The 55,067-nt window shown below is 63.8% G+C and carries 58 protein-coding genes (1 of these 58 running past the window's edge); 25 read left to right on the top strand and 33 right to left on the bottom strand.

Annotated features, from left to right (window positions below; genetic code table 11):
* Positions 1-152: 152 nt before the first annotated feature.
* From odhB to AC07SZ_RS10445, 9 genes are all read right to left on the bottom strand, one after another.
* A complete protein-coding gene (odhB, locus tag AC07SZ_RS10405; RefSeq protein ID WP_494914178.1) occupies positions 153-1,433 on the bottom strand; it encodes a 2-oxoglutarate dehydrogenase complex dihydrolipoyllysine-residue succinyltransferase in 1,281 nt (426 codons plus the stop codon).
* A gap of 42 nt (positions 1,434-1,475) precedes the next feature.
* The gene (locus AC07SZ_RS10410) at positions 1,476-4,463 is read right to left on the bottom strand and encodes a 2-oxoglutarate dehydrogenase E1 component (RefSeq protein ID WP_056574618.1); all 2,988 of its coding nucleotides are present in this window, start codon (positions 4,461-4,463) and stop codon (positions 1,476-1,478) included.
* Positions 4,464-4,599: 136 nt separating this feature from the next.
* Positions 4,600-5,502, bottom strand: coding sequence for a succinate--CoA ligase subunit alpha (gene sucD, locus AC07SZ_RS10415; protein WP_140776088.1), 903 nt, complete (start codon positions 5,500-5,502; stop codon positions 4,600-4,602).
* Between the two features lie 12 nt (positions 5,503-5,514).
* On the bottom strand, positions 5,515-6,012 hold the full coding sequence (locus tag AC07SZ_RS10420; RefSeq protein WP_494914180.1) for a DUF1579 family protein: 498 nt from the start codon (positions 6,010-6,012) through the stop codon (positions 5,515-5,517).
* Between the two features lie 3 nt (positions 6,013-6,015).
* Complete coding sequence (locus tag AC07SZ_RS10425; protein WP_056574609.1) at positions 6,016-6,387, bottom strand: cupin domain-containing protein; 372 nt, start codon at positions 6,385-6,387, stop codon at positions 6,016-6,018.
* A gap of 4 nt (positions 6,388-6,391) precedes the next feature.
* Complete coding sequence (gene sucC / locus AC07SZ_RS10430; RefSeq protein WP_056574606.1) at positions 6,392-7,585, bottom strand: ADP-forming succinate--CoA ligase subunit beta; 1,194 nt, start codon at positions 7,583-7,585, stop codon at positions 6,392-6,394.
* A gap of 45 nt (positions 7,586-7,630) precedes the next feature.
* On the bottom strand, positions 7,631-8,599 hold the full coding sequence (gene mdh / locus AC07SZ_RS10435; RefSeq protein WP_056574603.1) for a malate dehydrogenase: 969 nt from the start codon (positions 8,597-8,599) through the stop codon (positions 7,631-7,633).
* Between the two features lie 365 nt (positions 8,600-8,964).
* Positions 8,965-10,158: a cell division protein ZapE gene (gene zapE / locus AC07SZ_RS10440; protein WP_494914182.1), complete on the bottom strand. Its 1,194-nt coding sequence runs from the start codon at positions 10,156-10,158 to the stop codon at positions 8,965-8,967.
* A gap of 137 nt (positions 10,159-10,295) precedes the next feature.
* A complete protein-coding gene (locus AC07SZ_RS10445; protein WP_056574595.1) occupies positions 10,296-10,835 on the bottom strand; it encodes a protease inhibitor Inh/omp19 family protein in 540 nt (179 codons plus the stop codon).
* A 270-nt stretch (positions 10,836-11,105) separates the two neighbouring features.
* On the opposite strand from AC07SZ_RS10445, the gene AC07SZ_RS10450 reads away from it, so the two are divergent.
* From AC07SZ_RS10450 to AC07SZ_RS10495, 10 genes are all read left to right on the top strand, one after another.
* Positions 11,106-12,110: an MBL fold metallo-hydrolase gene (locus AC07SZ_RS10450; protein WP_494914184.1), complete on the top strand. Its 1,005-nt coding sequence runs from the start codon at positions 11,106-11,108 to the stop codon at positions 12,108-12,110.
* Between the two features lie 70 nt (positions 12,111-12,180).
* A complete protein-coding gene (locus AC07SZ_RS10455; RefSeq protein ID WP_172371731.1) occupies positions 12,181-12,747 on the top strand; it encodes a hypothetical protein in 567 nt (188 codons plus the stop codon).
* 199 nt (positions 12,748-12,946) lie between these two features.
* Positions 12,947-13,108: a DUF1328 family protein gene (locus tag AC07SZ_RS10460; RefSeq protein WP_032932257.1), complete on the top strand. Its 162-nt coding sequence runs from the start codon at positions 12,947-12,949 to the stop codon at positions 13,106-13,108.
* Positions 13,109-13,231: 123 nt separating this feature from the next.
* Positions 13,232-13,669 (top strand): VOC family protein, encoded by a 438-nt coding sequence (locus AC07SZ_RS10465; protein WP_494914186.1) that lies wholly within the window; start codon positions 13,232-13,234, stop codon positions 13,667-13,669.
* A 72-nt stretch (positions 13,670-13,741) separates the two neighbouring features.
* Positions 13,742-14,626 (top strand): diaminopimelate epimerase, encoded by an 885-nt coding sequence (gene dapF / locus AC07SZ_RS10470; RefSeq protein ID WP_494914704.1) that lies wholly within the window; start codon positions 13,742-13,744, stop codon positions 14,624-14,626.
* Complete coding sequence (mtaB, locus tag AC07SZ_RS10475) at positions 14,626-15,966, top strand: tRNA (N(6)-L-threonylcarbamoyladenosine(37)-C(2))-methylthiotransferase MtaB (protein ID WP_494914188.1); 1,341 nt, start codon at positions 14,626-14,628, stop codon at positions 15,964-15,966. The genes dapF and mtaB overlap by 1 nt, the downstream gene beginning before the upstream one ends.
* A gap of 12 nt (positions 15,967-15,978) precedes the next feature.
* Positions 15,979-18,039 carry a signal recognition particle-docking protein FtsY gene (ftsY, locus tag AC07SZ_RS10480; protein WP_494914190.1) on the top strand — a complete coding sequence of 687 codons (2,061 nt, stop codon included), beginning with the start codon at positions 15,979-15,981 and terminating at the stop codon, positions 18,037-18,039.
* A gap of 45 nt (positions 18,040-18,084) precedes the next feature.
* Positions 18,085-18,759 (top strand): septation protein A, encoded by a 675-nt coding sequence (locus tag AC07SZ_RS10485; protein WP_140776098.1) that lies wholly within the window; start codon positions 18,085-18,087, stop codon positions 18,757-18,759.
* A 72-nt stretch (positions 18,760-18,831) separates the two neighbouring features.
* Positions 18,832-19,452 (top strand): pyridoxamine 5'-phosphate oxidase family protein, encoded by a 621-nt coding sequence (locus AC07SZ_RS10490; protein WP_056574575.1) that lies wholly within the window; start codon positions 18,832-18,834, stop codon positions 19,450-19,452.
* A 38-nt stretch (positions 19,453-19,490) separates the two neighbouring features.
* A complete protein-coding gene (locus AC07SZ_RS10495) occupies positions 19,491-20,024 on the top strand; it encodes an NADPH-dependent FMN reductase (protein ID WP_494914705.1) in 534 nt (177 codons plus the stop codon).
* Between the two features lie 150 nt (positions 20,025-20,174).
* Here AC07SZ_RS10495 and AC07SZ_RS10500 read toward each other — a convergent pair whose 3' ends face one another.
* Both AC07SZ_RS10500 and AC07SZ_RS10505 read right to left on the bottom strand, forming a co-directional pair.
* A complete protein-coding gene (locus AC07SZ_RS10500) occupies positions 20,175-20,381 on the bottom strand; it encodes a tautomerase family protein (protein ID WP_013892236.1) in 207 nt (68 codons plus the stop codon).
* A gap of 162 nt (positions 20,382-20,543) precedes the next feature.
* A complete protein-coding gene (locus AC07SZ_RS10505) occupies positions 20,544-21,464 on the bottom strand; it encodes an SMP-30/gluconolactonase/LRE family protein (RefSeq protein ID WP_494914192.1) in 921 nt (306 codons plus the stop codon).
* 294 nt (positions 21,465-21,758) lie between these two features.
* Between AC07SZ_RS10505 and AC07SZ_RS10510 the strand changes: the two genes are divergently transcribed.
* Complete coding sequence (locus AC07SZ_RS10510; RefSeq protein ID WP_081295001.1) at positions 21,759-21,926, top strand: hypothetical protein; 168 nt, start codon at positions 21,759-21,761, stop codon at positions 21,924-21,926.
* Positions 21,927-22,159: 233 nt separating this feature from the next.
* Here AC07SZ_RS10510 and AC07SZ_RS10515 read toward each other — a convergent pair whose 3' ends face one another.
* The 4 genes from AC07SZ_RS10515 to ccmA all read right to left on the bottom strand — a co-directional run bounded on the left by AC07SZ_RS10515 (position 22,160) and on the right by ccmA (position 24,314).
* On the bottom strand, positions 22,160-22,738 hold the full coding sequence (locus tag AC07SZ_RS10515) for a DsbE family thiol:disulfide interchange protein (protein ID WP_172371717.1): 579 nt from the start codon (positions 22,736-22,738) through the stop codon (positions 22,160-22,162).
* Positions 22,735-22,902, bottom strand: a complete 168-nt coding sequence (gene ccmD / locus AC07SZ_RS10520) for a heme exporter protein CcmD (protein WP_494914193.1) — start codon at positions 22,900-22,902, stop codon at positions 22,735-22,737. Before ccmD ends, AC07SZ_RS10515 begins: the two co-directional genes overlap by 4 nt.
* A 118-nt stretch (positions 22,903-23,020) precedes the next feature.
* Entirely contained in the window at positions 23,021-23,686 is a 666-nt protein-coding gene (ccmB, locus tag AC07SZ_RS10525; RefSeq protein WP_056574562.1) for a heme exporter protein CcmB, read from the bottom strand.
* Between the two features lies 1 nt (position 23,687).
* A complete protein-coding gene (gene ccmA / locus AC07SZ_RS10530) occupies positions 23,688-24,314 on the bottom strand; it encodes a heme ABC exporter ATP-binding protein CcmA (RefSeq protein WP_494914194.1) in 627 nt (208 codons plus the stop codon).
* Positions 24,315-24,599: 285 nt separating this feature from the next.
* Between ccmA and acnA the strand changes: the two genes are divergently transcribed.
* Positions 24,600-27,290 (top strand): aconitate hydratase AcnA, encoded by a 2,691-nt coding sequence (acnA, locus tag AC07SZ_RS10535; RefSeq protein WP_056574556.1) that lies wholly within the window; start codon positions 24,600-24,602, stop codon positions 27,288-27,290.
* A 42-nt stretch (positions 27,291-27,332) separates the two neighbouring features.
* Here the strand turns inward: acnA and AC07SZ_RS10540 are convergent, their stop codons facing one another.
* Positions 27,333-28,010: a ceramidase domain-containing protein gene (locus AC07SZ_RS10540; protein ID WP_494914196.1), complete on the bottom strand. Its 678-nt coding sequence runs from the start codon at positions 28,008-28,010 to the stop codon at positions 27,333-27,335.
* A 179-nt stretch (positions 28,011-28,189) separates the two neighbouring features.
* Between AC07SZ_RS10540 and AC07SZ_RS10545 the strand changes: the two genes are divergently transcribed.
* Together AC07SZ_RS10545 and AC07SZ_RS10550 are read left to right on the top strand one after the other, a co-directional pair.
* Positions 28,190-28,975, top strand: a complete 786-nt coding sequence (locus AC07SZ_RS10545; RefSeq protein WP_494914197.1) for a DUF1223 domain-containing protein — start codon at positions 28,190-28,192, stop codon at positions 28,973-28,975.
* A gap of 563 nt (positions 28,976-29,538) precedes the next feature.
* Positions 29,539-29,925, top strand: a complete 387-nt coding sequence (locus tag AC07SZ_RS10550) for a DUF2794 domain-containing protein (protein ID WP_056574545.1) — start codon at positions 29,539-29,541, stop codon at positions 29,923-29,925.
* Positions 29,926-30,051: 126 nt separating this feature from the next.
* Here the strand turns inward: AC07SZ_RS10550 and AC07SZ_RS10555 are convergent, their stop codons facing one another.
* From AC07SZ_RS10555 to AC07SZ_RS10570, 4 genes are all read right to left on the bottom strand, one after another.
* The gene (locus tag AC07SZ_RS10555; RefSeq protein ID WP_494914198.1) at positions 30,052-30,618 is read right to left on the bottom strand and encodes a GNAT family N-acetyltransferase; all 567 of its coding nucleotides are present in this window, start codon (positions 30,616-30,618) and stop codon (positions 30,052-30,054) included.
* 118 nt (positions 30,619-30,736) lie between these two features.
* Complete coding sequence (locus AC07SZ_RS10560; RefSeq protein WP_056574542.1) at positions 30,737-31,510, bottom strand: Bax inhibitor-1/YccA family protein; 774 nt, start codon at positions 31,508-31,510, stop codon at positions 30,737-30,739.
* Between the two features lie 262 nt (positions 31,511-31,772).
* Entirely contained in the window at positions 31,773-34,322 is a 2,550-nt protein-coding gene (locus AC07SZ_RS10565) for an ABC transporter permease (RefSeq protein ID WP_056574539.1), read from the bottom strand.
* Positions 34,322-35,026, bottom strand: coding sequence for an ABC transporter ATP-binding protein (locus AC07SZ_RS10570; protein ID WP_494914199.1), 705 nt, complete (start codon positions 35,024-35,026; stop codon positions 34,322-34,324). The genes AC07SZ_RS10565 and AC07SZ_RS10570 overlap by 1 nt, the downstream gene beginning before the upstream one ends.
* Positions 35,027-35,113: 87 nt before the next feature.
* Between AC07SZ_RS10570 and AC07SZ_RS10575 the strand changes: the two genes are divergently transcribed.
* On the top strand, positions 35,114-35,758 hold the full coding sequence (locus AC07SZ_RS10575) for an arylesterase (RefSeq protein WP_065005471.1): 645 nt from the start codon (positions 35,114-35,116) through the stop codon (positions 35,756-35,758).
* A 127-nt stretch (positions 35,759-35,885) separates the two neighbouring features.
* The gene (gene thpR, locus AC07SZ_RS10580; protein ID WP_056574530.1) at positions 35,886-36,482 is read left to right on the top strand and encodes an RNA 2',3'-cyclic phosphodiesterase; all 597 of its coding nucleotides are present in this window, start codon (positions 35,886-35,888) and stop codon (positions 36,480-36,482) included.
* Here thpR and AC07SZ_RS10585 read toward each other — a convergent pair.
* The gene (locus AC07SZ_RS10585) at positions 36,386-36,901 is read right to left on the bottom strand and encodes a low molecular weight protein-tyrosine-phosphatase (protein ID WP_172371710.1); all 516 of its coding nucleotides are present in this window, start codon (positions 36,899-36,901) and stop codon (positions 36,386-36,388) included. The two genes, thpR and AC07SZ_RS10585, sit on opposite strands and share 97 nt — an antisense overlap.
* 104 nt (positions 36,902-37,005) lie before the next feature.
* On the opposite strand from AC07SZ_RS10585, the gene AC07SZ_RS10590 reads away from it, so the two are divergent.
* From AC07SZ_RS10590 to AC07SZ_RS10600, 3 genes are all read left to right on the top strand, one after another.
* A complete protein-coding gene (locus AC07SZ_RS10590) occupies positions 37,006-37,302 on the top strand; it encodes a 4a-hydroxytetrahydrobiopterin dehydratase (RefSeq protein ID WP_081295064.1) in 297 nt (98 codons plus the stop codon).
* A gap of 138 nt (positions 37,303-37,440) precedes the next feature.
* Positions 37,441-37,803: a YkvA family protein gene (locus AC07SZ_RS10595; protein WP_056574518.1), complete on the top strand. Its 363-nt coding sequence runs from the start codon at positions 37,441-37,443 to the stop codon at positions 37,801-37,803.
* 275 nt (positions 37,804-38,078) lie between these two features.
* Entirely contained in the window at positions 38,079-38,582 is a 504-nt protein-coding gene (locus tag AC07SZ_RS10600; protein ID WP_065005469.1) for an invasion associated locus B family protein, read from the top strand.
* A gap of 56 nt (positions 38,583-38,638) precedes the next feature.
* Here AC07SZ_RS10600 and AC07SZ_RS10605 read toward each other — a convergent pair whose 3' ends face one another.
* A complete protein-coding gene (locus AC07SZ_RS10605; protein WP_056574512.1) occupies positions 38,639-39,994 on the bottom strand; it encodes a chloride channel protein in 1,356 nt (451 codons plus the stop codon).
* 256 nt (positions 39,995-40,250) lie between these two features.
* Positions 40,251-40,550 carry a hypothetical protein gene (locus AC07SZ_RS10610; protein ID WP_056574509.1) on the bottom strand — a complete coding sequence of 100 codons (300 nt, stop codon included), beginning with the start codon at positions 40,548-40,550 and terminating at the stop codon, positions 40,251-40,253.
* A 358-nt stretch (positions 40,551-40,908) separates the two neighbouring features.
* Between AC07SZ_RS10610 and rlmN the strand changes: the two genes are divergently transcribed.
* The 4 genes from rlmN to AC07SZ_RS10630 are packed head-to-tail and all read left to right on the top strand — an operon-like array spanning position 40,909 to position 43,494.
* Entirely contained in the window at positions 40,909-42,141 is a 1,233-nt protein-coding gene (gene rlmN, locus AC07SZ_RS10615; RefSeq protein WP_494914200.1) for a dual-specificity RNA methyltransferase RlmN, read from the top strand.
* Positions 42,138-42,575 carry a hypothetical protein gene (locus AC07SZ_RS10620; protein ID WP_155772497.1) on the top strand — a complete coding sequence of 146 codons (438 nt, stop codon included), beginning with the start codon at positions 42,138-42,140 and terminating at the stop codon, positions 42,573-42,575. The genes rlmN and AC07SZ_RS10620 overlap by 4 nt, the downstream gene beginning before the upstream one ends.
* On the top strand, positions 42,572-43,021 hold the full coding sequence (locus AC07SZ_RS10625) for a hypothetical protein (protein WP_056574500.1): 450 nt from the start codon (positions 42,572-42,574) through the stop codon (positions 43,019-43,021). Before AC07SZ_RS10620 ends, AC07SZ_RS10625 begins: the two co-directional genes overlap by 4 nt.
* On the top strand, positions 43,018-43,494 hold the full coding sequence (locus tag AC07SZ_RS10630; protein ID WP_056574497.1) for a hypothetical protein: 477 nt from the start codon (positions 43,018-43,020) through the stop codon (positions 43,492-43,494). The genes AC07SZ_RS10625 and AC07SZ_RS10630 overlap by 4 nt, the downstream gene beginning before the upstream one ends.
* Here the strand turns inward: AC07SZ_RS10630 and AC07SZ_RS10635 are convergent.
* From AC07SZ_RS10635 to AC07SZ_RS10675, 9 genes are all read right to left on the bottom strand, one after another.
* Positions 43,466-44,107: a LysE family translocator gene (locus AC07SZ_RS10635; RefSeq protein ID WP_056574492.1), complete on the bottom strand. Its 642-nt coding sequence runs from the start codon at positions 44,105-44,107 to the stop codon at positions 43,466-43,468. The genes AC07SZ_RS10630 and AC07SZ_RS10635 overlap by 29 nt on opposite strands.
* A 229-nt stretch (positions 44,108-44,336) precedes the next feature.
* Entirely contained in the window at positions 44,337-45,275 is a 939-nt protein-coding gene (locus AC07SZ_RS10640) for a carbohydrate kinase family protein (protein ID WP_056574488.1), read from the bottom strand.
* Positions 45,272-45,790 carry an ureidoglycolate lyase gene (locus AC07SZ_RS10645; RefSeq protein ID WP_056574485.1) on the bottom strand — a complete coding sequence of 173 codons (519 nt, stop codon included), beginning with the start codon at positions 45,788-45,790 and terminating at the stop codon, positions 45,272-45,274. Before AC07SZ_RS10645 ends, AC07SZ_RS10640 begins: the two co-directional genes overlap by 4 nt.
* Entirely contained in the window at positions 45,787-46,527 is a 741-nt protein-coding gene (locus tag AC07SZ_RS10650) for a BtpA/SgcQ family protein (protein ID WP_172371706.1), read from the bottom strand. Before AC07SZ_RS10650 ends, AC07SZ_RS10645 begins: the two co-directional genes overlap by 4 nt.
* Positions 46,524-47,351, bottom strand: coding sequence for a GntR family transcriptional regulator (locus AC07SZ_RS10655; protein WP_494914204.1), 828 nt, complete (start codon positions 47,349-47,351; stop codon positions 46,524-46,526). The genes AC07SZ_RS10650 and AC07SZ_RS10655 overlap by 4 nt, the downstream gene beginning before the upstream one ends.
* Before the next feature lie 7 nt (positions 47,352-47,358).
* On the bottom strand, positions 47,359-48,222 hold the full coding sequence (locus AC07SZ_RS10660; protein WP_494914205.1) for an ABC transporter substrate-binding protein: 864 nt from the start codon (positions 48,220-48,222) through the stop codon (positions 47,359-47,361).
* Between the two features lie 38 nt (positions 48,223-48,260).
* Complete coding sequence (locus AC07SZ_RS10665) at positions 48,261-49,025, bottom strand: amino acid ABC transporter ATP-binding protein (RefSeq protein ID WP_494914206.1); 765 nt, start codon at positions 49,023-49,025, stop codon at positions 48,261-48,263.
* Positions 49,022-49,870, bottom strand: a complete 849-nt coding sequence (locus tag AC07SZ_RS10670) for an amino acid ABC transporter permease (RefSeq protein ID WP_494914208.1) — start codon at positions 49,868-49,870, stop codon at positions 49,022-49,024. Before AC07SZ_RS10670 ends, AC07SZ_RS10665 begins: the two co-directional genes overlap by 4 nt.
* A 494-nt stretch (positions 49,871-50,364) precedes the next feature.
* Complete coding sequence (locus AC07SZ_RS10675) at positions 50,365-52,449, bottom strand: putative bifunctional diguanylate cyclase/phosphodiesterase (RefSeq protein ID WP_494914209.1); 2,085 nt, start codon at positions 52,447-52,449, stop codon at positions 50,365-50,367.
* A gap of 268 nt (positions 52,450-52,717) precedes the next feature.
* Between AC07SZ_RS10675 and AC07SZ_RS10680 the strand changes: the two genes are divergently transcribed.
* Positions 52,718-53,941 carry an argininosuccinate synthase gene (locus AC07SZ_RS10680; RefSeq protein WP_056574468.1) on the top strand — a complete coding sequence of 408 codons (1,224 nt, stop codon included), beginning with the start codon at positions 52,718-52,720 and terminating at the stop codon, positions 53,939-53,941.
* A gap of 2 nt (positions 53,942-53,943) precedes the next feature.
* Entirely contained in the window at positions 53,944-54,462 is a 519-nt protein-coding gene (locus AC07SZ_RS10685; protein WP_172371697.1) for a hypothetical protein, read from the top strand.
* Positions 54,463-54,627: 165 nt separating this feature from the next.
* Here the strand turns inward: AC07SZ_RS10685 and AC07SZ_RS10690 are convergent, their stop codons facing one another.
* A protein-coding gene (locus AC07SZ_RS10690; protein ID WP_056576392.1) for a lytic murein transglycosylase crosses the window boundary here: on the bottom strand, positions 54,628-55,067 show its 3' portion. 358 nt of this gene lie beyond the right edge of the window; only the last 440 of its 798 coding nucleotides appear in the window; its start codon lies beyond the right edge, outside the window; its stop codon occupies positions 54,628-54,630.

A 55,067-nucleotide genomic window follows, 5' to 3' on the forward strand; every position in this document is an offset into this window, starting at 1 on the left:
AAAGCTTTCAACCCGCTGAATGCGCCAACTATCTCGTCAACGCTGGATATGCTTCAATGTAAGTGAAACACGCTCTAAGGGGACGAGTCGTCATCCTGCTGCGCAGATCCCTTCCTCCGGCTTGCAGTGAAACTCCGGATCAGCACCAACCCCTAGAGATCGAGCACCAGCCGTTCCGGATCCTCCAGGCTTTCCTTGACGCGCACCAGGAAGGTCACCGCTTCCTTGCCGTCGACGATGCGGTGATCGTAGCTCAGCGCCAGATACATCATCGGCCGGATCACGATCTGGCCGCCGACCACGACCGGCCGGTCCTGGATCTTGTGCATGCCCAGAATGCCCGACTGCGGCGCATTGAGGATCGGCGTCGACATCAGCGAGCCATAGACGCCGCCATTGGAAATCGTGAACGTGCCGCCCTGCATGTCGGCGACCGACAGCTTGCCGTCGCGCGCGGCGATGCCCAGCCGGCCGATCTCCTTCTCGATCTCGGCGATCGACATCTGGTCGGCATCGCGCACGACGGGCACGACCAGGCCCTTCTCGGTGCCGACGGCGACGCCGACATGGGCAAAGTTCTTGTAGATGATGTCGGTGCCGTCGATCTCGGCATTGACCGCTGGGATTTCCTTCAGCGCGTGGGTGACGGCCTTGGTGAAGAAGCCCATGAAGCCAAGCTTCACGCCGTGCTTCTTCTCGAACACGTCCTTGTACTTGGTCCGCAGCGCCATCACCGCCGACATGTCGACCTCGTTGAAGGTGGTGAGCATGGCGGCGGTCGACTGCGCTTCCTTGAGCCGGCGCGCGATGGTCTGGCGCAGCTTGGTCATGCGCACGCGCTCCTCGCGCGAAGCATCGTCGCCCGAGGACGGCGCACGCACCGCGATCGGCGCCGGCGCCGCCTTCGGCGTCTCGGCCGGCTGCGACGGCGCGCCCTTGGAGATGGCGTCGAGCACGTCGCCCTTCAGCACCTGGCCGCGCTTGCCCGAGCCGGAAAGCTGGTCGACCGACAGATTGTTCTCGGCGATCAGTTTTGCGGCGGCCGGCGCCGGCGGCATCGAGCGCGGCTCGACCGCGCCGGCATCGCCGGCGATCTTGGCGGTCTCGGCCGCGGCCTGCTTCGTGGTCTGCGCCGCATCCGGGCTCGAAGCCTGCGACACCGCCTGCGGCTTGGTCACGGGTGCGGCGGCTGCGCCGCCGGCTGAAATCGACCCTAGAAGCGCGCCGACGCCAACCGTCTCACCTTCCTTGACCGCGATCTCCGAAAGGATGCCCGCGGCCGCGGCCGGAACCTCCACCGTCACCTTGTCGGTTTCGAGCTCGACCAGCGGCTCGTCGACGGCAATGGCATCGCCGACCTTCTTGAACCACTTGCCGATGGTCGCCTCGGTGACGGATTCGCCGAGAGTGGGAACGCGGATTTCGGTAGCCATTGTGCCTGTCCGTTCTTGTCGGTTCTGTTCTATTCGCCTGCTTTATTCGCCGAGCGCGTCTTCGAGCAAGGCGGCGAGCTGGGCTAGGTGCTTGGACATCAAGCCGGTCGCCGGCGACGCGGCCGCCGGCCGGCCGGTGTAGCGAACCCGCTGATGCTTGGCGTCGATATGCGCCAGCACCCATTCCAGGTAAGGGTCGATGAACGACCAGGCGCCCATGTTCTTGGGCTCCTCCTGGCACCACACCATCTCGGCGTTGCGGAAGCGCGACAGTTCGGTGATCAGCGCCTTGGCCGGGAACGGATAGAGCTGTTCGACGCGCAAGAGGTAGATGTCGTTGATGCCGCGCTTCTCGCGCTCTTCGTAGAGGTCGTAATAGACCTTGCCCGAACACAGCACGACGCGGCGGATCTTGGAATCCTTGGTGAGCTTGATCGCCTGGTTTGGCAACAGCTGCGCGTCGTCCCACAGCAGCCGGTGGAACGAGCTTTCGCCCGAGATTTCCGGCAGCGTCGACACCGCCCGCTTGTGGCGCAGCAGCGACTTCGGTGTCATCAGGATCAGCGGCTTGCGGAAGTCGCGCTTCAGCTGCCGGCGCAGGATGTGGAAGTAGTTGGCCGGCGTCGTGCAGTTGGCCACTTGCATGTTGTCTTCGGCGCAAAGCTGCAGGAACCGCTCCAGCCTGGCGGACGAATGTTCCGGGCCTTGGCCCTCATAGCCGTGCGGCAAGAGACAAACGAGGCCCGACATTCTGAGCCACTTGCGTTCACCCGACGAGATGAACTGGTCGAACACCACCTGGGCGCCGTTGGCGAAGTCGCCGAACTGCGCTTCCCACAAGGTCAGCGCCTTCGGCTCGGCCAGGCTGTAGCCATATTCGAAGCCCAGCACCGCCTCTTCCGACAGCATCGAGTTGATGACTTCGTAGCCGGCCTGCGCCGCCGACAGGTTGTTGAGCGGGATGTAGCGGGTCTCGTCGCGCTGGTCGTAGAGCACGGAATGGCGCTGCGAGAAGGTGCCGCGCTCGGAATCCTGCCCCGACAGGCGGATCGGATTGCCGTCGAGCAGGATGGCGCCGAAAGCCAGCGCCTCGGCCGTCGACCAGTCGATGCCTTCACCGGACTCGATCGCCTCGCGGCGGTTTTCGAGGAAGCGGATGATGGTCTTGTGCGCCTCGAAGCCCTTCGGCACCTCGGTCAGCTTCTTGCCGATTTCCTTCAGCGTCTTTACCGGCACGGCGGTCTTGCCGCGCCTTTGTTCGTCCTGGTTGTCGGCCGTGCGCAGGCCCGACCAGGCGCCGTCCAGCCAGTCGGCCTTGTTGGGCTTGTAGTGCTGGCCGACTTCCCATTCGGATTCCAGATGCGCGCGCCAGTCGGCCTTCATCTGGTCGAGCTCGGCCTGGGTGATGTGGCCCTCGGCGATCAGACGATCGCCATAGATCTGCACCGTCGTCTTGTGGGTGCGGATGTTGCGGTACATGATCGGCTGGGTGAAGGCCGGTTCGTCGCCCTCATTGTGACCGAAGCGGCGGTAGCAGAACATGTCCACGACCACCGGCTTGTGGAACTTCATGCGGAATTCGATCGCCACCTTGGTGGCGTGGACCACGGCTTCCGGATCGTCGCCATTGACGTGGAAGATCGGCGCTTCGATCATCTTGGCGACGTCGGACGGATAGGGCGACGAGCGCGAGAAGCGCGGATTGGTGGTGAAGCCGATCTGGTTGTTGATGATGAAATGCAGCGTGCCGGCGACGCGGTGGCCGCGCAGGCCCGACAGGCCGAGGATTTCGGCGATCACGCCCTGGCCGGCGAAGGCGGCGTCACCATGCAGGAGCAGCGGCAGCACCTTGGCGCGCTCCTCCAGCGGCACGATCTCCTCGCGGCCACGGCCGAACAGGTAGTCCTGCTTGGCGCGCGCCTTGCCCATCACCACCGGGTCGACGATTTCCAGGTGGGACGGGTTGGCCGTCAGCGACAAATGCACCTTGTTGCCGTCGAACTCGCGGTCCGACGAAGCGCCGAGATGGTACTTCACGTCGCCCGAGCCTTCGACCTCGTCGGGAGCGGCCGAGCCGCCCTTGAACTCGTGGAAGATCGCGCGATGAGGCTTCGCCATCACCTGGGAGAGCACGTTCAGCCGGCCGCGATGCGCCATGCCGAGCACGATCTCCTTCATGCCGAGCTGACCGCCGCGCTTGACGATCTGCTCCAGCGCCGGGATCAGCGCTTCGCCGCCGTCGAGGCCGAAGCGCTTGGTGCCCTTGTACTTGACGTCGATGAACTGCTCGAAGCCTTCCGCCTCGACCAGCTTCTGCAGGATCGCCTTCTTGCCGGTGGTGGTGAAGGAGATCTCCTTGTCGGCGCCCTCGATGCGTGCCTGGATCCAGGCCTTCTCCTCGGGATCGGAGATGTGCATGAATTCGACGCCCAGCGTCGAGCAATAGGTGCGGGTCAGGATCTCCAGCATCTGCCGGATGGTGCCGAATTCGAGCCCCAGCACATTGTCGAGGAAGATCGGCCGGTCGTAGTCGGCTTCGACGAAGCCGTAATTCTCGGGCGACAATTCGTTGTAGTCCTCGAGCGGCTTGGCGATGCCGAGCGGATCGAGATTGGCGTGCAGATGGCCGCGCATGCGATAGGCGCGGATCATCATGATGGCGCGCACCGAATCGCGCGTCGCCTGGTGCACGTCGGCGTCGGAAAGAACGACACCGTTGGTGACCGCCTTGTCCTTGACCTTCTTTTCCAGATGCTTCTCGACAATGCCCCAATTGCCGTCGAGCGCCGACACCAGCTCGCCATTGGCCTGCAGCGGCCATGAGGGCTTGGCCCAGGAGGCGCCCTTGGCATTCCTGCGCACATCGCCGGCATCGTCCTTCAGACCCGCGAAGAACTCCTGCCATTCGGGATTGACCGAGGCGGGATCATCCTCATAGGCGGCATAGAGCGCGTCGATATAATCGGCGTTGCCGCCATAGAGGAATGAGGTGAGCGAAAATTGGTCGTTGGCCTGATCTTGTCTTGCCATGTCGTTTCAGCGGAGCAGCGCTCCGTCTCCTTACGTTTGCGGCAGGGCCGCGATAGTGGGCGGTTCACCCGCCCTTCTTGTCCCCTCAAAAGCCAACGAACCGTCGTTGGCCCTCATTCCATAACCGGCGCCGGATTCAGCCCTTGATGGCTTCAACCAGCGTCGTGCCAAGCCGCGCCGGTGACGGCGAGACCTTGATACCGGCCGATTCCATTGCCGCGATCTTGTCCTCGGCGCCGCCCTTGCCGCCGGAGATGACCGCGCCAGCATGGCCCATGGTACGGCCTGCCGGCGCCGTGCGCCCGGCGATGAAGCCGGCCATCGGCTTCTTGCGGCCACGCTTGGCTTCGTCCTTGAGGAACTGCGCGGCGTCTTCCTCGGCCGAACCGCCGATCTCGCCGATCATGATGATCGACTTGGTCTCGTCGTCGGCGAGGAACATCTCGAGCACGTCGATGAACTCGGTGCCCTTGACGGGATCGCCGCCAATGCCGACGGCGGTGGTCTGGCCGAGGCCGACATTGGTGGTCTGGAACACGGCCTCATAGGTAAGTGTTCCCGAGCGCGAAACAACGCCGACCGAGCCTTTGCGGAAGATGTTTCCGGGCATGATGCCGATCTTGCATTCGTCAGGGGTGAGCACGCCCGGGCAGTTCGGTCCGATCAGACGCGATGTCGAGCGGTCGAGCCGCGCCTTGACCTTGACCATGTCCATCACCGGAATGCCCTCGGTGATGCAGATGATCAGCGGGATTTCCGCCTCGATCGCCTCCAGGATCGCTTCGCCGGCGCCCGCCGGCGGCACATAGATGACCGAAGCGTTGGCCCCGGTCTTTTCCTTGCCCTCGGCAACGGTGGCGAAGATCGGCAGGCTTTCGCCCTTCGACCCGGTCCAGGTCTCGCCGCCCTTCTTGGGGTGGATGCCACCCACCATCTTGGTGCCGTGATAGGCCAGCGCCTGTTCGGTGTGGAACGTGCCGGTCTTGCCGGTCAGGCCCTGCACCAGCACCTTGGTGTTCTTGTCGACGAGAATGGACATCGGAGCCCTTTTCTAAAAACCGTTGATCGAGGAAGGCGAGACACGCTTGTAGACGCCGCTCACCATGTCTTGCCATGCATCGCTGCCGGCGGGTTTGAAATGCAATCGCATGCGGTAGGTGTCGGCATCGTCAAAAATATACGTTACGCGCGCCGAACCGCGCGATGATGACCGCTCCAGATTGAGCTCGCCGCCGTTCCACGTGCCCGTGGCCGGCGAGGTCGGCACAAAGCCCATCGAATCGAACTGGTGCATGGTGACGACGCTGTTCTGCTGGTCGAAGCCGAACACGTTGTGCGAACCGAAGGAAATCGTGCCGTCGCGGCGCTGGCGATAGCGCTGCACCACGAACAGGCCGCCGAACTGAGCCTCCGCCAGCATTTCCGATGTCGCCGTGCCGCCATCGGCCCATTGTGTGTCCGCCACCTCTTCCTGGCCACGCCACGCGCCGACCAGCGCCTGCAGGCGCTGGTGATCGGCCGAGAGCGAGGAGAAGGAAGCCGCGCTCATCGGTCAGAGCCGCTTCAGGTCGGTGACGGTAAGATCGCTCTTGGCATTGCCGGTGTTGAGCGTCGTCGACGGCTCGAACATCAGCACCACGGGCTCCTGGGTCAGCGAACGCGGCCGGTGCTCGACGCCACGCGGCACGACCATGAAATCGCCCTCGCCAAGCTCGACCGGACCGTCGCGGAAATCGATGGCAATGCGCCCGCGCAGTACGAGGAAGGCTTCGTCCTCGTGCTCATGCGCGTGCCAGTCGAAGGCCTCGCCGAACTTGGCGACCTTCGCCTGGCTGTCGTTGACGTCGCCGGCGATATGCGGATCGAAGACCTTGCTGATCTTTTGATCCGCCGCCTCGACCAGATTTATCTTGCGCGGAGGCATCCGCTCAGCCCTTCACCGCCGCCACGATCTTCTTGGCCGCGTCATCGAGATCATCGGCCGACACCACGTTGAGGCCGCTGTCATTGATGATCTTCTTGCCGAGCTCGGCATTGGTGCCTTCCAGGCGCACCACCAGCGGAACCTTGAGGCCGACTTCCTTGACCGCGGCGATCACGCCCTCGGCGATGATGTCGCACTTCATGATGCCGCCGAAGATGTTGATCAGTATGCCTTTGACCGCCGGGTCCTTGGTGATGATCTTGAACGCAGCCGTCACCTTCTCCTTGGACGCGCCGCCGCCGACATCGAGGAAGTTGGCGGGTTCGGCGCCATAGAGCTTGATGATGTCCATCGTCGCCATGGCAAGGCCGGCGCCGTTGACCATGCAGCCGATATTGCCGTCGAGCGCGACATAGGCGAGGTCGTATTTCGACGCCTCGATTTCCTTCTCGTCCTCTTCGGTGGTGTCGCGCAGTGCGAGCACGTCCGGGTGGCGGAACAGCGCATTGTTGTCGAACGACACCTTGGCGTCGAGCACGCGCAGCCGGCCATTCTTCATGACGATCAGCGGGTTGACCTCGAGCAGGCTCATGTCCTTCTCGACAAAGGCCTTGTAGAGGATCGGGAACAGCATATCGCCGTCCTTGGCCGCGTCGCCGTCGAGCTTGAGGGCCGCGTTGAGCTTCTTCACATCATCGGCCGTGACGCCCTTTTCCGGGTCGATGGCAACGGTGATGATCTTTTCCGGAGTGTCATGGGCGACCGCCTCGATGTCCATGCCGCCTTCGGTCGAGACGACGAAGGCGATGCGGCCGACCGAACGGTCGACCAGGATCGACAGATAAAGCTCGCGCTCGATGTCGGCGCCGTCCTCGATATAGAGGCGGTTGACCTGCTTGCCGGCCGGACCGGTCTGCTTGGTCACCAGCGTGTGGCCGAGCATCTCGTTGGCGTTGGCGACGACATCGGCGACCGACTTCGCCAGCCGCACGCCGCCCTTGGCGTCGGGCGACAGTTCCTTGAACTTGCCCTTGCCGCGGCCGCCGGCATGGATCTGGCTCTTCACCACATAAAGCGGACCGGGAAGCGCTTGTGCCGCGGCTTCCGCCTCGCTTGCCTTGAACACCGGCACGCCTTCGGCCACCGGCGCGCCAAAGCTCTTCAGCAGCGCCTTGCCCTGATATTCATGGATGTTCATGGGGAACGATCTCCAGGTCTTTGCCGGGGTTGTTTTTGGCGGGGTTCACTTCGAGGCGAGCTGCGGCGCGATCTTGACGCAAGCCTCGGTCAGGCCCTGCACCGTCGCCACCGAGCTTTCGAACATCTTCTGCTCGGCCTTGTTGAGGTCGATCTCGATGATGCGCTCGACGCCGCCGGCGCCGATCACCACGGGCACGCCGACATAGGTGCCCTTGACACCATACTGGCCGGAGAGGTGCGCCGCGCAAGGCAGCACGCGCTTCTTGTCCTTGAGATAGGCCTCGGCCATCTGGATCGCCGAGGCGGCCGGCGCGTAATAGGCCGAGCCGGTCTTGAGCAGGCCGACGATCTCGGCGCCGCCGTCACGGGTGCGCTGCACGATCTGGTCGAGCTTCTCCTTCGAGGTCCAGCCCATCTTGACGAGGTCGGGCAGCGGAATGCCCGAGACCGTCGAATAGCGGATCATCGGCACCATGGAATCGCCGTGGCCGCCGAGCACGAAAGCGGTGACGTCCTCGACCGAGACCTTGAACTCCTCGGCCAGGAAGTAGCGGAAGCGCGCGCTGTCGAGCACGCCGGCCATGCCCACGACATGGGTCTTGGGCAGGCCCGAAAACTTCTGCAGCGCCCACACCATGGCATCGAGCGGGTTGGTGATGCAGATGACGAAGGCCTTCGGCGCGTATTTCTTGAGACCGGCGCCGACCTGTTCCATGACCTTGAGGTTGATGCCCAGCAGGTCGTCGCGACTCATGCCCGGCTTGCGCGGCACGCCCGCGGTGACGATGCAGACATCCGCGCCCTCGATGCCGGCATAATCGTTGACGCCGGTCAGCCGGGAGTCAAAACCATCGACCGGCGACGACTGCGCGATATCGAGCCCCTTGCCTTGCGGGATGCCCTCGGCAATATCGAACAGCACCACGTCTCCGAGGTCCTTGAGGCCGATCATGTGGGCGAGCGTGCCGCCGATCATGCCCGAGCCGATAAGCGCTATCTTGTTGCGTGCCATGTGAGGATGTTTTCCCTTTGTCTGTGACTGCGCCGAAATCTTTGACGACTTGATGACGGTGCCGAGGAAGAGGCCGGAATGCCGAGGAAACCCGCGAGATTTCGCCGCACCCAATAGCCCCGGTGCAAGATAAATTCAATCGATTATTTTGGAGTGAGCATTTTCAATCGGTTAGATGGTTTGGGATTTACGTAAGCGTCAAAGTTTGTAGGCCGACCTGCCTGAGATTACACAATTAGGATGACAATCAGAAGGCTTGAAGAGGCGATGACGCCCTTGTGATGCTGGCCGCCGGGGATGTGAGTTTCAAACCTCCGAGGGACAAAGGGCGCGCGAAGGATCGCGGCCTTCCGGAAACTGTCCCCTCACGCCTGCGCGCGCGCCGGGGCAGCCTTCTCTTTGCGCCGCTCCGCCCACTCTTCCAGCCAGTCGCGACTCTGCATCTCGATCAGGCGTGACGCGGTGCGCTCGAACTCGAACACCTCGACGCCGCGCTTGGCCACATAAAGCTCTTGCGGCGGCGCCTCGGCGCTCACCACCAGGCGCACATGGTGGTCGTAGAGCGTGTCGATCAACAGGATGAAGCGCTTGGCCTCGTTGCGCTTGCCCTCGCCCAGAACCGGAACGTGATCGATGAAGACCGTCGAGAAGCGTCCTGCGATCGCCAGGAAATCGCGCGCGCCGAGGGGTTTCTCGCAGAGATCGGCGAAGGCAAACCGCGCCGCGTCGCCGGCGGCGGCCGGCACCACGACCTGCCGGCCCTTCAGCGTCAGCGAAGTCGCGGCTGTCGGCGCGCCGCGCGTCATCGTCCGCCAGGCCTCGTCGAGCGCGCGGTCGGCTTCCGCGTCGGCCGGCGTGACATAGACCGGCGTCCGGGCGAGCTTTTCCAGCCGGTAATCCTTGTCGCTGTCGAGCGACAGCACCTGCGCGTGCCGTTCCAGTATGCCTATGAACGGCAGGAACAGCTGGCGGTTGAGCCCGTCGCGGTAAAGATCTTCCGGCGCCACGTTCGAGGTGGCGATCAGCACCACGCCATTGGCGAACAGCGCCGAAAACAGCCTGGACAGGATCATCGCATCGGCGATGTCGGTGACCGAAAACTCGTCGAAGCACAGCACCCAGGCCTGCTCGGCCAGGGCTTTTGCCACGGGTGGGATCGGATCGTCTTCCTTGACGTCGCCATTCTTGCGCGCCTGCCGGTGCCTCTGGATGCGGTCCTGCACGTCGGCCATGAAGTCGTTGAAGTGGACGCGGCGCTTGCGCCGGACCGGCAGCAGCTCGAAGAACATGTCCATCAGCATCGTCTTGCCGCGGCCGACACCGCCATGGATGTAGAGGCCCTTGACGATTTCCCGCGTCTCGCGCTTGCGGGCAAACAGCCAGCCCAGCGCACTGGATTTGTGCGCCAGCCGTTTTGCCGAGATTTCCGATGTCAGCCGGTCGAGCGCGGCGGCGATGCGCTCCTGCGCCGGATCGCTCTCGATCGCGCCGGTTTCCACCAGATGGTGGTAGCGCTGCCTGACGGTTGCATGGGTCTGGAGGCCGTCACGCAGATGCATCGGTCACGTCGTTGTTCAGAGCAGGATGCTCCGGGGAGGACTAGGTGTGTTGAGATTCAGGTCAGGCCGAGCCGAGAATGTCGGCTTTCGAGAAGCCGTTCGCAGGCCGGCATCACCTGAATATCGGCATATCCAGCTTATCTTGTAAGCGAAATCGGCTGCCCGCTGGAAGTCTGGCCGTCGAATTTCGAGCCGCCCGAGGAATAGAGCCGCGCCAGCGATCCGCCATTGTCATCATAAAGCGTCAGTTGCTTGCCGGCGACATTCCACGACTTGATGCCATCGATCGGCGCCGGGCAGTGCAGCGGCCCGGCGCGGAAGCCGGCGCCGAACTTGGTCTGCGGCGTCGCGATCTTGCAGCTCTGGCCGGAAACGCTGGCGTTCCAGACGCCGGCGACGCTTGCCGCGCTGAGATCCGAGGCACCGGCGGGTGCCGAGCCGTCCGGCGGCAAGGACGCGACCTGCGTATTCGCCGGAGCGGTCGGGAACCGCGACGGGTCGGTGGCGCCGGGCGAGGCCGGCGGCGGCAGCTGATTGGAGGTCACCTGGCCGGCCGGCGCCGGCTGCAATGGTGCCGGCTGCTGGTCGTCCATCGACGAGAACCGTGAGGTTGAGCAACCACTCGCAACGAGCGCCGCCAGCGATACGGCCACCAGACCGCTTTTCGAAAAATTCATTCCAACCTCCGTCGGATCCGGCTGGGGGAACGCCGTCCGCGCAATCTCTCACCTCCACCAAGATGGAGAAGGTGGCGAAATTTCAACCCGATATGGTTAAAATAGGGTTTGTAGCAAGATTTGTTGCAAATTTATCGCAGTCAGGATGACCGGACGGCTTGCTGCTCGGCCTCCGCGATCCCAGCTTGCAAAGCTTCCGCCTTCGCCATTCTGCGCTTGCGCCGATCGGCGCAGGACCTATGTCTAGGGGCCGAAACGCCGGAGCACACCTTGGCCGCGAGAAAGAAAGCCGCCAACCGCTATTACAGCGGTCCGCCCAGCGACCATTTCGATGGCACCTTGTTCTTCAACCCGGGCGGCCGGATGCCCGGCCGCTTCGTGGATCTGCTGAAATGGCAGTTCAACGGCCAGCGCGCGAAATGGCCCACGACCAGTGCGAGCCCATTTCCACAGGCAAGGCCAGCCGCGAAGGTCGAGGGGGCCGAGCTCACGGTGACCATGGTCGGGCACTCCACCCTGCTGATCCAGACCGCCGGGCTGAACATCCTCACCGATCCGGTCTGGTCGCAACGCACTTCGCCGTTTTCCTTCGCCGGGCCACGACGCGTCAATCCGCCGGGCATCGCCTTCGCCGACTTGCCGCCGATAGACCTCGTCCTGGTCAGCCACAATCACTACGACCATCTCGACCTCGCCACGCTGAAGCAGCTCAAGGCCGGCCATCATCCGCTGGTGGTCACCCCGCTCGGCAACGACGTCCTCATCGGCGAGGCGGTTCCCGGCATGCGTCTTTCGGCATATGACTGGGGTGACAGGGTCGATCTCGGTGACGGCGTTTTCGTCCACATCGAGCCGGCGCATCACTGGTCGGCGCGCGGCGCGCGTGACCGGCGCATGGCATTGTGGGCCGGCTTCGTCATCGAGACGCCAGCCGGCAATATCTATTTCGCCGGCGACACCGGCTTCCACGACGGCATCAACTACCGGCTGATGGCGGCGAAACATGGCGGTTTCCGTTTCGCCATCCTGCCGATCGGCGCCTACGAGCCGCGCTGGTTCATGGCGCCGCAGCACCAGAACCCGGAGGAAGCGGTGCAAGGCATGAAGCTGTGCGATGCCGCCTTCGCCGCCGGTTGCCACTGGGGCACCGTCCAGCTCACCGACGAGCCGATGGACGAGCCGGTCCGCAAACTTGCCGAAGCGCTTGACGCCGAGGGCATCCCACGGGAGCGCTTTCGAGCCCTGCGGCCTGGTGAAGTCTGGAGAGTGCCTTGAACTCCGGCAAGGTTTGACGTCTACCCCACGGGAGTTTCGCCCACCATCTCAAAGAACGGAGACGCATCCTATGAAATCGATCCTGGCTGCCCTGCTTGCCGCGACAATCTCCACCTCGGCGGCCTATGCCGGGGACATCGCCGACCGCGCCGCCGACGCCGAAAAGGCATTGCAGGCGGGGGACGGAGCCGGCGCGCTGGAGAAATTCCGCGGCGCCGAGGAAGCCTTGTGGCAAGCGATGCCGCTCGCCGTGCAGAATGTCAAACAGGTCGACACGGCCAGCGGCTTCGGCATCTACAGCGAGCGCGCCAATCACATCTACAAGCCCGGCGAGAAGGTCGTGCTCTATATGGAACCGGTCGGCTATGGCTACGGGTCGGACGGCCTCGGCAACAGCCAGATCGCGCTTTCCGTCGACCTCACCGTGCTTTCGGACTCGGGCGAAGCCCTGGGCACCTTCGAGAAAATCGGCAGCGTTCAGGTCGCTTCCCGCTCGCACAACCGCGAACTCTTCTTCAAGCTCGACCTGTCCCTGGATGGACTGCCGCCCGGGAAATACAAGTGCAACTTCCTCATGCATGACCAGAACTCGGCCAAGACCGCGCCCTTCAGCACCGATATCGAGATCGCAAGCTGATGCATGTCGCCCAAAAGCGATCTCGGCTTTGGGAGAATGACACGCATAGGAACTAAAGACCTGAAGCGCGCCGCATGATCCGCTTACGCGACGCGCTTAGGTTTTGCCGCTGAGACCGCCTCCCGGACCGCGGGAACCCAGGCACGGCAGCCGCGTTCTTCATGCGGTTTCAAAATCTGTCGGTTTGCGAGGCATTCCCATGATCAAATGGATCATCATTCTCCTGATCATCGCCGCGGCGGCGAGCCTGCTCGGCATGCCGGCGCTGGCCGGAGCCGCCGCCACAGGCGCGCGCATCCTCATCGGCATCGTTCTCGTCATCTTCCTGCTGGTGGTGCTTGGCATCTTCGCGGTGACGTAAGTCTGGCGTTTTCGCCGTCGGATGACCGTCTGGAAAATGGTAGCGGTTTGAGGCGGTCCATGATTCAAGCTCCCGATGTGGACGGCAACGAAACGGTCGCATGGCATCTTGGAGATTGCGAACATGGCGCTCAAACGGATGGACAACGTGGGAATCGTCGTCGAAGATCTCGCAGCGACGATCGATTTCTTTCTCGAACTCGGCCTCGAACTCGAAGGGCGGGCCACGATCGAGGGAGAATGGGCCGGACGTGTCACTGGACTGGGCGATCAGCACGTCGAGGTCGCCATGATGCGCACACCGGACGGCCACAGCCGGCTTGAGCTCTCTCGCTTCCTCACGCCGATTGTCGTCGCGGATCACCGGACAGCGCCAGTCAACGCGCTGGGCTACCTTCGCGCCATGTTCACCGTGGACAATGTCGACGATACGCTTGAAAGGCTCCACAGGCGCGGCGCTGAACTCGTGGGCGAAGTCGTCCAGTACAAAGACGTGTATCGGCTCTGCTACATCCGTGGGCCTGAAGGGCTTCTCATCGGACTTGCCCAAGAACTCGGTTGAACCGACGCCGGACTGGTAATTCCCGCCCGTTTCCGCCATATAGCGCCAAATGGACACGGAATGACCGAAAGAATGGCAGGCACCGCCCCCTTCGCCAAGATGAACGGCATCGGCAACGAGATCATCGTCGCCGACATGCGCGGCCGTGCCGATCAGGTGACGGCGGCGGCCGCCCTTGCGCTGAACGCCGATGCCGCGACCCGCTTCGACCAGATCATGGCGATCCATGACGCCAGGACACCGGGCACAGCCTACTATGTCGACATCCTGAATTCGGACGGCACCAGCGCGCAGGCCTGCGGCAACGGCATGCGCTGCGTCGTCCAGGCGCTTGCCGCCGAGACCGGCCAGAAGACCTTCACCTTCGAGACCCGCGCCGGCATCCTCAACGCCAGGGAACATGCCGACGGCACGATCTCGGTCGACATGGGCATGCCGCGTTTCGGCTGGCAGGAGATTCCGCTCGCCGAGGAGTTCCGCGACACCCGCATGATCGAATTGCAGATCGGCCCGATCGACGCGCCCGTGCTGCATTCGCCTTCGGCCGTCTCGATGGGCAATCCGCACGCCATCTTCTGGGTCGACCACGACGTCTGGTCCTATGAGCTCGACCGCTTCGGCCCGCTGCTTGAAAACCACCCGATCTTCCCCGAGCGCGCCAACATCACCATTGCCCAGGTCACGTCTCCCGAGAGCATGATCATCCGCACCTGGGAGCGTGGCGCCGGCCTGACCAAGGCCTGCGGCTCGGCCGCCTGCGCCGCCGTGGTGGCGGCAGCACGCACCAGGCGGACCGGACGTAGCGTCAGCCTGTTGACCCCCGGCGGCGGCACGCTGCATGTCGAATGGCGCGATGACGACCACGTCATCCTGACGGGCGCGGCCGACTGGGAATTTTCCGGCAGTTTCGATCCCGCGACCGGCACCTGGGCTCGTGATACCGAAAGCGCGGCCTGATGTCGGTTGCTCTGTCCAGGAGCCCTGATGGCGACGGCTCCCTTTCCGAGGCTCCCAGCCGCATTGATGTGGTGACCTTCGGCTGCCGGCTGAACACCTATGAATCCGAAGTGATGCGGCGCGAGGCCGAGAGCGCCGGTCTTGGCGCGCTGGGCGGTGGCGCCGTCATCTTCAACACCTGTGCCGTCACCGGCGAGGCGGTGCGCCAGGCCAGACAGGCGATCCGCAAGGCGCGCCGTGACAACCCGCGGGCACGCATCATCGTCACCGGCTGCGCCGCGCAGACCGAGCCGGAAAAATTCGCGGCCATGGACGAGGTCGATCTCGTGCTTGGCAATGAAGAGAAGCTCAAGGCGCATTCCTATCGCGCGCTGCCGGATTTCGGCGTCAACGACACCGAGAAGGCCCGCGTCAACGACATATTCTCCGTGCGCGAGACCGCCGGCCATATGGTCGACGCCATTGAGGGCCGCGCCCGCGCCTTCGTCCAGGTGCAGAATGGCTGCGACCACCGCTGCACCTTCTGCATCATTCCTTACGGTCGCGGCAATTCGCGTTCGGTGCCGATGGGCGCGGTGGTCGAACAGGTCAAGCGGCTCGCCGGCAACGGCTATGCCGAGATCGTGCTGACCGGTGTCGACATGACCAGCTTCGGCGCCGACCTGCCGGGCTCGCCCAAGCTTGGCAGACTGGTGAAGACCATCCTCAGGCAGGTGCCCGACGTGAAGCGGCTCAGGCTGTCATCGATCGATTCGATCGAGGCCGACGACGAATTGCTCGAAGCCATCGCCACCGAACCCAGGCTGATGCCGCATCTGCATCTGTCGCTGCAATCCGGCGACGACATGATCCTGAAGCGCATGAAGCGAAGGCATCTGCGCGACCAGTCGATCCGTTTCTGCGAGGATGTGCGCAAATTGCGCCCCGCGATTGTCTTCGGCGCCGACATTATCGCCGGCTTCCCGACCGAGACCGACGCCATGTTCGAGAACTCGATGAAAATCGTCGAGGAGTGCGGCCTGACCCACCTTCACGTCTTCCCGTTCAGCCCGCGCGAAGGCACGCCCGCCGCGCGCATGCCGCAGCTGCGCCGCGAGGTGGTCAAGCAGCGCGCCGCCCGGCTGCGCGCCGCCGGCGAAGCCGCGTATCGGCGCCATCTGTCCACGCTGCCCGGAACGCGTCAGTCGATCCTGATCGAGCGTGACGGCCTCGGCCGCACCGAAGGCTTCACCCTTGCCGCACTCGGCACCGGCGCGCCGGGCGAGATCGTCGAAGCGACAATTACTGGCCACGATGGTATCAGGCTGAACGCAGCCCCGCTTGCCGCACGCGCCGCCTGAGAAACGCAAAGCATGGCTGGTTTTTTCAAGAAGATATTTTCGTTCGGCAAGAAAGAGGTTGTCGAGGAGCGCGTTGACGAGACCGCCCCGCTGCCGCCGATCAAATGGGACCAGCTCGATGCGCTGAAGCCGGCGGCCGAACAGGTCGTTCCGGAGTTCTTGAAGCGCGACGAGCCGCGGCCTGAGCCCCACCCTCCCCTTGATGGGGAGGGTCGCCACGAAGTGGCGGGGAGGGGTGATGGCGCCGACGCCAGCGCCAGTCACCCCCACCCCCAAGCTTCGCTTGGGACCTCCCCCGTCGAGAGGGAGGTAAAGGACACGCTCGAACCGGTTGCAGCTCCTTCGCAGGAACCAGTGCCTGTCGAGGAACCGCAACCCGAGCCCACTCCGACCATCCCGCCGGAGCCTCAGCCGACCGTTCCGCCCGAGCCGGAACCGCTGCCGGAGCCCGAGCCGGAAGAAGAACCCGCGCCTGAAACGCCTGTGGAGCCGCCGGCGCCCCAGGAAATTCCGCTCCCCCCGGACACTCCGCGGCCCACGCCCGAACCGCAGCCGCAAGAAGTCCCCGCTCCCGCGCCAGCCGAGCCGGAGATTGCGCCGCCGCGCCCGGAAAGGCAGCCCGAACCGGCGCCGATAGAAGTGCCGGCGCCGCCTGCCGAGGTTCCAGCCGAGACGCCTGCACCCGTCGAACTGCCCTCACCGGCCTCGCCTCCCACGCAGCCGACTTCAGAGGCAGGCGCCGCCCCTCATCCGCCTGCCGGCACCTTCTCCCCGTATAGAGACGGGGAGAAGAGCGCTGATCGTGACGCCAGCGCCCATCTTACTGACATCGAAGAAGAAGCCTCGACACTGACGCCCCCCTCTCCCCGTACTTCACGGGGAGAGGGTAAGGGTGAGGGGCAGCGCCAGCCTGCGGATGACGTGACGCCAGCCGCCGAAGCCGCGCCTACGATTCCGGCGCCACCGGTGGAGATCGCACCGCCCATCCGCCAGCCCGCGCCGGTCGAGACGCAGCCTGTCATTGCCGAGATCGCGCCCGAGCCGCGGCCCGTCCCCCAGCCGGCGCCCGAGCCGAAACCCGCTCCCGGCAAGGTGACCGTCGCCAAGAAGGTCGAGCAGAAGGCCGAGCCGCAAAAAGCGCCGGAGGCGGCGCCGAGGCGGTCGTGGTTCCAGCGCATGCGGGATGGGCTTGCCCGTTCCTCGCGCGAACTCACCGGCAACATTGCGGGCGTCTTCACCAGGCGTAAGCTGGACGAAGACACGCTGCAGGACCTGGAGGACGTGCTGATCCGCGCCGACCTCGGCATGGAAACCGCGCTTCGTATCACCGACGCGCTGGCCGCCAGCCGCTACGGCAAGGATGTCTCCGACACGGACGTGCGTACCGTCATGGCCGCCGAGGTGGAGAAGGTGCTGACCCCTGTCGCCCGGCCACTGGAGCTCGACCTCTCGCACAAGCCGCATGTCATCCTGGTGGTCGGCGTCAACGGCACCGGCAAGACCACCACCATAGGCAAGCTCGCGGCAAAACTGACCGATGGCGGCCTGTCGGTGATGCTGGCGGCCGGCGACACGTTCCGCGCCGCGGCCATCGAGCAGCTGAAGATCTGGGGCGAGCGCACGAAATCGCCCGTCATCGCCTCCAAGCTCGGCGCCGATGCGGCCGGCCTCGCCTACGACGCTTTCGAGAAGGCCAGGGAAGCCGGCTCCGACGTGCTGATCATCGACACCGCCGGCCGCCTGCAGAACAAGACCGAACTGATGGCGGAACTGGAAAAGATCGTGCGCGTGCTGGGCAAGCTCGATCCGGAGGCGCCGCACACCGTGCTGCAGACGGTCGACGCCACCACCGGCCAGAACGCGCTCAACCAGGTCGAGATCTTCCGCAACATCGCCGGCGTCAACGGCCTGGTGATGACCAAGCTGGACGGCACGGCGCGCGGCGGTATTCTGGTGGCGATCGCGGCAAAGCACAAATTGCCTGTCTATTTCATCGGCGTCGGCGAACAGGTCGACGACCTCGAGCCTTTCTCGGCAAGCGAATTCGCCAGGGCGATCGCTGGAGTGGCGTAACGGCATGGTCCCTTTTGAACGGGATCGTGCGTAAGAAGGAAGATCATGAACCCACCCATTCTCGAACGCGATCCGTCCGACCCGCAGAAAGAGAAAAAGGAAGGCGTCAATCCCCTGCTCAAGCTGGTGCTGGAGCTTGGGCCGCTGCTGGTCTTCTTCTTCGCCAATGCGCGCGGCGAATGGCTGGTGCAGAAATTCCCGGTCCTGGGCGAATTCGGCGGCCCGATCTTCGTCGCCACCGGCCTGTTCATGGCCGCCACGGCCATCGCGTTGATCGCTTCCTGGCTGCTGACACGCACCTTGCCGATCATGCCGATGGTTTCGGGCGTCGTCGTCTTCATATTCGGGGCACTGACGCTCTATCTGCAGGACGACATCTTCATCAAGATGAAGCCAACCATCGTCAACACGCTGTTCGGCGGCGTGCTGCTCGGCGGCCTGTTCTTCGGCAGGTCGCTGCTCGGCTATGTCTTTGATTCAGCCTTCAAGCTGGATGCCGAAGGCTGGAAAAAACTCACCTTCCGCTGGGGCCTGTTCTTCCTGTTCCTGGCCGTCGTCAACGAAGTGGTGTGGCGCAATTTTTCCACCGATGCCTGGGTTACCTTCAAGGTCTGGGGCATCATGCCGATCACGCTATTGTTCACCTTCAGCCAGATGCCGCTGATCCTGCGCCATTCGCTGGACGACAAGGCGAGCGGGGAAGAGAAGGCAGGCAAGTAGAGCAATTTCAGGAAAAGTGTGAAGCGGTTTCCCTAGGGAATTGCGTCAAACTAAAAAACAAGGGGGAGAGCCATGGAATTCGTCACCACGCGCGAGGAATTGCGGACGATCTACAAGACGCCGCGCCCGACCGACGGCTCGATCCGCAAGGAGCTGAAGGGGCTCGACGGCCATTGCCGTTCCTTCATCGGCAAGAGCCCCTTCGTGCTGATCGGCTCGTCCGACGGCGCCGGCAATGCCGACGTGACGCCGAAGGGCGACAAGCCAGGTTTCGCCGCCATTCTCGACGACCGCACCATCGCCATTCCCGACAGGCCAGGCAACAACCGGCTGGATACGCTGGAGAACATCCTGCGCAATCCCTCGGTCGGACTGCTCTTCCTCATCCCCGGCATGAACGAGACGCTGCGCGTCAACGGCGATGCCCGCATCACCGTCGATGCAACTTTGCGCGAGCGCCTGGCCGTCGACGGCAAGGAGCCGCAAAGCGTCATCGTCGTCGCCGTCAAGGCCGCCTACATGCATTGCGCCAAGGCCTTCATGCGCTCCGACCTGTGGAAGCCGGAGAGCTGGTACGACCGCGCCACGCTGCCGACACTCGGCCAGATCCTGCGCGACCAGCTGGCGCTCGCCGATTCGGCCGAGGCGACCGACCGCTGGCTCGACGACGATTACAAGCAGACCATGTGGTAGGCTTTCCCAGCGATTCGTCCGAACTGGCCTCGCCGACTGTGCTGAACATCCTTGCCATCTCCGGCAGCCTGCGGGCCGCCTCCACCAATTCGGCCTTGCTCGCGGCATTGGTGCGCAACGCGCCGCCTGGCTGCCGTGTCACTGTCCATGACGGACTCGACCGCCTGCCGATCTTCAATCCGGACGACGAGGGCGAGCGCACGCCCCGCGAAGCCTCCAGGTTGATCGACGCCGTCACCGGCGCCGACGGCCTCGTCGTCTCCTGTCCCGAATATGCCCATGGCGTGCCGGGCGGGCTGAAGAACGCGCTCGACTGGCTGGTCTCGCGCGACGCCGCCATCGCCAAGCCGGCCATGCTGGCCCACGCCTCGCCCCGCTCGCTGTTCGCCCGCGCGGCGCTGGCCGAGATCATGCGCACCATGTCGTTCGCGATGTATGATGGTGAGCTGGAGATCGCCCTGCTTGGCAAGAAGCCGGCGGAGATGGAGGTTATCTTGGCCGAGCCGGAAAAGGTGCTGGCAATGCGCAATGCGCTGTCTGGTTTCGCAGATTTCATACGCGAGCAAACATGAGGTCGTCATCCCAGGGCGGAGCAAGGAGCGAAGCGACGCGCGCGGACCCTGGGATCCATGCCGTTACCGGGGGTCACGGCATGGATCCTCGGGTCAAGCCCGCGGATGACGAAGGACAGGGGTGCGCCCGTACTCGAACGTCGCAACACCCTAACCCTTCCGCAGGGTCTCGACATCGGTCTTGCCGACATACCAGTCGCGGGCGTTGACCTCCTCGAAAACCACCCAGACATCGTCGTTGCCGAGCCCGGTGGCATCCATGATGGCCGCCGTGACTTTCTTGGCGATATCAGCCTTCTTGCCTGCCGGATCGGCGGCGATCACTTCCTTGACGATGCGGATGTTGACGAATGGCATGACGCTCTCCCCTTGGGTTTTTCCGCTTTCCGGCGAGAAGCTGCTTTGAAAGCCTCTCCGACGGACTGAATGGTGGCCGCTTCGGCAACTTCGGCGCGGCGGGTACCCCTTTTATGCGCAGGAGCGCCATCAAGACCCGCCAAAGAAGGGTGTCCAGCAGCCTCAATAGGTCTTGGCCCCGTTCACCATCAGCCGCACCGAATAGAGCGAGGTGGTGCCCGCGATGTAGAGGCAGTTCAGCTTGGCGCCGCCGAACACGCAATTGGCGGTCACCTCGGGCACCTTGACCTTGCCGATCAGCGTCCCGTCCGGATCGTAGCAATGGATGCCGTCGAAGGCGCTGGTCCAGATGCGTCCGTCGGCGTCGAGCCGGAAGCCATCGAAGAGGCCGGCCGTGCAGTCGGCGAAGACCTTGCCGCCCGAAACCTTCTTGCCATGCTTGCCGACATTGAACACCCGCATATGCGCCGGATTCTCGGCGCCATGCGTGCGGCCGGTATCGACGACATAGAGCAGGCTCTCGTCGAGCGAGAAGGCAAGCCCGTTGGGCCTGACCATGTCGGTGATGACGGCCTCGACGTCCCCGCTATCGGGATCGACCCGGTAGACGTGGCAGGCGCCAATCTCGCTCTCGGCCTTGTCGCCCTCATAGTCGGTGTCGATGCCGTAGCTCGGGTCGGTGAACCAGATCGAGCCGTCGGATTTCACCACCGCGTCGTTGGGCGAGTTCAGCCGCTTGCCCTTCCACTTGGCGGCGATGGTGATGACCGAGCCGTCATGCTCGGTGCGGCTGACGCGGCGGCCCGAGTGCTCGCAAGTGATCAGCCGGCCCTGCCGGTCGACGGTGTTGCCATTGGAATTGCCCGAGGGCTGGCGGAAGACGCTGACGCTGCCATCCGTTTCGTCGAAGCGCAGCATGCGGTTGTTCGGAATATCGGACCAGACGACATAGCGGCCGGCGGCGAACCAAGCCGGCCCCTCCGCCCAGCGGCATCCGGTGAACAGCTTCTCCACCTGCGCGCTGCCATTGAACAGGCGCGCGAAGCGCGGATCGAGAACTTCATAATAGTCTGCGGCCGCCATGCATTTCCTCCCGGCATCACGTGACGCCGGATCAAGCCAGCCCGCGATCGATCTGGCAAGACGGCGCCTTCGCAATTTGTATGACAAAATGGAGAGGAAGCTGCCATGCGGCTCGGCCGGCCCACGACCGTGCGGTCACGACGCGCCTTAGGACTCGATTAACCGGCTATGCGCTGCGTGCAATGGTGCATTGCAACATCTTCTTTTTGCAATGCACCATTCCTATGTCATGCTCCGTATCGATCAAGGGAGGAACAACCGGCCGCGGAAATGCGGCGTAGAAGGAACCTTGCCATGATCTTCAACGATCTCGTGACCCGCGCTCGCAACAGCATCGCCAAGCGCAAGCACTACAACCGCCTCGTCGCCGAAATCGACAGCTTCTCGAGCCGCGATCTGGCCGACATGCGCGCCGACCGCTCGGAAATGCTCTACCAGATTCACAAGCAGATCTACGGCTGATCTCCGCCTGATCGCCCTCGCGCGTTCGTCGTCCTCGGGCTTGACCCGAGGATTCATGCCGCGACGCCAACGAGAAACGCAGCGGCCCAGAATAGGGCTTCTTGCGGTAGCGAACAGCTATCGATCTTGGGCCGCTTTCGCCTGTCACGAATGTCACGGCATGGATTCTAGGGTCTGCGCCGCGTCGCTTCGCTCCTTGCTTCGCCCTAGAATGACGAAAGAAGGGGGTGCGCCTAACCCGGCGCCGCCAGCGCCTTCTCGATCTGCGGCAACAGCAGACCCCGCGCCGACTCCGCCGTCAGCGGGCCTACATGCTTGTAGGCGATCTTGCCGTCCTTGCCGATGACGAAGGTTTCCGGCACGCCATAGACACCCCAGTCGATCGCCGCGCGGCCGGCTTCGTCGACGCCGATCGCCTGGAACGGATTGCCGAGATCGCCGAGGAACCGGCGGGCGTTTTCCGGCTGATCCTTGTAGTTCAGCGCCGCCATCACGAATCGCTTGTCCTGCGACAGCGCCAGAAGCACCGGGTGCTCTTCCCGGCACGGCGCGCACCATGACGCAAACACATTGACCAGCGTAACCTTGCCGGCGAACGCTTTCGAATCCAGCCCCGGCAGGTTTGAGCCCTCCAGCGCCGGCAGGTTGGTCCGCGGCGCCGGCAGGCCGATCAGCGCCGACGGCACTTCCGAGACATCGCGTCCGGAAAGCAGTTGCGACAGGAACAGGCCGGCAAGGCCGAGGAAGACCAGCAGCGGCAACAGCACGAACAGGCGGCGACTGCGCGTCGGCGTTTCGGTTTCGCTGCTCATGGCTTAACCACCTTGTCGGAACGGCGCCGCACGCCGGCTGCCTCGAGTTCGGCGAGCTCGCGCTTGCGGGCCCGCTGGTCGAGCAGGATCCAGACGATCAGCCCGGCCAGCACAATGGCGGTGATGCCGTAGGCCGCGGTGACATAGAGCGCGTGTGCACTCATGCGCCTCGCTCCCCTCCCGCTATCGTTTCACCATACCCGACCATGCCCATCCCTTAGCTTTGCGCCATCGGCTTCGCAATCGGACGCCGCGTCGCGGCCCTTGGGCCTGTCGGCCACATCAATCCGTTCCATGCCGCAAGGCGAGCGCCGCCGAGACCGGCCCCAGCACGGCAAGAAACAAGGTCAGCGCGGCAAGAATGAGGAAGGGCTGCAGGAACGGATCGGGATTTGCCGTTGCGCCATAGCTCGCCGAGACGCCGAAGATCAGCACCGGGATGGTCAGCGGCAGCACCAGCACGGAGATCAGAAGTCCACCGCGCGGCAGCGCCACCGCGACGGCCGCACCTGCCGCGCCGATGAAGGTGATGGCCGGCGTGCCGACCAGCAGGGTGAGCGCCGTGGCGCCGATGGCGAGCGGCTCCATGTTCATGAACAGGCCAAGCAAGGGCGCGGCGATGACCAGCGGCAGCACGCTTCCCGCCCAATGCGCGAGGCACTTTACCAGCACCGTCAGCGCCAGCATGTGCCGGTCGTTGCCGAGCACCAGGAGATCGAGCGAGCCGTCCTCGCGGTCGGCCTGGAACAGCCGGTCGAGCCCGAGCAGACAGGCGAGCAGAGCCCCGATCCACAGGATGGCCGGACCGATACGGGCAAGCAGCTTCAGGTCTGGCCCGACGCCGAAGGGGATGGTGGCGATGACGGCGAGGAAGAAGATGACGCCGGTCAGCGCGCCGCCGCCGGCGCGGATATTGAGGCGGATGTCGCGCAGGAAGAGGGCTAGCACTTCACCCTCCCAACAAGGGGGAGGGTGAATGTCCCATCGCCAATTCCCTCGCCCCCTCGATCCCCAGCGGCAGATGCGTCGCCGCGACAATCATCCCACCAGACTCGCAATGCCTCGTCATCAGCCCCGCGAATCGCTCCTCCGAAGCCTTGTCCAGTCCCGCCGTCGGCTCATCGAGCAGCCACAATGGCCGGTGACTGACCAGGAGTTTCGCGATCGCCGCGCGCCGCCTTTGCCCGGTCGACAGATAGCCGAACGGCAGATGCCCGATGCCTTCCAGCCCGACCGTTTCCAGCGCCTCTTCGACCCCGACACCTCCAATGCCGTTGAAGTCGTGCCAGAAGCGCAAATTTTCCGTGACGCTCAGCGCGGTCTTCATCGCATTCTGATGACCGAGATAATGACAGGCCGAAGCGATCGACGGAAAGTCGTCGCCGCCCTCTTCGATCAGCAATCGACCTTCCGCCTTCGGCAGCAGCCCGGCGATGATCCTGAGCAAGGTCGATTTGCCCGATCCATTCGGTCCGGTGACGACCAGCGCCTGACCGTCGCCGAGGGCGAAGCCAATGCCGGAAAATACCGCCTCGCCGCCGCGTTCGCCGCCCAGATTTTCGGCGATAAGCCGCATTCCCCGCCTGCCCTGAAAACAATGTTTCGCGAGCGCTGCCGCATCGCACAAATTTGCTCTCCAACTGTCTAGAACTATTCCAGAAAATTCTCTATATGCGGTGCATCCGTGCCAGCGGTCGGCGCGGGAACAGAATTTGCGCCGAACCAGCGCACGCGCCGCCTTGAACGGCTCGGGTTGCTTGGGAGCGGACAGCGGAAATGGCCGTACCCGCACCTTTGCGCGTGATTGCATGCCATCGGCGTCCGTTCCCTTTCAGGCTGAACAGACAAGGACGGATCGCACGTGTCAAAATCCCTCGATAGTTTCAATTGCCGCCGCACACTGACCGCGGGCGGCGCCGAATACGTCTATTTCGACCTCGTCGAGGCCGAGAAGAACGGCCTCACCGGCATAGCCCAGCTGCCCTATTCGATGAAGGTGCTGCTGGAAAACCTGCTTCGCAATGAGGACGGCCGCTCCGTCACCAAGGAATCGATCCAGGCGGTTGCCGGCTGGCTGACCGACAAGGGCACCGCCGGCGTCGAGATCGCCTATCGCCCGGCCCGTGTGCTGATGCAGGATTTCACCGGTGTTCCAGCCGTGGTCGACCTTGCCGCGATGCGCGACGCCATGGCTTCGCTCGGCGGCGATCCGCAGAAGATCAACCCGTTGGTGCCGGTCGACCTCGTCATCGACCACTCCGTCATTGTCGACGAGTTCGGCACGCCGATGGCCTTCGCCCGCAACGTCGAACTCGAATATGAGCGCAACGAGGAACGCTACAAGTTCCTGAAATGGGGCCAGCAGGCATTCCGCAACTTCCGCGTCGTGCCGCCCGGCACCGGCATCTGCCACCAGGTCAACCTTGAATATCTCGGCCAGGTCGTGTGGACCAACACCGAGGACGGCGAAACCACAGCCTATCCCGACACCTGCGTGGGCACCGATTCGCACACCACCATGATCAACGGCCTTGGGGTGCTCGGCTGGGGCGTCGGCGGCATCGAGGCCGAGGCGGCCATGCTTGGCCAGCCCGTCTCCATGCTTCTGCCCGAAGTGATCGGCTTCCGCCTCACCGGCAAGCTGAAGGAAGGCGTCACCGCCACCGACCTGGTGCTGACCGTCACCCAGATGCTGCGCAAGAAGGGCGTCGTCGGCAAGTTCGTCGAATTCTTCGGCCCGGGCCTCTCCAACATGACGCTGGCCGACCGCGCCACCATCGGCAACATGGCGCCCGAATATGGCGCCACCTGCGGCTTCTTCCCGGTCGATTCGGAGACCATCCGCTACCTGACGATGTCGGGCCGCGAGGAAAGCCGCATCGCGCTGGTGGAAGCCTATTCCAAGGCGCAAGGCATGTGGCGCGAGGCGGGCTCCGCCGACCCTGTCTTCACCGACCTGCTCGAACTCGAGTTGAGCAGCGTCGTGCCGTCAATGGCCGGCCCCAAGCGTCCCGAAGGCCGTGTCGCGCTGGAAGGCATTCCGGACGGCTTCGCCAAGGCGATGGAGACCGAGTACAAGAAGGCGGCGGAAATCTCCAAGCGTTACGCCGTCGAAGGCACGGACCATGACCTCGGCCATGGCGACGTCGTCATCGCAGCCATCACCTCCTGCACCAACACCTCGAATCCGAGCGTGCTGATCGGCGCGGGCTTGCTCGCCCGCAACGCCAACCGGCTCGGCCTCAAGCAGAAGCCCTGGGTGAAGACCTCGCTGGCCCCCGGCAGCCAGGTGGTCGCCGAATATCTGGAGAAATCCGGCCTGCAGAAGGAGCTCGACCAGATCGGCTTCAACCTGGTCGGCTTCGGCTGCACCACCTGCATCGGCAATTCCGGCCCGCTGCCGGCGCCGATCTCCAAGACCATCAATGACAAGGGTCTGATTGCCGCCGCGGTGCTCTCCGGCAACCGCAACTTCGAAGGCCGCGTCTCGCCCGACGTCCAGGCAAACTACCTCGCCTCGCCGCCGCTGGTCGTGGCGCACGCGCTGGCTGGAACCGTGACGAAGGATCTCACCACCGAGCCGCTCGGCGAGGACAAGAACGGCAATCCGGTCTACCTCAAGGACATCTGGCCAAGCTCGGCAGAGATCCAGGAGTTCATCGAGAAGAACGTCACCCGCGAGCTGTTCGCCCGCAAATATGCCGACGTCTTCAAGGGCGACGAGCATTGGCAGAAGGTGCAGGCGCCGGAAGGCCAGACCTATGCCTGGGACGACAACTCGACCTATGTGCAGAACCCGCCCTATTTCGCCGGGATGACCGCCGGTTTCGGCAAGATCGGCGACATCAAGGGCGCCCGGGTGCTCGGCCTGTTCGGCGACAAGATCACCACCGACCACATCTCGCCGGCGGGCTCGATCAAGGCCGCCTCGCCGGCCGGCAAGTACCTCACCGACCATGGCGTCGGCGTCGCCGACTTCAACCAGTACGGCACGCGGCGCGGCAACCATGAGGTGATGATGCGCGGCACCTTCGCCAACATCCGCATCCGCAACCACATGCTGGGCGAGAATGGCCGCGAGGGCGGCTACACCATCCACTACCCGTCGAAGGAAGAGGAATCGATCTACGACGCGGCGATGGAATACAAGAAGGAAGGCGTGCCGCTGGTCATCTTCGCCGGTGTCGAATACGGCAACGGCTCGTCGCGCGACTGGGCGGCCAAGGGTACCAACCTGCTCGGTGTCCGCGCCGTCATCGCCCAGTCCTTCGAGCGCATCCACCGCTCGAACCTGGTCGGCATGGGCGTCATCCCCTTCGTCTTCGAGGAAGGCACCTCGTGGGCCTCGCTCAACCTCAAGGGCGACGAACTGGTCGAGATCGATGGCCTGAGTGCCATCAAGCCGCGCCAGACGATGACCGCCAAGATCACCTATGGCGACGGCTCGGTGAAGAACGTGCCGATCATCTGCCGCATCGATACGCTGGATGAACTCGACTACTTCAAGAACGGCGGCATCTTGCAGTACGTGCTGCGCGACCTGGCGGCTTAGAAACAGTGAGTAGTGAGTAGGAAGTAGGGAAGAGCCTACTCACTACTCACTACTCACTACCTTCGGCGCGCCATGGCGCGCCGCGGCGGCCAGCAGGACGCCAAGCATCAGCCCGTTGAAGATGTGCCACAGGAAGTGAGTGCCGAGCGGAAAGCCGGCGCAGACCATCGGGTCGATCATGCGGAAGATGGCGGACACCACGAAGATCGCCGACCCAACCAGATTGTACCGGCCGGCCCGGTTGCCGCTCACCGTCACCCAGGCACCGAAGAAGGCGAGCGCCAGGAACGGCGGCAGGTAGCCGGTCGTGCCGTTTGACGCCTGGCGCAGCCAATCCGGCACGGCGAAACTGATCGCGCCGACCACCGCATAGAAGACGACGAAGACCGCGATCGCCTTGCGCCATTCCATCCCGAGGAAGCGGCGCAGGTTGAACAGCGTGTACGCCAGCGTGAAGCCGGCGATCGGCAGCACGTCGATCCAGACCGTGCCCTTGGTGGCGAAGGTATGGAAGATCGTCGAGCCGATGCCGATCGCCACCACCCACCAGGCCAGCACTTCGGCGAAGGTCCCGGCTTTCAGTCGGCGCACTTCCCGCACACCCCATAGTCCCGCGACAATGAAGGCAAGGTTAGTCGAAGCATTCGTTGGCTCGGACCAAAGTCCAGATGCGGTCCGCTCGCAATAGAGATCGACAGGGGTCAGGAGAGTTTGCCACATGGTGATAATGCCATCCCCGAATCGAACCACGTCGTGAAATGCAGTGTATCTCCTATTGCGCCCTTACTTTCGGCTGCAACGGCAAAAATTTCACCGCAACGTGACTTCCCGTTGACTTCGGCTTCTGCCACATATTTCAGCCAATCAGAACAAAGCCGGCGCCACCGGCGGGAATTGGAATGGTCATGGCCTGGCGAAGATCACTGTGGCTGGCGGCGTTTGCGCTGGCCTTCTCGGCTTTTGCCGATGCCGGCCATGCCGGCGAGTCCGAAAGAACCCAGGCCGAGAAAGCCCAGCCTGACAAGCCGCTCGGCGTGGTCGAGCTGTTCACCAGCCAGGGCTGCAGTTCCTGTCCGCCGGCCGACGCGTTTTTCGCCGAACTTGCCGCCAGGGAAGACATTGTCGCGCTCTCCTACCACGTCGATTATTGGGACTATCTCGGCTGGAAGGACACGCTGAGCCGCAAGGAAAACACCGAGCGGCAGAATGACTATATGCGCGCCTTCAGCAGCCGCTCCGTCTATACGCCGCAGGCTGTCCTCAATGGCCGCGTGCATGTCAACGGCGCCAACCGTGGCGAGGTCAACGGGGCGCTCGCCCGCATGGCGAAATCCGGCGAAGGCATGCATGTGCCCGTCAAGGTCAGCCGTACCAGCGACCGCGTCATCATCGATGCCGGCGACGCCGGGACCGGCCCCAACGACGCCCATGTCGTGATCGTCTATTTCGAGCCGCCGCAGACGGTCAAGATCGCCCAGGGTGAGAATTCCGGCCGCAAGATGACCTATTGGAACGCCGTCACCAGCATCCAGACCGCCGGCATGTGGCACGGCAAGGCGCAGCGTTATGAATTGCCGTTGAGCGAGATCACCAAGAAAGGCGGCTGCGCCGTGCTTTTGCAGTCGGTCGGCAAGGATGGCATGCCGGGCCCCATCCTCGGCGCTGCTTTCATCCACAAGCCGTAACGCCTCTTCCTTCTCCCCGTGTGGGAGAAGGTGGATCGGCGCGATAGCGCCGAGATGGATGAAGGGGGCTGGACGGATCGCAACGTCGAACTAATCTTGCACAATTCCGCATCAGCCGGTTCCACCAGCCAAACGTCGCTCACTCGCCTCCTTCGGCGCGACATGACGGAGGCGGAAGGAAAAAGGCCAACAAAAAACCGACGTCAGCTTGCTTCTGACGCCGGTCATTTAGGTTTTGGGATCGTCGCACCTGATTTTTCCAAGGAAAAACCGAGGTTGGTTCGATCCGACGCTGACCCGTGGGCGGGGGGCTTGGGGTTTACGAGCCGGTGCCGGACCGAACCGTCTCAGGCAACACGGGTAAATTCGTCGGACATTGGGGCATGAGCGCGGATAAAAAAAGGCAGAAATGTGGCGAAGCATCACCAATTCCAACATGCGGTTTGCAAACGTGACTGGACGCAACGGAAACGGCGCGCCGCCGCACCGCTTCGCCGGCTCTTGCAATTGCGGCGCGAAGGGGCCAATTTTGGTTGGCAAAGATTCATTTGAAGGATCGAGGCATGAGCGATGACAGCGGCGGGACGGGGGATGGTGACGCATCCGCAATATTGATCCCGCTGCACGAGGCACGACGTGAGCGCCTCGACCAGCCCGTGCGCTTCGATCGGCGTGAACTGGACCAGATCCTCAGGCTCTACGGACGCATGGTGGCCGCCAATGAATGGCGCGACTACGCCATCGATCATCTCACCGACAGGGCCGTGTTTTCCGTCTTCCGCCGGGCCAGCGAAGTGCCGCTGTTCCAGATCGTGAAGGATCCGAAACTGGCCCGCAAACAGGGCGCCTTCGCCGTTATCGCCGCTGGCGGCCGCATCCTCAAGCGCGGGCAGGAACTCGGCCGCGTGCTCGGCGTCTTCGATTCCAAGCTCAAAGTTGTAGAGGCTTGAGCGGGGAAATTGGAGCAGGGGAATTGAAGAACTGATGAATTGAAGAGTTGAAGCAGAAGGCGCCTGATGTTCCCGCCGCCTTCTTTGTTCTTCAGTTCGTCAATTCTTCAATTCTCCAATTCCCTCTCATGCCCCACGAAATCTCCGCTCCGGCAAGGAAACCGGATCAGGCGGCACCGACGCGCCGCCATTCAGTGACAGCTGCATGAACACCGTGTCCAGCCAGCGCCCGTGCTTGTAGCCGGAACCTTCGAGCCGGCCAGAGTGGCGGAAGCCGAGCTTTTCATGCAGCTTGACCGAGGCGCTGCCTGGATGGCCGTCGCCGATCACGGCGACGATCTGGCGGAAGCCCGCCGCCTCGGCGGCCGCGATCAGGCTGCGCATCAGCATGAGGCCGACACCCTGGCCCTTGGCCTCGGGCGCGACATAGACCGAATCCTCAACGATGAAGCGGTAGGCCGGGCGCGGCCGGAAGGCACCGGCATAGGCATAGCCAAGCACGGCGCCGTCCTTTTCCGCCACCAGATACGGAAAGCCGCCGGCCGTGAGCGCGGCGAATCTCGTGCCCATCTCGGCGCGGCCTGGCGGCTCCAGCTCATAGCTCGCCGTGCCATGGGTCACCGCGTCGGCATAGATTTCGGTGATGGTATCGAGGTCGGCCGAAGTCGCCGGCCGTATCACGATGGTGCACATTCTTTATGCAGGCCTTCTGTTTGCTTCCGATAACAGCAAACGCCGGCACAAAAGAAAAGGGCGGCCGTTGGGCCGCCCTTTTCAAACCCGATGGTCCAGTCAGACCATGAAGCGTGCCTTAGCGGCGGTCGCCCATGAACTGGAGCAGGAACATGAACAGGTTGATGAAATCGAGATAGAGCCTCAGCGCGCCCATGATGGCCTTGCGGCCGGCGACATCGGAAACATCGCCCTCGAAATACATCTCCTTGATCTTCTGCGTGTCATAGGCGGTCAGGCCGGCAAAGACCAAGACGCCGATCGCCGACACGGCGAAGGACAGCGCCGACGACTGCAGGAAGATGTTGATCACCGACGCGATGATGATGCCGAACACGCCCATGATCAGGAACGAGCCCATCGCCGTCAGGTCGCGCTTGGTCGTGTAGCCGAACAGCGACAGCGCGCCGAAGGCGGCGGCCGTGGCGAAGAAGGTCTGCGAAATGCTGGCCGTGGTGTAGACCAGGAAGATCGACGACAGCGACAAGCCGACGAGGCCTGCATAGACCCAGAACGTGGTCTGCGCGGCAGCGACGCTCATCGACTGAATCCTGAACGACAGGAAGAATACGGCGGCCAGCGGCGCCAGCATCACCACCCAGCGCAGCGGCGACCCGAAGATCGCATAGCCGAAGGACGTCAGCATCTCGCCGCTCGGCAGCGTTGCGACAGCCGAGGCCGGATCGGTGGTGGTTGCCAGCATGATCGTGCCGACGGCGGCAAGGCCGGTGATGAGGAGGCCAAGCCCCATCAGGTTGTAGACCTTGATCATATAGGCGCGCAGGCCCTGATCGATGTCGGCGCGGACGCCGGGCACCGCCGACGTCTGATAATTGCGAATGGGATCAGCCATTGGAATCCTCTATTGCTTCTGCCCCGTCCGGTGTCGGGCCTCTTGCGGACCCAGGCGCCGCTGGCGGGACTCCAGCATGCCTGCGGCGAAATATGATGGTTATTCGCGTCAAGAACAAGACCGTAACCGGATGTAACGGTTCGTGAGAGGCCGAAATGCCGATTCTCCGGGCTTCCGGGCCGGCATCCTTACCAAGATTTAATTGCAGAGGGCCCGCTCCGCCCCAGAGTCCCGCCAGGGATTAGCGAGTTCCGGCCAAGGATTACAGGTCACGCAGCACCGGCGCCGCCTTGTGGCCGAGCACCCGCCAGGTGCCGGCAAGACCGATGCCGACCGTGATGACCAGGGCAAAGACGATGGTTGCCACGGCCACCTCCGGCATGAAATGCGATGGCAGCGTCATGATGCGGGCGACAATGTACCAGGCCGCGATGCCGCCGGCGGCCAGCGCGAAGATGGCCGTGGCCAATCCGATCAGCATGTACTCCAGGGAGAATGCCGTTATCAGCGTCCTCCTGGTCGCACCGAGCGTCTTCAGCACCACGGCGTCGTGGATGCGCGCCCGGTTGCCGGCAGCCAGCGCGCCTGCCAGCACCAGCACCGAAGCGATCAGCGCCACCCCGGCCGCGGCCCGGATCGCGGTGCCGAGCTGGCCGACCAGACGGTTGACGACATCGAGCGCGTCCTTGACGCGCACCGTCGTCACCGCCGGGAAGGCGCGGGTAACGGCATTGAGGATACGGGCATCGTCCGCGGTCGAGGCACTCTTTTCAGTCAGCGTCGCCATCCAGCCATGCGGCGCGCCAGCGAATGTGTTGGGCGAGAACACCATGACGAAATTGATGCCCATCGTCTCCCACTCGACCTGGCGGAAGTTGGCGATCCTGGCCGTCACGTTGCGGCCAAGCACATTGACGGTGACGGTGTCGCCGAGCTTCAGCCCGATCTCCTTGCCTTCCTGCGCGGAGAAGGAGACCAGCGGCTCGCCGGCATACTTGTCCGGCCACCATTCGCCCTCGGTCAGCGTCGCGTTTTCCGGCTGCCTGGCGTCATAGGTCAGGCCGCGATCGCCTTTCAGCACCCAGGCGCCCTCGGCCGGCACCTTGACCTTGTCGACGGCGACGCCGTTGAGCGCCATCACCCGGCCGCGCAGCATCGGCACCTTGACCAATGTCCCCTGAGGCGCCTCCTTGCCGACCAGGCCCGAGAACGCATCGACATCGCTGCTCTGGATGTCGACGAAGAAGAAGTTCGGCGCCCGCTCCGGCAGGCTGCCGGAGATCTGCTGCCGCAGATTGCCGTCGATCAGCGCCAACGTCACCAGCAGCGTCAGCCCGAGCCCCAGCGACAGCACCACCGATGGGGTCAAGGCGCCTGGTCGATGGATGTTGCCGACGGCGAGACGGAGCGCAACGGAGCGCACGCGCGGGCTCTTCCTTGCCACCCATTGCACCAACGCTCCGACCAGACGCAGCACCAGGAAGGAAAAGATGGTGGCGCCGACGAAGATCGAGGCGATGCGCTGGTCACCGGAGAAGAGGATGGCCAGAACCGCCAGCAGCAAAGCGATGCCGATGGCGGAGGCCATATAGACAAGTCGCGGAAGGCCGCGGCCTTCGAGGCCCATCTCCCGAAACAGCGCTGTCGCCGGCACGTCGCGGGCGCGCCCGAGCGGCAGCAGCGCGAAGGCCAGCGTCACCAGCAGCCCGAACAGCGCCGCCATGCCGAGCGCGCCGGGATAGAAGCCGCCTTGCGCCGGCACCGGAATGACGGATTGAAGCGCGGCACTTGCGGCAAAAGGCATCAGCGCGCCGAGCACCAGACCGGCGGCGATACCGAGTGCCGCTATGATCAGGATTTGCACGAGATAGACGGTGAAGACAAAGCCGCCGGAAGCACCGAGGCTCTTGAAGGTGGCGATCACGCCGCGCTTGCCGTCGAGATAGGCGCGCACCGCATTGGCGACGCCGACGCCACCGACCACCAGCGCCGTCAGCCCGACCAGCGTCAGGAACTGCGAGAAGCGCTCGATGTTGGACGACAGGGCCGGGGCGGCGTTGCCGCGCGTGCGGATCGACCAGCCGGCTTCCGGAAAATCCCTGGCCGCCTGATCCTGTATGGCCTTGAGCCGCGCCTCGTCGGCATCGGCGGGCAGCCGGATCTTGTAGGCGTTTTCGACCAGGCTGCCCGGCTGGATCAGCCCGGTCGCGGTCAGGCCCTCTGTCGAGATCATCAGCCTTGGCGCGAAGCCGAAACCGTCGGACACGGCATCCGGCTCGGTGACCAGCCTGGCACGCAGTTCGAAGGTGGCGGTGCCGAGCTTCAGGCGGTCGCCGAGCTTGAGATGCAGCCGTTCGAACAGAAGATCGGGCGCCGCCGCGCCAAAGACGCCGAATTCTTCGCCGAACAATTCCTGCTTTGTCAGCGCCGGCTCCGTCTCCAGCGCGCCATAGAGCGGATAGGCATCGTCGACTGCCTTGGCCTCGACCAGCGCCTGGTCGGAGCCGTCTGCCAGACGCGCCATCGAGCGCATGCTGGCGGTGCGCGAAACAACGCCCAGCCCGTCGAGGAAGCCATGTTCGGCCTGGCTGGCATCGCGCTGGTTGATCTGGAAGCGAAGATCGCCGCCAAGCAGCGTCTGGCCCTGGTTGGCGACGCCGGCACTGATCGAACGGGCAACCGAGTTGACGCCGCCGATCGCCGCGACGCCGAGCGCGATGCAGGCGAGAAAGATCAGGAAGCCGGACAGGCCGCCGCGCATCTCGCGCAACGAAAAGCGGATGGCGAGCTTCAGCGTCCGTGCCGGCGGCATCAGGCGGTGACCTCCAGTGGGGTCGGCGGGTTCGGCGCCTCGATACGTCCGGAGCGCATCGACACCTGGCGCGCGCAGCGCGCCGCGAGCGCGGGATCATGGGTGACCAGCACCAGCGTCATGCCGCGCTCGGCCGCCTTGGCGAACAGCAGGTCGGCGACCTGCCGCCCCGTCGCCTGGTCGAGATTGCCGGTCGGCTCGTCGGCGATGAGAATGCGCGGCGAGGGTGCCAGCGCCCGGGCAATCGCAACGCGCTGCTGTTCGCCCCCGGAGAGTTCGCCGGGGTAATGGGTGACGCGGTCGCTGAGGCCCACCGCCGCCAGCTCGCGCGCCGCTACCGAAAACGGATCGGCATGGCCGGCCAGCTCCAGCGGCACCGCGACATTTTCAAGCGCCGTCATGTTGGGGATGAGGTGGAAGGACTGAAAGACGATGCCAATGTTTCGGCCTCGAAACGAAGCAATCTGATCCTCGCTTTTGCCGTTGAGCAGTTCACCGGCGATTCGTACCGTACCCGAATCGACCCTCTCCAAGCCTGCCAGCACCATCAGCAGTGTCGACTTGCCGGACCCCGATTGACCGACGATGCCGGTCGCCTCGCCGCGCGCCACCTCGAGGCTGACGCCCTTCAGCACATGGACTGACGACGCGCCTTCGCCGAGTGTCAGGGATACGTCTTTCAGCGCGATGACGGCTTCTGTCAAAATGAAAGCGTCCTATATCAGGGATGATGGCTCTGCTTGCCGGAGGCCGTCGCCGGAAGAATTCCTTGGTCATATGGGGCCTGCCGCATGTCTTTCAAACGCCAGATAGCCGCAGGCTTGGTCCTTTTCCTCGCCATTTGCGGCGCCATTTCGTCGGCGCGTGCCGAGCCCTTCAAGATCGTTGGCTTCGGTGACAGCCTGATGGCGGGCTTCGGGCTTGGGCCCGATCAAGGCTTTACCGACAAATTGCAGGCGGCGCTGCGTGCCACGGGCCATGACGTGACCGTCGCCAATGCCGGCGTTTCCGGCGACACCACGAGCGGCGGTCTGGCGCGGCTCGATTGGTCGGTGCCGGACGGCACGCAGCTGCTCATCCTCGAACTCGGCGCCAACGATATGTTGCGCGGCATCTCGCCCGACATCACCAGGAAGAACCTCGACGAGATGCTCGGCAAGCTCAAACAGCGCAAGATCGCTGTGCTGCTCGCCGGCATGCGCGCCGCGCCCAATCTCGGCGCCGACTACCAGAACGCCTTCGATGCCATCTTTCCGGACCTGGCGGCGAAATACGGTGTCGCGCTCTATCCGTTCTTCCTCGACGGCGTCGCCGGACAGCCCGGCCTGCAGCTCGAGGACGGCATGCATCCGAACGCCGGCGGTGTTGACCGGATGGTCGAGCGCATCCTGCCGACGGTCGAGAAGACCATGGCGGTGGTCCCGGGGGGTTCATGAGGCTGGATACATTGCTTTCCCTTGCGGAAACTTTTGGCAAAGCCTGTGACCAATAAACCTCTTGCTCCATTCGACTATCGATGATTCGCTATGGATGACAGTTCGATTCGAGGAAGGGAGGCTCTTCATGCCGCGTCTTTTCACCGCCCTCGAAATTCCGCGTGACGCCGCCCTTTCGCTGTCCCTGCTCCGGGGCGGCCTGCCCGGGGCGCGCTGGATCGATGTCGAAAACTACCATCTGACGCTGCGCTTTATCGGCGATGTCGAGGGCCATGTCGCCGACGAGATCGCCAATGCGCTGGACCGCGTCCACCGGCCCTCCTTCTCGCTGACCCTGTCCGGTGTCGGCGCCTTCGGCCAGAAGAAGCCGCATGCGGTGTGGGCCGGCGCTTCCGCCTCGCCCGATCTGGCCGGGCTTCAGGGCGAGATCGACCGCATCTGCCAGCGCCTCGGCATTCCCGCCGATCCCCGCAAGTTCATGCCGCATGTGACGTTGGCGCGGCTGCGCAATTCGAGCCCGCTGGATGTCGCCCAGTATCTTTCGGCCCGCGGCAATTTCTCGACGCTGCCGTTTCGTATCGGCCGCTTCGTCCTGATGTCGTCTCGCGATTCGGTCGGCGGCGGCCCCTATATCGTCGAGGAGGCCTGGCCGCTGTCGGGCGCCGACGCCCGCGCGGCCAGCCGTGTCGCCAGCGCCTCCGACGCCTCGCGGATCATGCGATAGACCTCGGCAAAGGCCTCCGGCCCGTCATAATAGGGATCGGGCACGTCGCGCGCCTGTCCGTGCGCGAACTCCAGGAAGAGCCGCACCCGGTCGCGCGCGGCCGGAGCCAACGCCTTGAGGTCGGCGACAACAGAGCGGTCCATGCCGAGGACCAGGTCGAAACGGGAGAAATCCTGCGGCGTGATCTTGCGCGCCCTCTGTCCGGAAATATCGATGCCGTGACGCATAGCGACCGCGATCGAGCGCGGATCGGGGGGCGAGCCGACCTCCCAGCCGCTTGTGGCAGCCGAATCGAGCCGGATATCGCGGCCCCAGCCGCGCTCGACCCAAGCGGCGCGAAAAACGCCCTCAGCCAGCGGCGACCGGCAGATATTGCCGAGACAGACGAAAAGGATGGAATTTATGGGCGTTATGCTCATTCGATATGCGCCGTTTGTGCATCTGGAACCCCAAAACCGCAAAACACTTTTGGGCGACTTGCAGTATGGTGAGGGTCAAAATCGAGATAGCACGGGAAATCATTATGACGAGAGAAAAACTCAGCAAGGACGCCATCACCGCTGCCCTTGCCGAACTCGGCGGCTGGTCGCTGGCCACGGATGGCGCCTCGATCAGGCGCGGCTTCGTCTTTAACAATTTTTCCGAAGCCTTCGCCTTCATGACCCGCGTCGCGCTGGCAGCCGAAAAGATGGACCATCATCCCGACTGGTCGAACGTCTACAAGACCGTGGACGTGACGCTGAACACTCATGACGCCGGTGGCGTAACCGCGCTCGACATCGAACTGGCGAAGAAGATGAACCGCTTTGCCGGTGGCTGATGCCTGGTATCGCAAAGCCGCCAAGGCAGCGGAGAACCCCAAATCGGTACCCGCATCTTGCACCCGGGTTCACCTTTCACCACATTTTCCCCGCGAGGCATGCGCCTGGATGCGCATGAGACCCGCTAGGAGTGATTGATGGCGCAACAACCCGGTTTTGATTTCTTCGGCTTTGGCGACAGGCTGGGCGGGGAGGGTGAAGTGCGCGACAAATTCTGGCGCACGGCGAAGAAGGCCGCCCGGCAGATCCCCTTCATGGAAGACGTCGTCGCCGCCTATTACTGCGCCATGGACAAGAACACGCCGTTGCGCGCCAAGGGCATATTGGTGGCGGCGCTCGGCTATTTCGTCCTGCCGGTGGACCTCATTCCCGACTTTATCTTCGGCCTCGGTTTCACCGACGACATCGCCGTGCTGACCGCCGCGATCACCGCCGTCAGCGCCCACATCACGCCGGCGCATCGCCAGGCCGCCAAGGACGCCATCGCCGACAAGGGCTGAGCGTCTGCACGCGGCGCGCATCTTGTGGATGGAGGCCTTCGCAGGTCCGGTTGAAAAGTCAAACTCTTGCCGCTTTCGTGGCCTCCAAGTCGCCGAAGGGACGTCGCGCCGGCTGCTGACAAGGGCGGCGGCGCGGGATTGGCGGCGGTTTCCTGGGGTGAGCGTCCTTTTGTTGAGGGAAATTCACCGTTTGGTAACCCAGATTAAATCAAAATGAAGCGACGGCAGGACGCCAGGCGGCCCGCCTCCGCACCATTTGGAATACGGGAAAGACGATGCGCGGATTGACAGCACTAGTTTCGAGCCTGGTCCTGGCGGCCTCAGCAGCGCCGGCACTGGCGCAGCAGGCGACCAAGATCGGCCAGCACAATGCCTGGGGCACCTACAGCTATCAGGCGCAGGGCGGCAAGGTCTGCTACGTGCTGACCGTGCCGACCGACAAGCAGCCGCCGACGCTCGACCATGGCGATATGTTCTTCTTCGTCAGCCAGCGGCCCGGCCAGCAGGTATCCTATGAGCCGCAGTTCATTGCCGGCTACAATTTCCAGGAAGGTTCCAAGGCAACCGTCACCATCGACAAGAAGTCGTTCTCGATGTTCACCCGCGGCAAGTCGGCCTGGGTCGAGAACGCCGCCGAGGAACCCGTGCTGATCGCCGCCATGAAGACCGGTTCGGACATGAAGGTGACGGCGAAATCCGGCCGCGGCAATCCCACCTCCTATGTCTTCTCGCTGAAGGGCATTTCGGCGGCGCTGTCGTCGATCGCCAAGTGCAAATAGGCAAAGCCGCGTTTTGAAACGAAGGCCGGGCCGCAAAGCCCGGCCTTTCTTGCTTTTCAGCCGTGGCCCTGCGCTGGTTCCGCCTCCGCCCGCCGGCGTCGGATCGCCTCGGCGATGAAGACACGCGACAGCGCGTGATAGAGCGGCTCGTGCGAGATCATCCGCGCCGTGCCGTAGCCCAGCATAGAGGCCAGCATCAGCGCGATGACATTGTCGTGGTTGCCGGTCATCTCCAGGATGATGACGAAAGCCGTCATCGGCGCTTGCACCACGCCGGCGAAATAGCCGGCCATGCCGAGCAGCGCGGCGGCTCCCGCGCTGGCGCCGAACAAGAGGCCGAGCGAACTGCCGATCCCGGCGCCGACCGCCAGCGAGGGCGCGAAAATGCCGCCCGGAATGCCCGAAACCATCGACAGCAGCCCGGCGAGGAATTTTTCCACGAAGAAGAACGATGGCAGCGGCGTACCTTCCACCGCGCCGCGCGCCTGCGCGTAGCCGGTGCCGAAGGTCAGACCGCCCGACGCAATGCCGATCACCGCCACGCCGAGCCCGCAGAATGCGGCCACCAGCAGCGCGCGAGCCAAGGGCTGCTGCGTGTGCCAGCGCCGGATCCGGCGCGTGATCTTCAGCGCCAGCAGTGAAAACAGCGCGCCGAAGCCGCCTCCAATGATGCCGCAGGCAAGCACCAGCGGCCACTCGGCGGCAAACGAGATCGTGTCTCTGGAGATGCCGAAATAGGTGTAGTTGCCGAGCAGGCCGAGCGATGCGAGGCCGGCCAGGATTACCGCCGTCAGCACAAGCCCGTTGGTGCGCGCTTCATAGGTGCGACCCATTTCCTCGATGGCGAAAACGATGCCGGCCAATGGTGTATTGAAGGCGGCCGCGATGCCGGCGGCCGATCCGGCCAGGATCAGGCCCCGCGCCTGCGCCATTCCGCCCCAGCGCGCCGCCTGCAGCATCAGCGAGGCGCCGACCTGCACGGTCGGGCCTTCGCGACCGATGGAAGCGCCGCAGAACAGGCCGACGATGGTGAGCGCGATCTTGCCGGCCGCAAGCCGCAATGAGAGCAGGTGGTGGCGGTCGTCGTCGTCACGCAAATGGCGCGCGGCGATCGCCTGCGGAATGCCGCTGCCTTGCGAGCCCGGAAAGAAAGCCTGGGCCAGCCAGGCGCACAGCACGAAGCCAAGCGGCGTGACCATGAGCGGCAGATAGAAGCGCCAGCCGCCGCCATCGCCGGTCATGACATGGAACAGCACCTGCGCCTTGTCGGCCAGCACCGCGAACAGCACGCTGATGACGCCGATCGAGACCGCGCCGGCCCAGAACACCAGGCGCGGCTGCCATACGCGCCGCGAGCCCCACATCGCGCGCGAGCGTCGCAGCATGGGATATTTTCGCGATGTGCCGGCCATGTCTGTCCTCGCAATGGAGGCCCAGCCCTAGCATACACATCACGTCGATCAAGGCTGTCGGATCACGTCGCTGTCACGCGCTTATTTGAAACAGGGCCTCGGCCAAACGTCCGCGGATCGCGGCTGTTTGCATGCGCGGAAGTTTTGAAGGCTGGTTCTGGACGCGGCCCCAGGTTCGGCGCTGGCGCCTGCATTCCGAGCGCGGGATGCTCCCGCCAGCTCCTGCCGGCGGGAGGGGTTCCTGCGGGTTCAGGTCTCACATAGCCATTTTTTCACATTCGGCCTGGGCCTTCTTGGTCGACGTATCGATCATGTAGGCTTTGCCCTTGGCATCGGTGATCATCATCATGCAGTGCTTGATCGGCTTGGCCATCTTCATCATCTCGGCACCCATTTTTGCATCTGGCATCATGGTGCCCATATGCCCGTCCGGCATGATCGCCGTCACCTCCCCGCCTTTCATCATGGTCATCTTGCCCATTGCGTCTTCGGCAAAAGCTTGCGGGGTGGAAAGGCCGACGAGGGCGGCAATGACGGCGAGCTTGATCGAGTTCATTCAGCATACTCCCATTTTGCAAGGGCATGGTCGCCCTATTCAGCCTTCGAAGGCGGCAGGGGAATCGTTACGTCAACACGACTATGTGATCGGCACTCGCGTGCCGGGAAGATTGGGCGCAAGGCTGCAAGTCGGCCGTAGCGGGTTATCGTGATGCGACAAACTGGTTCATCCGATGAACTCTCCGTGCAGACGCAGAGACTGTCTGTCGATCAGGACATCGCGATCGAAACGCTGCCGCCCGCTCGGCTTGTGGTCGCCACCGCATGACTCTGCCCTCAACCTGTGCTATGCGCCGCGCTTCAGTTCCCGGCACGATGGATGAAATCGGCCGCAAACCGCTTATATCAGTGCGACCATGACCCTTTCCTTCGACCTCACCACCGAGGGTGCCCGTGACGCGTTGCGCTCCCGTGCCGCGCCCGATAAGCCATCGCTGATCGGCCTGACGCGCGCAGAGCTTGGCGAGGCGCTCGTTGCGTCCGGCATCGTGCCCGAGCGCCAGGCAAGGATGCGCGCCCAGCAGCTCTGGCACTGGATGTATGTGCGCGGGGTTTCCGACTTTGCCGGCATGTTCAACATCTCCAAGGATCTGCGCGCCGAGCTCGACAAGCATTTCACCGTCGCGCGGCCCGAAATTGTCGAGGAGCAGGTTTCTTCCGACGGCACCCGCAAATGGCTGTTCCGCTTCCCGCCGCGCGGTGCCGGCCGCCCGGTCGAGATCGAGACCGTCTATATTCCCGAGGAAGGCCGCGGCACGCTCTGCATCTCCTCGCAGGTCGGCTGCACGCTGACCTGCTCCTTCTGCCACACCGGCACCCAGAAGCTGGTGCGCAATCTGACGGCGGAAGAGATTCTCGCCCAGTTGCTCACCGCGCGCGACCGGCTGGGCGATTTCCCCGACCGCGACACGCCGGACGGCGCCATCGTGCCGGCCGAGGGCCGCAAGGTGTCCAATATCGTCATGATGGGCATGGGCGAGCCGCTCTATAATTTCGAGGCGGTGAAGAAGGCGCTGCTGATCGCCTCCGACGGCGACGGGCTTTCCTTGTCCAAGCGGCGAATCACGCTGTCCACCTCCGGCGTCGTGCCCGAGATTTTCCGCACCGGCGAGGAGATCGGCGTCATGCTGGCGATCTCGCTGCATGCCACCAATGACGATCTGCGCGACCTGCTGGTGCCGATCAACAAGAAGTATCCGCTGAAGGAACTGATCGCCGCCTGCCGCGCCTATCCCGGCCTGTCGAACGCCAAGCGCATCACCTTCGAATATGTGATGCTGAAGGACGTCAACGATTCCATCGAGGACGCCAAGGGCCTGATCAAGCTGCTCAAGGGCATTCCGGCCAAGATCAATCTGATCCCGTTCAACCCATGGCCGGGCACCAACTACCAGTGCTCGGACTGGGAGACGATCGAGAAATTCGCCGACTACATCAACAATGCCGGCTATGCCTCGCCGATCCGCACCCCGCGCGGCCGCGACATCCTCGCCGCCTGCGGTCAGCTCAAGTCGGAATCGGAGCGCATGCGCAAGGTCGACCGGCTGGCGCTGGAAGCCATGATGATCGCGGGGCACGGCGAAGCGTGAGCTTTTCTTGGCGACTGGCGGCTGTCGCCATTTCCTATGCATTAGCCTCGCTCGTCATGCCCCTTGTGTTTCTTTTGTACGAAGACGCTTCCATCTTCTGGCGCGGCGGCCGGCTTTTCTTCGATCTGAAAGACCAGCTGGTGGCCTTGGTCGCTGGCACGATAATAGCCGCCATTTATGGCGCGCTCCCCGCGGTACCGCTGATTGTGGTATCGGAACTGACCGAGCGCCGGGGGTGGACGTTTTCGATCCTCGGCGGCGCCCTCGTGGGGACCGTTATGTTCGCGATCATGCAGATCTATCCGATGGCGCGGACACGGCCCGCGCTCGATTTGCTGATTGCCCTGATCGTTGCGGGGAGCCTGGGCGGCGCCGTCTACCGACTGGTCATGGGACTGCTTCCGGGCGACACGCGCATCAGGACAGCCCGATGAACCGTCCCCTCGCCGGGCTCAAGCGCTTCGTCACCATAGCAGTCGGTTATGTCGCCGCTGTGCTGACATCAATCCTGGTCCCCGTGCTGCTGATCACCCTTCTGGAAGGGATCGAATACGGCAACTGGTCCCTGGTCTTTACATTCGACTGGCTGGGTTCGTTCCCGCTCGCCGTGTTGACCGTGGCAGTCTGCGCGCTGCTGATCGTCGGCCCTGCGATCTTGCTTGCCGAACGGCTGTCGCTGCGAGGATGGTTCTATTTCGCGGTCACGGGTGCGATCACCTCCATCGCATTTGGCGTTCTTGTTCCCGGCTCTGCTGGAGGCTTTGTTTTCAATCCGGGCTTTCTCGGGTTCCTGGCCACCGCCGGCACCGCCGCCGGGTCGGTCTACTGGCTTCTGGCGGGGCGCAAGTCTGGCCGTCCCATGCAGCGAGATGCGGGATGAACCGTCTGGTCGCCTATATCGTGCGCCTTGCCACCATCCTGTTCGGCTATGCCGTCGCGTCGCTGGCGGCGAGCGCCTTCCTCAACATCCTGTTCCTGGCCTCGCTTGGCTATGCGCCGCAGCATGCGCAGCCGGCCGCAACCGCCTCGCTGTATTTTTCGATTCCCTTCGTCGCCCTGTTCGTCGCCTATTTCGCCTTCATGCCGGCGGCGATCGTCATCCTGGTTGCCGAAATTCTCGGCCGGCGCGACTGGCTGTATTATGCGCTGGCCGGTGCGGTGGTGGCGGGCGCCTTCCTTGGCCTGGTCGATCACGCCCAGGAGTCCATCTTCGCCGTGACCGACACCAGCGCCATCATGGCCGTCATCGGCGGCGGCATGGTCGGCGGCATCTTCTACTGGCTCAGCGCCGGGCGCTGGGCCGGAAGCTGGTGGAAGGACGCCCCTATTTCGCCTGGGCGGTCAGGATCCTGAGCGCGAAGGCCGAGAACACGCCGGAGAAGAGATAGTCGACCACCCGCGTGACGCGCGGGCTGGCCTTCATCGCCGCCGAAAATTTTTCCGCCGCCAGCACCATCGGCACTGTCACCGGGATCGACAGCACGATGAACATGGCGCCGAGGAAGAACAGCTTTCCCGGCGCGTTTGGATCATGCGCGGAGACGAATTGCGGCAGGAAGGTCATGAAGAACAGGATGATCTTGGGGTTGAGCAGATTGACGCCGAGCCCCGCCGCCCAGCTGCGAAACAGCGAGATCCGCGGTCCCGTCTTCTTTTCCGGCGAAAAGGCCGAGCCCTTGGCGATCGCCTGCCAGGCCAGGAAGACGAGATAACCGGCGCCGAAGATCTTCAGCACGAAGAAGGCCATCGGCGAGGCGACGATCAGCGCCGAGACGCCGACCACCACCAGCGTGGTGTGGATCAGCGTGCCGCACAGCGCACCGGCCATCGAGGCAAAGCCGGTGACGCGCCCCTGGCTCAGCGTGCGCGAGACGAACAGGGTCATGTCGGGGCCGGGCGTTATCGCCAGGATCACGGTGGCGATGGCGAACTGGATCAGCGTAGTGGTGTCGGGAATGAAGGACATGCAAGGCCCAAAGAGCAATTCCAGGAAAAGTATGAAACATTCTCCCTTGGGAATTGCGTCAAACAGAGGAAACGCAACGCCTATACAGGATATGCCACCCCGGCACCAGACATGGCGGCGATCCCCTGCTTATCGCGGATTGATCCAGCCACGGCAAAACGTGCGGCCTCTGACACGCCCCGGATCCCATCGATGCAGACAACGAAGTGCCCCCGAGGCCAGCCGGAAGTCAGATTGAGGAAAGGGCCTTGTCGCGCCAGGCGCATACTTCGTCAAGCCTGGCCTTGCCGCCCCGCGGCCCGTGGATGGTGACCGAGCGGGAGGCCGCCGCGACTGCAAAATCGAGTGCCTCGGCGAAGACCTGTCCGCGCGACAGGCACCAGGTCAAGGTTCCGCCGAACGTGTCGCCGGCACCGGTCACGTCGACCACCTCGACCGGATAGAAGCGCGTGCTAAGGATCGCCCCGCCATTGCTCGCCTCGGCTCCCTCGCCTGCCATGGTGCGAACCACCCATGAGATCTCCGCGGCCCGCATCCAGTCGCCAATGAGCGACAGATCGTCATGCCCAAAGGTTGTGCGAAAGCCGACCTGGTTGAAGATGACAGCTTCGGCCCCGAGCAGATAGGGCAGGTCCTCCCCGGTACAGCCGCCGACATCCAGATCGAAAATCGTGCGGCGACCGTGTTCACGCAGGTCAGCCAGCAGCCTTGCCTGTGCAAGCACCTCGCCGGCGACCCGACAATGCAGCCTGCGAGCACGGTAGAGCGTTGTGTAGAGAAAGCCCGGGGCGCGCAGGGCGGCCAAGGTCGCCGCTGGCAGCCACATCGGTTGCTGGCCCATCTCGACAGTCAGCACGATGTGTTCGCCATCAACCAGGAAGATCAGGTTGCGCGATTCCGGAATGGCCGGATCGGTCAGCATATGCGCCACGCCGACATCATTGGCGCGCAGATCGGCGATCAGGCGCCGCGACAGCGGACTGTCGTTCAACAGCGATATGAACTCTGTCGCCCCGCCAAGGGCCGCATGGACGACGGCAGCGTTGGCGATCGAACCGCCGGTTTCGGCCGGCATCTCGGTGACCATCCCCTTGTCGGCACGGCCCGGCCAGCGGTCGGCGGTGTAGTATTCGTCGAGCGCCACGTCGCCGATGAAGAATGCCGTCATGCACGCGTTACCTGGTTCGCGTCGGCACAGACCAGAAGCGCCCCGCCTTCGACCGGAACCCAGGGGCTGGCGCCAAGCCCGCAGATCGCCATCCAGAAATAGGGTGTCGGGCGCGTCAGGCCCCGGCAGGCATCGTGCCAGACGCCTCGGTCCATCACCACTGCCTGTCCGGGTGAAATCACGAATGCCTCGATCTCGTCACGGTGGGGCGCCGGCATGGCGGAAGCTGGAGCGACGGCCAGGACCACCGGCGCATCGGCGCAGAAGATAGCCTCTTCCGTGCCCGGGTGGCGTTCCATCTCAGTGCAACGCCAGGGAGCGGCCCCGCCACGGGTCAAGCCAAGATGGCCGCTGCCGCCGATCAGCGGCTTCTGGGTGAAGCCGTCCTGCCAGCCATTGCCAAGCGTCCAGACGACCTTGGGGTCGCTGCCGCCCGACAGGTCATAGACGGTGCCGAAGCGCGCGAAAGCCTCGGCGGTCGCGGGGCACGCGACGACATGGTCCTGCCTGTTCATGCCGCGGCTCGCAGGGAACGCACGGCCCGCATGAAGCGTACGACATGGTCGGCTTCCATCGCGCCGGTATCCCGGTGATCGCGTTTCAGCCAGCTTCCGACGATTGCACCGTCGGCGACCGCCAGTTGCTCGGCGGCATTGGCCTCCGTCATGCCGGCGCCGATCAAGAGCGGCACACTTCCGCCGGTCGCGGCACGAAATCTCGCCACCTTGCCGAGCTCCGTCGGCTCGCCAGTAGCGTTTGATGTCACGACCAGCGCGTCACAGCGGGCAGCGCCGATCTGGACATCCTCGGCTTCCGACCGGCCGGATAGGACAGGCTTGTATTTGAAGCGCACCCCACCGAGCAGCAGCACCGGAGCGGCCGCTCTCCGCGCCGCCAGTTCCGCGGCGAAGGGCGCATCGGCTTCGGGCGGCAGATGGCCCGCGACCGAATCGATCTGAATGAAATCGACGGGATAGCGTCCAGCCAGCGCAAAGGCCGACGCGTCGTCGCGCAGCACGTTGACGCCGATCTTGCCGCCCAGGCCCAGTCCGCAGATACGGTCAAGCGCGCGCTCGACGTCGTCCGCGTCGCCGAAATAGTTTTCGACCACCAGCCCATCCACGCCTTCGCCGGTCAGGATACGCGCCTCTTCCTCGGCCTGCGCAAGCTTGGCCTGACGCCCTTCGCCGGCGAGATGCAGCATCGCCAATATCGGCTTGGGGGTGGTGAAGGTTTTGCCGAAGCGGCTCATGTCTGGTCTCCTGCGCTCCGCTCCGAGGGGAGTTGCGCCATGTTGCGTCCCCAGCGCGTTGCGAATTTCATCTGGACGGCGGGCGAATAGACGATCGACGTGCGTTCGACCAACTGGTCGTTGCCGTCCAGGACGTCGCCGCTGGCGCAGAGATAGCCCGGCACTTCCGCTGCCGTTGCGAAGACCTCCTTCAGCCGCTCCGAGGGTGGCACGACCGTGAGCAGAAGCTCCGAGCGCATTGGATGCCTGCCGTAGTCGCGACGCAGTACCTCATAAAGCGACTGCGCCGCGAAATCGTAGCTTTCGATGCCGGGATAGAGTTCAAGACTCAGCCACGACATATCCACGTTAAGCCAGGTCACGGCCTCGCCATTGGCGAGGCCGCGCGCACGCACCAGATGCAATTCGCCGTCCTTGACCTGATGTTCCAGCGTGCGGGTGACCGGACGTTGGCCTTGCCGGCGGGCCAGTTCCGTGAAGCTGCCGAAGTTCCAGATGCTGTGGCTGACCGGCCGGTGGGAGACGATCGTTCCACGACCCCGGATCTGCCGCACCAACCCCTCCGACACCAGCAGCGTCATTGCGTTGCGGACCGTGGTTCGCGCTATGCCGAACTGATCGCGCAGCTGGTTTTCCGATGGAATGGCTTCACCCTCGGCAATATCCCCGCTCAGAATTGCGGCCCGCAACATTCGGTACAGCTGACGGTAGAGCTGTTCCCCCGAATATGTGTCGAGCCGCAGCCGTGACAGGTCGACCTCAGGGCGGCCTGTCTGGAGGGAAGGATCGGTGGCGGACGGATCGTGCGGATCAGGTCGCGGCATGGTTCCTCTACTTCTTTGCACCGTTTATCGTGAAGTCCTCGACGCCAGCCTCTTTCAGGCCATAGCGATCCAGAATCTCGGCATAGGTACCATCTGTCTTCATCGTATTGAGTGCCGCCTGGACAGCGTCGCGCAATTGCTTGTTGGGCTTGGCAAGCGCGATGCCATAGTGGTTGATCTCGCCAACCGCGCCGATCTGGTAGAACTTGCCAGGCTCCTGCTTCATCAGATCGAGCAATCCCTCCAGTCCGATGATCGAGGCCTGTGCACGGCCCTGGCGGATCTGCATGATGTGTTCGGCCTGCGTTGGTATCTGGATGACGTTCATCTGCTTGTCGGCCGCGCAGGTCGTCTTGCTCAGGTCCTCGGCCCATGTGACCCAGCTGGTGCCGGTCGCGACCGCGATGGTCTTGCCGCAGAGATCCGACTCGGCCTTGATCGTGTCCTTCAGTTCGGCGGCGGAATAGAAGACATTGCCGGTCTTGAAGTAATCGATGAAATCCAGCTGCGTCTGGCGTTCGACCTTGTCGGAGAATGCCGTCATGATGATGTCCGATCGGCCTGTGACGACCTGCGGGATGAGCTGCGGGAACTCGACATTCTGGAACTCGATCTTCAGGCCGAGCCGATCGGCGATTGACTTTGCCAGATCGATATCGAAGCCCTTGAGATCGGTCGAGCCGGCATCATTGTATTCCATCGGCGGGTAGGCAAGGCTGATAGTGACGTTGAGTTTGCCGGCGCTGCGCACGGCATCCGGCAGCTTGGCGGCCGCGGCTTCATCGGTTGCGGCGCGGGCAGGGCTGCACACAGCCAAGCCCAGAAGCGCCACCGAGGCAAGGCGCTGAACCAGCGAAAACGTCCGTGTCATTTTTAGTTCTCCCATTGTGAAGATTTGCGCGCCCTGTCTCAGGACAGCACGCGGCTGAGGAATGTTCTGACGCGCGGATCACCGGGGTTGCTCAGAACCTGTTCGGGTTTTCCCATTTCCCGAATCTCGCCGTCGATCATCACCAGAACGCGGTCGGCGACCTCGCGGGCAAAGCCGATTTCGTGTGTGACGACGATCATGGTGGTGCCGCCCTTGGCGAGGCCGCGCATCACCTCCAGCACCTCGCCCACGAGTTCGGGGTCGAGCGCGCTGGTCGGTTCGTCGAAGAGCATCACGCGGGGCTCCATCGCAAGCGCGCGCGCAATGGCGACGCGCTGCTTCTGTCCGCCCGAAAGCTGCGAGGGGTAGCTCGATGCCCGGTTGGCCATGCCGACCTGATGCAGGAGCTCCATGGCGCGTTTCTCTGCCTCGGCACGGCGCAGGCCCCGTACAATCATGGGCCCTTCGATGACATTGCCCAGCACCGTGCGGTGGGCGAACAGGTTGAAGTGCTGGAACACCATGCCCAGCTGGCGCTGCTGGGCGCGCAGGCGGCGAACCGGCAACTCGTGCAGCACTTCGCCGTGCAGTTCGTACCCCACGATCGAGCCGTCTATCCAGACATAGCCCGCGTTCGGAACCTCGAGATGGTTGATGCAGCGCAGAAACGTGCTTTTGCCACTGCCGGAGGGACCGAGGATGCAGACCACCTCGCCATAGGTGACGTCCAGGTCGAGCCCCTTCAGCACTTCATGTGTACCGAACCGCTTGCGGATGCCGACTGCCTTGATCGCGAGGCTCATGCTTCACCCGAAGCAATCGCTGGCCGCGACCGCGTTTTGAACCATTGCCTGCGGCTTCCGGTGCTGACGGCACTTTGGCCAAAATGCCGTTCCAGATAGAATTGACCGATCGACAGCAGCGTGGTTCCGGCCAGATACCAGATCGAGCAGACGAAAAGCAGTTCGATGACCGCGCCATTGATGAAGTAGATCCGCTGCGCGGCGTTCAGCATTTCGCCCATCGCAATGGTCGCGGCGAGCGAAGAGAACTTGAGCATGCCGACGGCGCTGTTGCCCAACACCGGCAGGATCAACCGCAAGGTCTGCGGCAGGACGATGCGTCGCATCGTCTGGCCAGGGGTCATACCCAGCGTGTTGGCCGCCTCGATCTGGCCGCGATCGACGGACCCGATACCCCCGCGCACGACCTCCGTCAGGTAGGAACCTTCATTGACGCCAAGCCCCAATACGGCGGCGACAAAGGGGGTCACCACGTCAACCATCCGCTCGTCGACAAGGCCTGGAATGTAAAGCCGCGGAAAGACCAGCCCGATGTTGAACCAGATCAACAGTTGCAGGAGCACCGGCGTGCCGCGGAAGATCCACACATAGAGCCAGGCGGCAAATCTCAGTGTCGGGTTGGCCGCCGTGCGCATGATGCCAAATCCCAATCCAAGGACGATGCCCAGGGCCAACGCGCAGGCCGAGATCAGCAGCGTCCAGCCAAACCCGACGAGGATGACGCGGGCGGTGAGAAACTGTCCGACCACATCCCAGCGGATCTGCCCCATCGCGAAAGCGCGGATCAGCAATGCCAGTACCAAAAGCCCGATTGCACCGCTGATCCAGCGGCCAGGATGGGCCAACCGGCGTCTCGGAGCATCGGGACCTGGCAGGTCGGAGACTTGCAGCCATAGGGTGGGTTTTGACGTGCTCATTGCTCAAATGTATGGTTAGGTCTACAACTTTGTAGATGTGGCTTTGCCGACTGTCAAGCGGCTATGGAGGCGCAAGCAGCATGCCGCGGGGACATCACTCGGGCTTTGGGAGGCCGCGGTTCAGGGCTGGAGATCTAAGGCACGTGCCGCATGAACCCGTTCGAACGCGACGTGCCGCTGGAGCAATTCCGGGAAAGCGTGAAACGGCTTTCCGTCCGGCACGGCGTCAAACCAGGGAGTTGGAGGTCATCCAATCCGGCCCAAGGCGCGGGTCATCCGAAACGGATGGAATTGCGGCGCCAGGATGCTTCCGAAAGGGAGACTCGCCAGAAAGGCACTGGCTGGGAGATAGGGCGAACGGCGACCGAGATTCTGACCGATGCAGCCTATCGATCATTCCCCGTCAAACCTGCGGTCCAACCCTATGCCCGCTTGGCCAGACGCATCCTGCCGGGCTCCCGGTCGGCGCGCGGAACGTTCGAGGTGTCGAGGCCCGCTCCGGTGGGCAGTATCTGATCGATCGGCTTGGGGCGGCCGAGGAAATAGCCTTGCGCCTCGTTGCAGCCTTCGACCTGCAGGATGGTGAGCTGGATATGGGTCTCGACGCCTTCGGCGAGCACGGGAATATCGAGGCTGCGCCCCAGTGTCAGCACGGCGCGGATGATCGCCTTGGCCTGCGGGCTGCGCTCGACATCGGCCATGAAGGAGCGGTCGAGCTTGATCTTGTCGAACGGAAACGAGCGCAGCGTGTCGAGCGACGAATAGCCGGTGCCGAAATCGTCGATCGCGATCGTCACGCCCAGCGCCTTTATCTGCCGCAGCACGTGCAGCGTGCGCACCTTGTCGGCGACGATTGTCGATTCGGTCAGCTCGAGCTCGAGACGCTTCGGCGACAGGCCGGTCTCGATCAGGATCTGATGGACGAGCTTGGCGAGATCGGCATGGGCGAACTGCACCGGCGACAGATTGACCGCGATCTTGTGGCCATTGTCCCAGGAGGCCGCCTGGCGGCATGCGGTGCGCAGCACCCACTCGCCGATCGGCAGAATGGAGCCATTCTCCTCGGCGATCGGAATGAATTCGGCGGGCGGGACCATGCCGTGCACGGGATGTGTCCAGCGCAGCAACGCCTCGTAGCCGCAGGTGGCGCCGGTCGCAACCGAGGTCTGCACCTGGTAGTGCAGCGAGAGTTCGCCGCGCTCGACCGCCAGGCGAAGGTCGGTGGCCAGCGCCCGGCGCGCCCGCGCCGTCTCGTCCATGGCCGATTCGTAGAAGCAGACGGCCCGCGTCACGTCGTTCTTGGCCCGGTACATCGCCAGATCCGCATTGCTGACCAGCCTCTCCCGGTCGGCGCCGTCACGCGGATAGACGGCGACGCCGATGCTGGCGCCGGTGACGGTCTCGAAATCGTCGATCCGCAGGGGCTGGAACAATGATTTTTCCAGCCGCGACACCAGGCCAAGCAACTCGTTCTGGTCCTTGAAGCGCTTGATGGCGGCAAACTCGTCGCCGCCGAGTCGGGCGACGAACTCGCCATCGCCGGTCAGCTTCGCCAGCCTGCGGGCAATGATCTTAAGCGCCTGGTCGCCGGCAGCGTGTCCCCTGAGGTCGTTGATCTCCTTGAAGCGGTCGAGATCGATGACGATGACGGCGGTCATCGTCTCCTCATCCTCGCGCGCCCGCTCGATCTCATGGTCGAGGCGATCGTTGAAGGAGACCCTGTTGGCAAGGCCGGTGAGGGAGTCGTTCAGCGCAAGATGCTGCAGCCGCTCGAAGCTCTCGAGCCGGCCGCGTTCGTCGATCAGATAGCTGGCGAAGCCGGTGGCCGCGACGATCATGCCGACCACGGCGACCGCGACGGCCATCGCTTCGAGAATATCGGGATTGGTGCCCGTGGTGATGAAGGAGAGCGGCGTCACCGCCACCGCCGCCATCGCCGTGAAATGCAGGCCGACGATTGCCAGCACCAAAAGGCCGATTCCGAGATAGTGCGACCGGCGATATGGCCGGCGCACCGCCTGGCCGATCGCCACTGCGGAGAATACCGCCGAAATGACAAGTGAGGCGATGACATAGGAGCCGTTCCATTCGACGATGCCGGCCACGTGATAGGCCATCATGCCGGTATAGTGCATGGCCGAGATCGCCAGCCCGACAAGGCATCCGCCCCATTCCGGCGCCAGGCCGCGGCTCTTGTCCAGGGCAAGGCCGAAACCCGCCCCGGTTCCAACCATGGCGATGACCAGGGACATCATGGTGAGCGCCGGATCGAAGGTGATCGGCGCGCCGGGCCGATAGGCCAGCATGGCGATGAAATGCGTGCACCAGATCGAGGAACCGGCCGCGACCGCGGTCAGGAACAGCCATCCCCGCATCTGCACGCCGACGGTTTTCCTGGCGCGGTCCAGGAGACCGATCGTCACCCAGCACCCGGTGACGCACATCAGCGCCGCCAGCAGGACGAGCCACAGATTATGCTCCGTGGCGATGCATGATATAACGCGCATCAGGAATGGTCCAAGCCCGAGGACACCCGTATTGAGCGGCCGGTTTAGCGGCAGGACATGAAAACTTGCTTAAATCCTCGGCATAAATGCAGCCCACGATTGTAGCAGGTTGTTTCCCCGGGGCCTGATCCCGAAGAGTTGGCGCCTGTCGCGCGCTGGATCAGCAGTCTGACGCCGCGCGCGCTTGCTCGCTTTGCCGTTCCTGCTAAAAGGCGCTCCGACAATTCGTGACGCCCTTGCCCAAGCGTCCGCCATCGACGGAGCAGAAATGTCCAAGACCAAAGACGTCAAGAAAGTCGTGCTCGCCTATTCCGGCGGTCTCGACACATCCATCATCCTGAAATGGCTGCAGACCGAACTCGGCGCCGAGGTCGTCACCTTCACCGCCGACCTTGGCCAGGGCGGCGAGCTGGAGCCGGCGCGCCAGAAAGCCGAGATGATGGGCATCAAGGACATCCGCATCGTCGATGTGCGCGAGGAATTCGTCTCCGACTTCGTCTTCCCGATGTTTCGCGCCAACACCGTCTATGAGGGCACCTATCTGCTCGGCACGTCGATCGCGCGCCCGCTGATCTCCAAGCATCTCGTCGAGATCGCCAAGGAGACCGGCGCCGATGCGATCGCGCATGGCGCCACCGGCAAGGGCAACGACCAGGTGCGCTTCGAGCTGTCGGCCTATGCGCTGAACCCCGACATCAAGGTCATCGCACCGTGGCGCGACTGGTCGTTCAAGTCGCGCACCGACCTGATCAATTTCGCCGAGCAGCACCAGATCCCGGTTGCCAAGGACAAACGGGGCGAGGCGCCGTTCTCGGTCGACGCCAACCTTCTGCATTCCTCCTCCGAGGGCAAGGTTCTCGAAGATCCGTGGAGCGAGCCGCCGGAATTCGTCCACCAGCGCACAGTTTCGCCGATGGACGCGCCCGACAAGGTCACCGAGATCGAGATCGAATTCCTGAAGGGCGATCCGATCGCGCTCAACGGCAAGAAGCTGTCGCCGGCGACCATGCTGGCGGCGCTGAACGATCTTGGCCGCGACAATGGCATCGGCCGGCTCGACCTGGTCGAGAACCGCTTCGTCGGCATGAAATCGCGCGGCGTCTACGAGACACCGGGCGGCGCCATCCTGATCGTGGCTCACCGCGCCATTGAATCGATCACGCTCGACCGGGGTGCGGCGCACCTCAAGGACGAGTTCATGCCGCGCTACGCCGAACTCATCTACAATGGCTTCTGGTTCTCGCCCGAGCGCGTGATGCTGCAGGCGATGATCGACAAAAGCCAGGAGGACGTGGAAGGCACGGTGCGCCTCAAGCTCTACAAGGGCAATGTCATCGTCACCGGCCGCAAGTCGAAAAAGACGCTCTATTCCGATGCGCTGGTCACCTTCGAGGACGACCGCGGCGCCTACGACCAGAAGGACGCCGCCGGCTTCATCCGCCTCAATGCGCTGAGGCTGCGCACGCTGGCCGCGCGCAACCGCAACAAATAGGCATGCGCCGTCTCGGCCTGGTGCCGCTGGTTCTTCTGGCGGCACCGGCGGCGGCCGGGGATTTCGATCCCGCCTCTCTCGACCTCGCCGCGCTCATCGAATGCAGGGCCGACGTGCCGACCTATAACGGTTTTGCCCTTTGGCTGACCGGCGACCCCGGGACCGTTGAGAAGCTGGGCTGGAAAGAGGTTGCATCAGGCAATCCATTCCTCAGCCAGTATGAATTGCCCGCTCCGGTCCATGTCTTCGGGCGTGAGACGGCGACAATCGTCTTCACCGCGACAGGGCCGATGGCCGTGCTTGACGGCATTGCCGCGCCCGACCTCGCCCGGCGGCTCGATGTCCCGGCGACGGTCTCGACGCCGGACAAGTTCCTCGGCGAGAAAGTCTTGGCCGAAAGCACCGAGGAGAGTGGCGGCGTGAACCTTTCCACGCGCGTCACGCTCAATGTGTCGACTGTCGATACCCATCCCGGCCAGACGCTGGCCGGCTGCTCCTATGTGATTGATGTCGGCGATTAGCAGGCAGCATCGGTCCCTTCAACGGGCCGAGCAAGGAGCGTGGCAACGCAGCGCGGACCCGGAGGATGACGGCATTGGAGAGGCTTCGGCCGAATTCCCGTTGCTGTTCAGCGCAACAAAAAGCCCGGCGCATGGCCGGGCTCTTGCTCGAAACAGAGGCTTCTATCAGTCGGCATCGATCGCGTCGGCGATGCGGGCGATGGCCTGCTGATAGACGTTTGCCGAATTCCAGCCGGCAATCGCGCCCATATTGGCGCTTGCGCTCGCGCCGGCCCGCCAGCCATGACCCTTGAGGTAGTTGGCGGTGGAAGCCAGCGCGGTGGCCTTGTCGCGCAGGTTTCCGTTGCCGACCGCATATTTCAGGACATTTCCGGGCAGGAACTGCGTGTGGCCGACCTCGCCATGCATGGCGCCGACCGATGAGGAGGTCAACGCGCCGCGATCGACCAGCTTCAGGGCCGCGATGGCATGTGGGTGGAAGTAGTCCGGGCGGCGGCAATCATAGGCAAGCGTCAAAATGGCGGAGATCGTATTCTGGTTGCCCATGGAAGCGCCGAAGCCGGTCTCCATGCCCCAGATGGCGAGCAGCACGCCTGGCGATACGC

The organism is Mesorhizobium sp. GW821-FHT07A06, assembly GCF_059419085.1.

Bases quoted from the DNA above. Each gene is read 5' to 3' on its own strand.
- odhB (WP_494914178.1), bottom strand. From the start codon at position 1,433: ATGGCTACCGAAATCCGCGTTCCCACTCTCGGCGAATCCGTCACCGAG.
- AC07SZ_RS10410 (WP_056574618.1), bottom strand. From the start codon at position 4,463: ATGGCAAGACAAGATCAGGCCAACGACCAATTTTCGCTCACCTCATTC.
- sucD (WP_140776088.1), bottom strand. From the start codon at position 5,502: ATGTCCATTCTCGTCGACAAGAACACCAAGGTGCTGGTGCAGGGCCTG.
- AC07SZ_RS10420 (WP_494914180.1), bottom strand. From the start codon at position 6,012: ATGAGCGCGGCTTCCTTCTCCTCGCTCTCGGCCGATCACCAGCGCCTG.
- AC07SZ_RS10425 (WP_056574609.1), bottom strand. From the start codon at position 6,387: ATGCCTCCGCGCAAGATAAATCTGGTCGAGGCGGCGGATCAAAAGATC.
- sucC (WP_056574606.1), bottom strand. From the start codon at position 7,585: ATGAACATCCATGAATATCAGGGCAAGGCGCTGCTGAAGAGCTTTGGC.
- mdh (WP_056574603.1), bottom strand. From the start codon at position 8,599: ATGGCACGCAACAAGATAGCGCTTATCGGCTCGGGCATGATCGGCGGC.
- zapE (WP_494914182.1), bottom strand. From the start codon at position 10,158: ATGCATCTGCGTGACGGCCTCCAGACCCATGCAACCGTCAGGCAGCGC.
- AC07SZ_RS10445 (WP_056574595.1), bottom strand. From the start codon at position 10,835: ATGAATTTTTCGAAAAGCGGTCTGGTGGCCGTATCGCTGGCGGCGCTC.
- AC07SZ_RS10455 (WP_172371731.1), top strand. From the start codon at position 12,181: ATGAAATCGATCCTGGCTGCCCTGCTTGCCGCGACAATCTCCACCTCG.
- AC07SZ_RS10460 (WP_032932257.1), top strand. From the start codon at position 12,947: ATGATCAAATGGATCATCATTCTCCTGATCATCGCCGCGGCGGCGAGC.
- AC07SZ_RS10465 (WP_494914186.1), top strand. From the start codon at position 13,232: ATGGCGCTCAAACGGATGGACAACGTGGGAATCGTCGTCGAAGATCTC.
- dapF (WP_494914704.1), top strand. From the start codon at position 13,742: ATGGCAGGCACCGCCCCCTTCGCCAAGATGAACGGCATCGGCAACGAG.
- mtaB (WP_494914188.1), top strand. From the start codon at position 14,626: ATGTCGGTTGCTCTGTCCAGGAGCCCTGATGGCGACGGCTCCCTTTCC.
- ftsY (WP_494914190.1), top strand. From the start codon at position 15,979: ATGGCTGGTTTTTTCAAGAAGATATTTTCGTTCGGCAAGAAAGAGGTT.
- AC07SZ_RS10485 (WP_140776098.1), top strand. From the start codon at position 18,085: ATGAACCCACCCATTCTCGAACGCGATCCGTCCGACCCGCAGAAAGAG.
- AC07SZ_RS10490 (WP_056574575.1), top strand. From the start codon at position 18,832: ATGGAATTCGTCACCACGCGCGAGGAATTGCGGACGATCTACAAGACG.
- AC07SZ_RS10500 (WP_013892236.1), bottom strand. From the start codon at position 20,381: ATGCCATTCGTCAACATCCGCATCGTCAAGGAAGTGATCGCCGCCGAT.
- AC07SZ_RS10505 (WP_494914192.1), bottom strand. From the start codon at position 21,464: ATGGCGGCCGCAGACTATTATGAAGTTCTCGATCCGCGCTTCGCGCGC.
- AC07SZ_RS10510 (WP_081295001.1), top strand. From the start codon at position 21,759: ATGATCTTCAACGATCTCGTGACCCGCGCTCGCAACAGCATCGCCAAG.
- AC07SZ_RS10515 (WP_172371717.1), bottom strand. From the start codon at position 22,738: ATGAGCAGCGAAACCGAAACGCCGACGCGCAGTCGCCGCCTGTTCGTG.
- ccmD (WP_494914193.1), bottom strand. From the start codon at position 22,902: ATGAGTGCACACGCGCTCTATGTCACCGCGGCCTACGGCATCACCGCC.
- ccmA (WP_494914194.1), bottom strand. From the start codon at position 24,314: ATGCGGCTTATCGCCGAAAATCTGGGCGGCGAACGCGGCGGCGAGGCG.
- AC07SZ_RS10540 (WP_494914196.1), bottom strand. From the start codon at position 28,010: ATGTGGCAAACTCTCCTGACCCCTGTCGATCTCTATTGCGAGCGGACC.
- AC07SZ_RS10545 (WP_494914197.1), top strand. From the start codon at position 28,190: ATGGTCATGGCCTGGCGAAGATCACTGTGGCTGGCGGCGTTTGCGCTG.
- AC07SZ_RS10550 (WP_056574545.1), top strand. From the start codon at position 29,539: ATGAGCGATGACAGCGGCGGGACGGGGGATGGTGACGCATCCGCAATA.
- AC07SZ_RS10555 (WP_494914198.1), bottom strand. From the start codon at position 30,618: ATGTGCACCATCGTGATACGGCCGGCGACTTCGGCCGACCTCGATACC.
- AC07SZ_RS10560 (WP_056574542.1), bottom strand. From the start codon at position 31,510: ATGGCTGATCCCATTCGCAATTATCAGACGTCGGCGGTGCCCGGCGTC.
- AC07SZ_RS10565 (WP_056574539.1), bottom strand. From the start codon at position 34,322: ATGCCGCCGGCACGGACGCTGAAGCTCGCCATCCGCTTTTCGTTGCGC.
- AC07SZ_RS10575 (WP_065005471.1), top strand. From the start codon at position 35,114: ATGTCTTTCAAACGCCAGATAGCCGCAGGCTTGGTCCTTTTCCTCGCC.
- thpR (WP_056574530.1), top strand. From the start codon at position 35,886: ATGCCGCGTCTTTTCACCGCCCTCGAAATTCCGCGTGACGCCGCCCTT.
- AC07SZ_RS10585 (WP_172371710.1), bottom strand. From the start codon at position 36,901: ATGAGCATAACGCCCATAAATTCCATCCTTTTCGTCTGTCTCGGCAAT.
- AC07SZ_RS10590 (WP_081295064.1), top strand. From the start codon at position 37,006: ATGACGAGAGAAAAACTCAGCAAGGACGCCATCACCGCTGCCCTTGCC.
- AC07SZ_RS10595 (WP_056574518.1), top strand. From the start codon at position 37,441: ATGGCGCAACAACCCGGTTTTGATTTCTTCGGCTTTGGCGACAGGCTG.
- AC07SZ_RS10600 (WP_065005469.1), top strand. From the start codon at position 38,079: ATGCGCGGATTGACAGCACTAGTTTCGAGCCTGGTCCTGGCGGCCTCA.
- AC07SZ_RS10605 (WP_056574512.1), bottom strand. From the start codon at position 39,994: ATGGCCGGCACATCGCGAAAATATCCCATGCTGCGACGCTCGCGCGCG.
- AC07SZ_RS10610 (WP_056574509.1), bottom strand. From the start codon at position 40,550: ATGAACTCGATCAAGCTCGCCGTCATTGCCGCCCTCGTCGGCCTTTCC.
- rlmN (WP_494914200.1), top strand. From the start codon at position 40,909: ATGACCCTTTCCTTCGACCTCACCACCGAGGGTGCCCGTGACGCGTTG.
- AC07SZ_RS10625 (WP_056574500.1), top strand. From the start codon at position 42,572: ATGAACCGTCCCCTCGCCGGGCTCAAGCGCTTCGTCACCATAGCAGTC.
- AC07SZ_RS10630 (WP_056574497.1), top strand. From the start codon at position 43,018: ATGAACCGTCTGGTCGCCTATATCGTGCGCCTTGCCACCATCCTGTTC.
- AC07SZ_RS10635 (WP_056574492.1), bottom strand. From the start codon at position 44,107: ATGTCCTTCATTCCCGACACCACTACGCTGATCCAGTTCGCCATCGCC.
- AC07SZ_RS10640 (WP_056574488.1), bottom strand. From the start codon at position 45,275: ATGACGGCATTCTTCATCGGCGACGTGGCGCTCGACGAATACTACACC.
- AC07SZ_RS10645 (WP_056574485.1), bottom strand. From the start codon at position 45,790: ATGAACAGGCAGGACCATGTCGTCGCGTGCCCCGCGACCGCCGAGGCT.
- AC07SZ_RS10650 (WP_172371706.1), bottom strand. From the start codon at position 46,527: ATGAGCCGCTTCGGCAAAACCTTCACCACCCCCAAGCCGATATTGGCG.
- AC07SZ_RS10655 (WP_494914204.1), bottom strand. From the start codon at position 47,351: ATGCCGCGACCTGATCCGCACGATCCGTCCGCCACCGATCCTTCCCTC.
- AC07SZ_RS10660 (WP_494914205.1), bottom strand. From the start codon at position 48,222: ATGACACGGACGTTTTCGCTGGTTCAGCGCCTTGCCTCGGTGGCGCTT.
- AC07SZ_RS10665 (WP_494914206.1), bottom strand. From the start codon at position 49,025: ATGAGCCTCGCGATCAAGGCAGTCGGCATCCGCAAGCGGTTCGGTACA.
- AC07SZ_RS10675 (WP_494914209.1), bottom strand. From the start codon at position 52,449: ATGCGCGTTATATCATGCATCGCCACGGAGCATAATCTGTGGCTCGTC.
- AC07SZ_RS10680 (WP_056574468.1), top strand. From the start codon at position 52,718: ATGTCCAAGACCAAAGACGTCAAGAAAGTCGTGCTCGCCTATTCCGGC.
- AC07SZ_RS10685 (WP_172371697.1), top strand. From the start codon at position 53,944: ATGCGCCGTCTCGGCCTGGTGCCGCTGGTTCTTCTGGCGGCACCGGCG.